General features: G+C 68.7%; 50 protein-coding genes and 9 pseudogenes (2 of these 59 running past the window's edge). 24 read left to right on the top strand and 35 right to left on the bottom strand.

Annotated elements, in window-relative coordinates; all coding sequences use genetic code 11:
• A protein-coding gene (locus OOK41_RS03855) for a hypothetical protein (protein ID WP_266262992.1) crosses the window boundary here: on the top strand, positions 1-100 show its 3' end. It extends 404 nt beyond the left edge of the window; the window shows 100 of its 504 coding nt (coding positions 405-504); its start codon lies beyond the left edge, outside the window; the stop codon is at positions 98-100.
• A gap of 501 nt (positions 101-601) precedes the next feature.
• Positions 602-849: pseudogene (locus tag OOK41_RS03850) on the top strand (IS701 family transposase); the annotation flags it as partial.
• 51 nt (positions 850-900) lie between these two features.
• Here the strand turns inward: OOK41_RS03850 and OOK41_RS32015 are convergent.
• Positions 901-1,008 (bottom strand): annotated as a pseudogene (locus tag OOK41_RS32015) (hypothetical protein); the annotation flags it as partial.
• A 166-nt stretch (positions 1,009-1,174) separates the two neighbouring features.
• On the opposite strand from OOK41_RS32015, the gene OOK41_RS32010 reads away from it, so the two are divergent.
• The gene (locus OOK41_RS32010) at positions 1,175-1,810 is read left to right on the top strand and encodes a diguanylate cyclase (protein WP_353962199.1); all 636 of its coding nucleotides are present in this window, start codon (positions 1,175-1,177) and stop codon (positions 1,808-1,810) included.
• An 87-nt stretch (positions 1,811-1,897) separates the two neighbouring features.
• On the opposite strand, the gene OOK41_RS03845 is transcribed toward OOK41_RS32010, so the two are convergent.
• Positions 1,898-2,713 (bottom strand): SAM-dependent methyltransferase, encoded by an 816-nt coding sequence (locus OOK41_RS03845; protein ID WP_266262991.1) that lies wholly within the window; start codon positions 2,711-2,713, stop codon positions 1,898-1,900.
• A 272-nt stretch (positions 2,714-2,985) separates the two neighbouring features.
• On the opposite strand from OOK41_RS03845, the gene OOK41_RS03840 reads away from it, so the two are divergent.
• Positions 2,986-3,672 (top strand): ISAs1 family transposase, encoded by a 687-nt coding sequence (locus tag OOK41_RS03840; RefSeq protein WP_266262990.1) that lies wholly within the window; start codon positions 2,986-2,988, stop codon positions 3,670-3,672.
• A 124-nt stretch (positions 3,673-3,796) separates the two neighbouring features.
• On the top strand, positions 3,797-4,360 hold the full coding sequence (locus OOK41_RS03835; protein WP_128763567.1) for a hypothetical protein: 564 nt from the start codon (positions 3,797-3,799) through the stop codon (positions 4,358-4,360).
• Between the two features lie 214 nt (positions 4,361-4,574).
• Here the strand turns inward: OOK41_RS03835 and OOK41_RS03830 are convergent, their stop codons facing one another.
• From OOK41_RS03830 to OOK41_RS03805, 6 genes are all read right to left on the bottom strand, one after another.
• A complete protein-coding gene (locus OOK41_RS03830) occupies positions 4,575-4,952 on the bottom strand; it encodes a hypothetical protein (RefSeq protein ID WP_266262989.1) in 378 nt (125 codons plus the stop codon).
• Between the two features lie 174 nt (positions 4,953-5,126).
• The gene (locus tag OOK41_RS03825) at positions 5,127-5,882 is read right to left on the bottom strand and encodes a nucleotidyltransferase family protein (protein ID WP_266262988.1); all 756 of its coding nucleotides are present in this window, start codon (positions 5,880-5,882) and stop codon (positions 5,127-5,129) included.
• A complete protein-coding gene (locus OOK41_RS03820) occupies positions 5,879-6,202 on the bottom strand; it encodes a hypothetical protein (RefSeq protein WP_266262987.1) in 324 nt (107 codons plus the stop codon). The genes OOK41_RS03825 and OOK41_RS03820 overlap by 4 nt, the downstream gene beginning before the upstream one ends.
• Positions 6,203-6,336: 134 nt before the next feature.
• Positions 6,337-6,957: an AAA family ATPase gene (locus tag OOK41_RS03815; RefSeq protein WP_266262986.1), complete on the bottom strand. Its 621-nt coding sequence runs from the start codon at positions 6,955-6,957 to the stop codon at positions 6,337-6,339.
• Positions 6,958-6,968: 11 nt separating this feature from the next.
• Positions 6,969-8,939 carry an ABC transporter ATP-binding protein gene (locus OOK41_RS03810; protein WP_266262985.1) on the bottom strand — a complete coding sequence of 657 codons (1,971 nt, stop codon included), beginning with the start codon at positions 8,937-8,939 and terminating at the stop codon, positions 6,969-6,971.
• Between the two features lie 151 nt (positions 8,940-9,090).
• Positions 9,091-9,525 (bottom strand): NUDIX hydrolase, encoded by a 435-nt coding sequence (locus OOK41_RS03805; RefSeq protein WP_117668324.1) that lies wholly within the window; start codon positions 9,523-9,525, stop codon positions 9,091-9,093.
• Positions 9,526-9,827: 302 nt separating this feature from the next.
• Here OOK41_RS03805 and OOK41_RS03800 point away from each other — a divergent pair, with 302 nt between their 5' ends.
• Both OOK41_RS03800 and OOK41_RS03795 read left to right on the top strand, forming a co-directional pair.
• Positions 9,828-11,135 carry a helix-turn-helix transcriptional regulator gene (locus OOK41_RS03800; protein WP_266262984.1) on the top strand — a complete coding sequence of 436 codons (1,308 nt, stop codon included), beginning with the start codon at positions 9,828-9,830 and terminating at the stop codon, positions 11,133-11,135.
• A complete protein-coding gene (locus tag OOK41_RS03795; RefSeq protein WP_266262983.1) occupies positions 11,132-11,548 on the top strand; it encodes a hypothetical protein in 417 nt (138 codons plus the stop codon). The genes OOK41_RS03800 and OOK41_RS03795 overlap by 4 nt, the downstream gene beginning before the upstream one ends.
• A gap of 633 nt (positions 11,549-12,181) precedes the next feature.
• On the opposite strand, the gene OOK41_RS03790 is transcribed toward OOK41_RS03795, so the two are convergent.
• The 3 genes from OOK41_RS03790 to OOK41_RS03780 form a co-directional block, all read right to left on the bottom strand.
• On the bottom strand, positions 12,182-12,586 hold the full coding sequence (locus OOK41_RS03790; protein ID WP_117668323.1) for a hypothetical protein: 405 nt from the start codon (positions 12,584-12,586) through the stop codon (positions 12,182-12,184).
• 120 nt (positions 12,587-12,706) lie between these two features.
• Positions 12,707-13,126: a hypothetical protein gene (locus OOK41_RS03785; protein ID WP_266262982.1), complete on the bottom strand. Its 420-nt coding sequence runs from the start codon at positions 13,124-13,126 to the stop codon at positions 12,707-12,709.
• Positions 13,123-13,965, bottom strand: a complete 843-nt coding sequence (locus OOK41_RS03780) for an IS5 family transposase (protein WP_266262981.1) — start codon at positions 13,963-13,965, stop codon at positions 13,123-13,125. Before OOK41_RS03780 ends, OOK41_RS03785 begins: the two co-directional genes overlap by 4 nt.
• A gap of 140 nt (positions 13,966-14,105) precedes the next feature.
• Here OOK41_RS03780 and OOK41_RS03775 point away from each other — a divergent pair, with 140 nt between their 5' ends.
• Positions 14,106-15,320, top strand: a complete 1,215-nt coding sequence (locus OOK41_RS03775) for an FhaA domain-containing protein (protein ID WP_266262980.1) — start codon at positions 14,106-14,108, stop codon at positions 15,318-15,320.
• Positions 15,321-15,397: 77 nt separating this feature from the next.
• Here the strand turns inward: OOK41_RS03775 and OOK41_RS03770 are convergent, their stop codons facing one another.
• The gene (locus tag OOK41_RS03770) at positions 15,398-15,547 is read right to left on the bottom strand and encodes a hypothetical protein (RefSeq protein ID WP_266262979.1); all 150 of its coding nucleotides are present in this window, start codon (positions 15,545-15,547) and stop codon (positions 15,398-15,400) included.
• Between the two features lie 73 nt (positions 15,548-15,620).
• On the opposite strand from OOK41_RS03770, the pseudogene OOK41_RS03765 reads away from it, so the two are divergent.
• From OOK41_RS03765 to OOK41_RS03755, 3 genes and pseudogenes are all read left to right on the top strand, one after another.
• A pseudogene (locus tag OOK41_RS03765) lies at positions 15,621-15,761 on the top strand (IS5/IS1182 family transposase); the annotation flags it as partial.
• An 86-nt stretch (positions 15,762-15,847) separates the two neighbouring features.
• Entirely contained in the window at positions 15,848-16,444 is a 597-nt protein-coding gene (locus tag OOK41_RS32005) for a helix-turn-helix domain-containing protein (RefSeq protein ID WP_266262978.1), read from the top strand.
• A complete protein-coding gene (locus OOK41_RS03755; protein WP_266262977.1) occupies positions 16,441-16,995 on the top strand; it encodes a hypothetical protein in 555 nt (184 codons plus the stop codon). Before OOK41_RS32005 ends, OOK41_RS03755 begins: the two co-directional genes overlap by 4 nt.
• Before the next feature lie 297 nt (positions 16,996-17,292).
• On the opposite strand, the gene OOK41_RS03750 is transcribed toward OOK41_RS03755, so the two are convergent.
• A complete protein-coding gene (locus OOK41_RS03750; protein WP_207892717.1) occupies positions 17,293-17,853 on the bottom strand; it encodes a TetR family transcriptional regulator in 561 nt (186 codons plus the stop codon).
• Positions 17,853-18,365: an FBP domain-containing protein gene (locus OOK41_RS03745; RefSeq protein ID WP_207892716.1), complete on the bottom strand. Its 513-nt coding sequence runs from the start codon at positions 18,363-18,365 to the stop codon at positions 17,853-17,855. Before OOK41_RS03745 ends, OOK41_RS03750 begins: the two co-directional genes overlap by 1 nt.
• Before the next feature lie 345 nt (positions 18,366-18,710).
• On the opposite strand from OOK41_RS03745, the pseudogene OOK41_RS03740 reads away from it, so the two are divergent.
• The 6 genes and pseudogenes from OOK41_RS03740 to OOK41_RS03715 form a co-directional block, all read left to right on the top strand.
• Positions 18,711-19,421 (top strand): annotated as a pseudogene (locus OOK41_RS03740) (IS6 family transposase); the annotation flags it as partial.
• A gap of 191 nt (positions 19,422-19,612) precedes the next feature.
• Positions 19,613-20,416 (top strand): hypothetical protein, encoded by an 804-nt coding sequence (locus OOK41_RS03735; RefSeq protein ID WP_266262976.1) that lies wholly within the window; start codon positions 19,613-19,615, stop codon positions 20,414-20,416.
• Between the two features lie 158 nt (positions 20,417-20,574).
• On the top strand, positions 20,575-21,372 hold the full coding sequence (locus tag OOK41_RS03730; RefSeq protein ID WP_266262975.1) for an acyltransferase family protein: 798 nt from the start codon (positions 20,575-20,577) through the stop codon (positions 21,370-21,372).
• Positions 21,369-22,511, top strand: a complete 1,143-nt coding sequence (gene alr / locus OOK41_RS03725) for an alanine racemase (RefSeq protein WP_266262974.1) — start codon at positions 21,369-21,371, stop codon at positions 22,509-22,511. The genes OOK41_RS03730 and alr overlap by 4 nt, the downstream gene beginning before the upstream one ends.
• On the top strand, positions 22,508-23,569 hold the full coding sequence (locus OOK41_RS03720; RefSeq protein ID WP_266262973.1) for a D-alanine--D-alanine ligase family protein: 1,062 nt from the start codon (positions 22,508-22,510) through the stop codon (positions 23,567-23,569). The genes alr and OOK41_RS03720 overlap by 4 nt, the downstream gene beginning before the upstream one ends.
• A complete protein-coding gene (locus tag OOK41_RS03715) occupies positions 23,566-24,210 on the top strand; it encodes a M15 family metallopeptidase (protein WP_266262972.1) in 645 nt (214 codons plus the stop codon). Before OOK41_RS03720 ends, OOK41_RS03715 begins: the two co-directional genes overlap by 4 nt.
• Before the next feature lie 15 nt (positions 24,211-24,225).
• On the opposite strand, the gene OOK41_RS03710 is transcribed toward OOK41_RS03715, so the two are convergent.
• From OOK41_RS03710 to OOK41_RS03665, 10 genes and pseudogenes are all read right to left on the bottom strand, one after another.
• Positions 24,226-24,732, bottom strand: coding sequence for a hypothetical protein (locus tag OOK41_RS03710; protein WP_266262971.1), 507 nt, complete (start codon positions 24,730-24,732; stop codon positions 24,226-24,228).
• On the bottom strand, positions 24,729-26,138 hold the full coding sequence (locus tag OOK41_RS03705) for a HAMP domain-containing sensor histidine kinase (RefSeq protein ID WP_266262970.1): 1,410 nt from the start codon (positions 26,136-26,138) through the stop codon (positions 24,729-24,731). The genes OOK41_RS03710 and OOK41_RS03705 overlap by 4 nt, the downstream gene beginning before the upstream one ends.
• Positions 26,139-26,188: 50 nt before the next feature.
• Complete coding sequence (locus OOK41_RS03700) at positions 26,189-26,884, bottom strand: response regulator transcription factor (RefSeq protein WP_117668315.1); 696 nt, start codon at positions 26,882-26,884, stop codon at positions 26,189-26,191.
• 37 nt (positions 26,885-26,921) lie between these two features.
• Positions 26,922-28,055, bottom strand: coding sequence for a phosphatase PAP2 family protein (locus OOK41_RS03695; RefSeq protein WP_266262969.1), 1,134 nt, complete (start codon positions 28,053-28,055; stop codon positions 26,922-26,924).
• A gap of 204 nt (positions 28,056-28,259) precedes the next feature.
• Positions 28,260-29,143: pseudogene (locus OOK41_RS03690) on the bottom strand (transposase); the annotation flags it as partial.
• Positions 29,138-29,645: pseudogene (locus OOK41_RS03685) on the bottom strand (IS110 family transposase); the annotation flags it as partial. The pseudogenes OOK41_RS03685 and OOK41_RS03690, both read right to left, overlap by 6 nt.
• Positions 29,646-29,913: 268 nt before the next feature.
• Positions 29,914-31,095 carry a glycosyltransferase gene (locus OOK41_RS03680; RefSeq protein WP_266262968.1) on the bottom strand — a complete coding sequence of 394 codons (1,182 nt, stop codon included), beginning with the start codon at positions 31,093-31,095 and terminating at the stop codon, positions 29,914-29,916.
• A 278-nt stretch (positions 31,096-31,373) separates the two neighbouring features.
• Entirely contained in the window at positions 31,374-31,790 is a 417-nt protein-coding gene (locus OOK41_RS03675) for an Imm1 family immunity protein (protein ID WP_266262967.1), read from the bottom strand.
• Positions 31,787-32,269 (bottom strand): DddA-like double-stranded DNA deaminase toxin, encoded by a 483-nt coding sequence (locus tag OOK41_RS03670; protein WP_266262966.1) that lies wholly within the window; start codon positions 32,267-32,269, stop codon positions 31,787-31,789. The genes OOK41_RS03675 and OOK41_RS03670 overlap by 4 nt, the downstream gene beginning before the upstream one ends.
• A complete protein-coding gene (locus tag OOK41_RS03665) occupies positions 32,260-32,478 on the bottom strand; it encodes a DUF6244 family protein (protein WP_266262965.1) in 219 nt (72 codons plus the stop codon). Before OOK41_RS03665 ends, OOK41_RS03670 begins: the two co-directional genes overlap by 10 nt.
• 649 nt (positions 32,479-33,127) lie before the next feature.
• Between OOK41_RS03665 and OOK41_RS03660 the strand changes: the two genes are divergently transcribed.
• Both OOK41_RS03660 and OOK41_RS03655 read left to right on the top strand, forming a co-directional pair.
• On the top strand, positions 33,128-33,874 hold the full coding sequence (locus OOK41_RS03660; RefSeq protein WP_266262964.1) for an alpha/beta fold hydrolase: 747 nt from the start codon (positions 33,128-33,130) through the stop codon (positions 33,872-33,874).
• A gap of 117 nt (positions 33,875-33,991) precedes the next feature.
• Positions 33,992-36,787 (top strand): LuxR family transcriptional regulator, encoded by a 2,796-nt coding sequence (locus OOK41_RS03655; RefSeq protein ID WP_266262963.1) that lies wholly within the window; start codon positions 33,992-33,994, stop codon positions 36,785-36,787.
• Positions 36,788-37,048: 261 nt separating this feature from the next.
• On the opposite strand, the gene OOK41_RS03650 is transcribed toward OOK41_RS03655, so the two are convergent.
• Complete coding sequence (locus OOK41_RS03650) at positions 37,049-37,951, bottom strand: DUF5996 family protein (protein WP_266262962.1); 903 nt, start codon at positions 37,949-37,951, stop codon at positions 37,049-37,051.
• 203 nt (positions 37,952-38,154) lie between these two features.
• Between OOK41_RS03650 and OOK41_RS03645 the strand changes: the two are divergent.
• From OOK41_RS03645 to OOK41_RS03635, 3 genes and pseudogenes are all read left to right on the top strand, one after another.
• Positions 38,155-38,707: pseudogene (locus OOK41_RS03645) on the top strand (transposase); the annotation flags it as partial.
• Between the two features lie 380 nt (positions 38,708-39,087).
• On the top strand, positions 39,088-39,696 hold the full coding sequence (locus OOK41_RS03640) for a hypothetical protein (RefSeq protein WP_266262961.1): 609 nt from the start codon (positions 39,088-39,090) through the stop codon (positions 39,694-39,696).
• Between the two features lie 70 nt (positions 39,697-39,766).
• Positions 39,767-41,479 carry an ISAzo13 family transposase gene (locus OOK41_RS03635; protein ID WP_266262960.1) on the top strand — a complete coding sequence of 571 codons (1,713 nt, stop codon included), beginning with the start codon at positions 39,767-39,769 and terminating at the stop codon, positions 41,477-41,479.
• A gap of 116 nt (positions 41,480-41,595) precedes the next feature.
• Here OOK41_RS03635 and OOK41_RS03630 read toward each other — a convergent pair whose 3' ends face one another.
• Positions 41,596-42,960, bottom strand: a complete 1,365-nt coding sequence (locus OOK41_RS03630; protein ID WP_266262959.1) for a PQQ-binding-like beta-propeller repeat protein — start codon at positions 42,958-42,960, stop codon at positions 41,596-41,598.
• 290 nt (positions 42,961-43,250) lie between these two features.
• On the opposite strand from OOK41_RS03630, the gene OOK41_RS03620 reads away from it, so the two are divergent.
• Together OOK41_RS03620 and OOK41_RS03615 are read left to right on the top strand one after the other, a co-directional pair.
• On the top strand, positions 43,251-43,739 hold the full coding sequence (locus OOK41_RS03620) for a helix-turn-helix domain-containing protein (protein WP_266262958.1): 489 nt from the start codon (positions 43,251-43,253) through the stop codon (positions 43,737-43,739).
• Between the two features lie 33 nt (positions 43,740-43,772).
• On the top strand, positions 43,773-44,315 hold the full coding sequence (locus OOK41_RS03615) for an integrase core domain-containing protein (RefSeq protein WP_266262957.1): 543 nt from the start codon (positions 43,773-43,775) through the stop codon (positions 44,313-44,315).
• Here the strand turns inward: OOK41_RS03615 and OOK41_RS03610 are convergent.
• The 9 genes and pseudogenes from OOK41_RS03610 to OOK41_RS03575 all read right to left on the bottom strand — a co-directional run.
• Positions 44,290-44,751, bottom strand: a complete 462-nt coding sequence (locus OOK41_RS03610) for an ATP-binding cassette domain-containing protein (RefSeq protein WP_266262956.1) — start codon at positions 44,749-44,751, stop codon at positions 44,290-44,292. The genes OOK41_RS03615 and OOK41_RS03610 overlap by 26 nt on opposite strands.
• 151 nt (positions 44,752-44,902) lie before the next feature.
• Positions 44,903-45,610, bottom strand: coding sequence for a hypothetical protein (locus tag OOK41_RS03605; RefSeq protein ID WP_266262955.1), 708 nt, complete (start codon positions 45,608-45,610; stop codon positions 44,903-44,905).
• Positions 45,535-45,840 (bottom strand): hypothetical protein, encoded by a 306-nt coding sequence (locus OOK41_RS03600; protein ID WP_266262954.1) that lies wholly within the window; start codon positions 45,838-45,840, stop codon positions 45,535-45,537. The genes OOK41_RS03605 and OOK41_RS03600 overlap by 76 nt, the downstream gene beginning before the upstream one ends.
• A gap of 30 nt (positions 45,841-45,870) precedes the next feature.
• Positions 45,871-46,410: a hypothetical protein gene (locus OOK41_RS03595; protein WP_266262953.1), complete on the bottom strand. Its 540-nt coding sequence runs from the start codon at positions 46,408-46,410 to the stop codon at positions 45,871-45,873.
• A 295-nt stretch (positions 46,411-46,705) separates the two neighbouring features.
• Positions 46,706-46,942 (bottom strand): annotated as a pseudogene (locus tag OOK41_RS31855) (transposase); the annotation flags it as partial.
• Between the two features lie 378 nt (positions 46,943-47,320).
• Positions 47,321-48,160, bottom strand: a complete 840-nt coding sequence (locus tag OOK41_RS03590; RefSeq protein WP_266262952.1) for an FtsK/SpoIIIE domain-containing protein — start codon at positions 48,158-48,160, stop codon at positions 47,321-47,323.
• A complete protein-coding gene (locus tag OOK41_RS03585) occupies positions 48,064-48,654 on the bottom strand; it encodes a hypothetical protein (protein ID WP_266262951.1) in 591 nt (196 codons plus the stop codon). The genes OOK41_RS03590 and OOK41_RS03585 overlap by 97 nt, the downstream gene beginning before the upstream one ends.
• A 26-nt stretch (positions 48,655-48,680) precedes the next feature.
• Positions 48,681-48,972 (bottom strand): annotated as a pseudogene (locus OOK41_RS03580) (hypothetical protein).
• Positions 48,973-49,816: 844 nt separating this feature from the next.
• Positions 49,817-56,788, bottom strand: the 3' portion of a protein-coding gene (locus OOK41_RS03575; RefSeq protein WP_266262950.1) for an RHS repeat-associated core domain-containing protein. The gene runs 144 nt beyond the window's last position; only the last 6,972 of its 7,116 coding nucleotides appear in the window; its start codon lies off the right edge, out of view — the gene reads right to left on this strand; it ends in the stop codon at positions 49,817-49,819.

The following is a 56,788-nucleotide window of genomic DNA, read 5'->3' as shown; positions in this document are numbered from 1 at the left end:
CGAGTGGTTCACCCTGACACCGGTCGTGGCCGGGTACGGGTTCGGCAACATGCCCAGCTACATGAATGACCGCGCCTACTGGCTGACGCTGCTGTGCTGACCACACAGCGGCGAACCGAAAGGGGTCAGCGCCGGCGGGGCACCCAGAACTCGACCCTGCGGGTGCCGAAAACCTCGTCCGTCCTGGTCAAGACTTCGACGTTGAGCGGTGCGCGAGGATGACCTGTTGTGCTGCTGCGACTGGCCTACCTCGGTGTGACCAGCGCTCTCGCGCTGCTACGGCTGCTGCCGATGAGCGACCGAGACAAGGACGCCGAGATCCTGGCACTGCGCCACCAGCCACCTGGGCAACGTTCCTGCGCTCGCAGGCGCAGGCCATCATCGCCGCCGACTTCTTCGAAACCACCACGCTGACCGGCGCCCGGCTCTAACGGTGGGCTGGCGACATCGAGGAGGAGGCACTAGAAGTCATCGAGAAGCTTCGGCTCAACCTCGCGTCGCGGACAATCGGGAGGCAACCCGGGCTTCTCGCAGACTGATCATGGACGGCGCCGTCGCGCGCCGGTCATGGGGGGGCGGGCAGGCTGTCGCACTTGTGTTGATCGATGGCATCGTGGGCTGGCGGGCGGGTCTGGATGATTTGCTGGCGCGGTTCGCGCACCGATTCGGGCGTGCGGAGCCGCGCCGGCAGGCGCTGAGCTACCTGGTCGGGTTGTTGCGAGCAAGAACGGCTGGACCTTGGCCGAGGCCGCTGGCGACGCGACGCCGAACCGGATACAGCGGCTGCTCAACCGGTCGGCGTGGGACCCGGACGCTGTTCGCGACGACCTGTTCACCTATGTGGCGGATCTGGTGGTGGCAGTCGGCGCAGACGATGAGCGTCTTGCATCGCCGCTTGGCCATGATCTTCGTCCAGGTGTTCTTGCGTGACTGCCCGGCCTGGTCGAGGTCGGCGAGTTTGCGGACGGGTGAACTTGGATGTCCACCGTGCCGCCGCAGACCTCGCACCTGCCTGCGAGGAGCCGTTTGATCAACTCCTTGCGGGCGACGGCTGTCCTCGCCGCCGCCGCACCAGCCTTCGCGTGGAAGCGCCGCAGCTGCGGCGACGGCGCCGAAGGGCCGCAACCTCTACGACTGGGCGGTAGCCTCCCTGCCCGGCACCGACGACGGCTACGTGCACTGGCTGCTGGTCCGTCGCAGCATCACCGACCCCACGGACCTGGCCTACTACCTGTGCTTCGGCCCCACAGGCGGCCGCCCAGCAGAGGACGGGCTGTTGCAGAGAATCGGCCAGAAGATCCTCCCACAGGCACCCGAGTCGCACTTCGCCGCGCGAGTCGGCGGTGATTCCTTCGCCCTGGTCGTGCGGGACAGGCCAACCGACGAGATGCTGGGCTACACCCAACGCGTCCTCAACCGCGTACGACACGTGACAGACGTGGCCGGCATTCTTGTCGCCGTCCGGGCAAGCGCAGGGCTCTCACCCGCAACGTGTCCTCCTCGCCAGCAGGGGACGCTGCTTCGGCCAAGGCCCCCTGATGGGACGCCACCACACCCTCACGGAACTGCTCGTAGCGCTCAGGGGCACCACCGGGACGGCCGCGGGGCAGATCCTTCCCGAACTGTCCGACCACGACCTCGTAACGCCCCTCTCCACCCGACGGGTCGCGTGACCGGCAGCCGCAACAACGGCACCCGCTGGCAAGGCCAGCAGCAGCGGGCGAACCTCCTGCATGAGGCCCCGATTCCTCGCTACGCGGACCTATTCACCGACTGCCACGCGCGGAAGATCCATAATCCCGCCACCTAACCCTGGCCACGCCCCTGACATCCGACCCGGCAGCGCCGTAGCGCGACGCCGACCGGGCCAGCAGAAGGTGCAGGGGACGGCGGTTGGTCAGCGTTTGAGGGCGGCGCCAGCGAGGGCACCGGAGCGGACCGGGTCCGAGACAAACCACTGTGGGTCGTCGGGGGAGGGCCGCCACTGCGGCAGCCACACCAACCCCGGGTCGATCATCTCGAAGTCGCCGAAGAACCTCAGGACCTCGTCGTAGTTCCTGGTGACCGGCTTCGGTGCCTCGGAGGCGGCGAAGGCGGCCTGCACCTGCTGTGCCTGGCTTGGCGCGTACGACTCGCTGGCGCCGTGCGTCAGCACCAGCACGCTCCCGGGCGCCAGTCTGTCCCGCAGTTGCGCCATGACCTCGTAGGGGTGGTCCTCATCCGTGAGGTAGTGCAGCAGCGCCACGGCCAGGAGCACGACCGGCCGGTCGAGATCGATTGTCTTGTTGAGTTCCTCATCGCCCAGCACCGCCTCGGGGTTGCGGGCATCTCCGAGGATGGAGACGGCATCCGGGTTGTCCCGGAGGATTTGTTGCCCGGTCATCACCGCGACGGCGTGGTTGTCGACATACACCACTCGGGCGCCAGGACGATTGATCTGAGCGATCTCATGCACATTGCCAGTCGCGGGGATGCCGGAGCCCAGGTCGAGGAACTGGTCATATCCCTCCTGCGCGAAATGGTGCACCGCCCGCCGGAGGAACGCCCGCGAGGTTATCGCGCCATGCTTAATCGTGGGAATGACTTTCAGCGCCTTCTCGGCCAGCTCGCGATCCGCGGGGAGGTTCCACTCGCCGCCGATGAGCGCGTCATAGAAGCCAGCGGGCGTCGCTCGGCCTTTCTCCGCTCCTGGGCGCCAGGGTGAGGATTTCATCCGCCTAGTCTCCTCGTCAGTGCTGAGCTGATCTCGCCGTCAGACTCCCACTAAACCCGATACGAGCCGCCGTGTCTGCCCCGAGAGTACCGACCGGCGAGGTTGACACCAACTAGACAGGTCCAATGGCTATTGGCCCCTTTGGTGATGAAATATCAAACGACTGTTCGCGCCTTTTGATGCGGGTTGCGGCTTGGGACGCACCAGCTCCGTGAGGGCCAGCAGCCTGGTAGCGACCGTCGCCGCGACCTTCAATGGCCCGACCAGCAGTCTTGGGGAGAGGCACCGACGTCGACGGCAAGACCAACGAGATCACCCGCTTCGCACCCCTGCTCGACCAGCTCAGCGACCTGCGCGACACGGTGGTAACCGCCGACGCGCTGCACTGCCAGCGCGAGCACGTCGCCTACCTCGCCGAACGCGGCGCCCACTGGATTCTCACCGTGAAGGGCAACCAGCCCAGCCTGCACGCCCAACTGGCCCGCTTGCCCTGGCGGGCCGTTCCCGACGCCGCCCGTGACAGCGACCGTGGCCACGGGCGCCGGGAGATCCGCACGTGCAAGATCCTGTCAATCTCCGCCGGGATCGACTTCCCCCACGCCGCCCAAGCACTGCAGATCCGACGCCGCCGACGCCGGCTCGACCAGCCGAAACGCTTCACCACCGAAACCGTCTACGCGATCACCGACCTCCACGTTCACCAAGCCAGGCCAGAGCACCTCGCAGGGTGGATCCGCGGTCACTGGTCGATCGAGAACAAGGTCCACCGGGTACGCGACGTCACCTACGACGAAGACCGATCCCAGATCCGCACCGGTACCGGACCACAGGTCATGGCATCCCTGCGCAACGCCGCCATCGGCGCCCTACGCCTGACCGGCGTCACCAACATCGCCGCCGCCAACCGCCACCACGCCCGCGACAGTAACCGATCGCTGGCCCTACTCGACATCACCTGAGGACTTTGCCGGCGCCCTGGTTGCGGCCCACATTCATAATGAGCGGATGCCCGTCGCCGCAGGTGGTACCACGACAGCTGTACGCCCGCGTGGCCGTGTCGTCGCCGGTTGGGTGGTCGGGGTCGTGGCGGCATGGGGAGTCGTCGCCGGGCTGCATCTCTTTGGCCTTCGGCTGGCCAACCTGTGGTTGCTCAGCCTGATCATCACCGGGCTGGGCTGGCTGCTGGCGATGGCCGTCACCGGAATCGCCCTGGTGGCCCTGTGGCGCAGGGTCGGGCCGGTCAAGGCGCTGACGCTGGTGCTGGTTCCTGGGTTGCTGGCCCCGGTGGCGATCGTGGCCGTCGACTGGACGTCCGTTTTCGTCCACAACTTCTACCGCCTCCACCGGGACGACTTCCGCACCGCGGCCGGGCTCGCCGACAAGGTCACAGCCGAGTACGGCGACCGGTACGGCCAGGTTCTGCCGAAGGATCTGCGGCACCTGTCGTCCATGGGGCGGGCGGTGCGGATCGGCACCGAGGGCAGCGGGCCGACGGGCATCCTCCTGCCGGTCTGGGTCGGCACGCCAGACGGCGCGGCCGGCTACGCGCACCTCACCGGGACGCCGGGTGACACAAGCTTCGACTGCTTCGCGGACCCCTGCCGGATGCGCTGGTCGCTCGGCGACGGCTGGTACTGGCTGGACTGACACCGGGGCGGGACACGGGTGCCGCCGGTGGCGGATCCCGTAGGCGGCCGGGGCTTCAAGTTCGCCGACGTGCGGTCGGCCTTCGTCGGCCACCGTCGACCGGGCTCTCGGAACCGCGGCCCACCTCTCTGCTGGGCGTTCGCGTACCACCGTCGGCCGTTCCGCGCCGATCTTGTCGCGGCGACAACGCTCTCAGCGAGGTTGCGAATGGGGCCTACGCGAGACTGGCCCAGCCGCAAGTCGTTCGCGCGGGCCCAGTCAACCGCAGCCACTGCGAGGACGGCGAGAACATCACGATCCAGGCCGACGACGCTACGCCCGTCATCGAAGGCAACTGCGGGACCGTGACCATCGAGGCAAACAACGCCTCCGGCAACATCGCAGCCGCGACCACGGTAACCATTCGCGGCACGGACAGCATGCTGCTCGGCGAGAAATGGGGCACCGCCACCATCACCGGTCGCGGATCGGGCGTCAACGTCGATGAGATCGCCACGCTCACGGTCACCGCCGACGACGCGAAGGTCACGAACCGGCGCACGCAGACGGCGACCATCGACGGCAGCAGGGCCACTGTCAACACCGACAGCAACAACTACTCCGCCAAGCTGGCCCCACAAACGCCGCGTCTCCCGCCACGACATCAACCGGGGACAAGAGTGGCTTGTCGTGACCCTGCGCCGCCTCGACGATCATCCGACGATCCAGGACCGCTCCCCAGCGGGCATGACGGGCCGCCTCGGTCTCCTCCTCCTGATGCCGAACATCAAGGGATCGGTACTCGTCGTAACCGTTGATCAACTCGCCGCGGCTGGCGATCCGGGCGGGAAACCCGAACCAGGCCCGGTAGAGCAGCTGGTGCCCATCGACGAGGAACAACCTGGTCACCGGCCCTCCCTGCCTGCGGGAGGACCGGTAATGACGCGGACATGGGCCACCGATGCGCCGGCTGGTGCCGGGCAACCCGTTGCTGGAAAGTCTGTTCGCTGACTCGGGTGGGGTTGCGCCGCCACACGCCGTCGAGGAGATCATCAAGGCCGTGCGGCGCGCAGACCGCGATGTGGTTGTCGGGGTCGAGGTGGATCGCGACGGCGGTGACGTACTCAGGCCATGTCGCGACCGCCTCGGCGATGCTGCGAAACGGTGGAACCGGCGGTCCGCCGAATCGTTGCGGGTACCAGGTGTGCACGGCGGCCTGGTTCTTCGCCTCCCACGGCAGGCCCGGCTCGATGGCGGCCAGCCGGGCGGTGGCCCGCTGGTCGTTGTCCCGGCTCAGGTCGGCGGGGTCGAAGAACGGCACGTCCACATCCCGTACCGCGCGCAGGTCGAACCCGTCGCCGTAGCGGTGCCCCCAGACCAGGTCGCGCAGGACACCTGCGCCGATCCACGCGTCGGGCAGTCCCGAGTCCCGCACCACGGTCAGCGCCCGCATCAGCGATGCGTTGGCCCTGACCAGCTCCCGCAACTCGTCACCGCGCCCGACGTCTGCCGGGTCCGCCCAACCAGCGGAGAGCGCCGTCATGGCCGTTCCGCCATGTCAGGGTGGTCGTGGCGCAGTCGCTGGGCGAGGTAGTCGCTCAACGATGTCGCATACGGCACGTCCGGGTCGCTGGTGGTGCCGGCCGGAACGTAGCGGGTGCGCCGGAACGCGTCGACGAACGTGGCAGGGGGTGCTCCGGCGTGTAGTGCGGTGGTGATCGCGGTGGACAGGGCCTCGGTGAGCCCGGCCAGGGTGGAGCCGTGCTTTCCGGCCCGCAGGTCGACGTGACGAAGCTCGCCGCTGGGCGTGGCGGCCGTGGATAGCCGTCCCGGAATACCATCGATCACGAACGTGCTGGTCACCTCGGTTGTCCGTCGAGGCGTCGGCGGCGTGTCTCTCATCGATGCGGTCCTTCTTCCTTGGAGGCGTACGCATTGAGCGCCTTGTGGCTGACACAGGCGGGCCTGAGCTGCGACGTTCCGGTCCAGAGGCGGTGTCAAGGCGCCTCCGTCGCGGAGGTCGTCTGGTCGGCTTTGCGGGCGCAGTGCGGGCATCGTCGTGGGCAGGGCGTCTGCGGCACGACCGTGGCGAGGCCGCTGGCGTCCAGGATCGTGGTGACCGTCTGCGCGAAGGTGCTGGTTTCGGGGATGACGGTTTCTCCGGGGGTGTCGAGCAGGTCGCGGTGGGTGTACCAGTGGCGCATCTCGTCGGGGGTGACGGGGATCGGCTCGGCCCGGCCGAGGTGGCGGCGGACGGTCTCGTCGAAGGACACGTCCAGGTAGAAGACGGCGACCGGTCCAGGGTGGTTGTTGATGAGCTGGTGCAGCAAGGTGGCGTAGCGTTCGGTGTGCAGGATGCCTTCGAGGATGACGTGGTAGCCCAGGTCGAGTGCGGTGCGGGCGGTCGCGGTGATGAACGCGGGGGCTACCGGGTCGATGCGGGCACTGTCGTGCTCCCGGAGCACGGTTCGGCGCAGGTAGTCCTGCTCCAGCAGGGCGGCGCCACGTCCGAAGCGGCACCGGGCCTCGTGGGCGGCCGTGGTCTTTCCGCTGCCGGAGTTTCCCCGAATGATCACCAACGTTGGGGGCACGGGCTTCGTGGGGTTCGACGTCGTCATGGCGTGCTCTTTCAGGCGGTCGCGGTCTGTCGGGGCACCGTCGCGCCGGGTGCGGTGGTGTCGTAGCCGGCGGCTTGGAGGGTGAACAGCTCGGCGTACCGTCCGTGGGCGGTCATGAGCTGGTCGTGGGTGCCGGCTTCGACGAGGCGGCCGTGGTGCAGGACGTAGATGCGGTCGGCGTGGCGGACGTTGGCCAGCCGGTGGGTGATCAGGATGGTGATGCTCCGCCCTTGCCGGTCGCGGATGGCCTGGAAGAGGGCGTCCTCGGCGCGGGGGTCGAGGGCGGATGACGGTTCGTCCATGATGAGCACGTCGGCGTCGCGCAGGAACCCGCGGGCGGCGGTGATGCGTTGCCACTGCCCGCCGGAGAGGTCCTGGCCGCCGGCGAAGGTGCGGTCGAGCAGCGTCTCATACCCGTGGGGCAGCTCGGTGATCATGTCGTGGGCGACGGCGCGGGCGGCGGCGGCCTCGATCTGGTCCTGCTCGGCGGTGGTGGCGATGTCGCCGACGGCGATGTTCGTGGCGGCGGTGAAGGGCCACTTGTGGTACTCCTGTGTCACGACCCCGATCCGGGCCCGTAGCGCGTCGATGCCCCACTCGTCGATTGGTCGGCCGTTGTATTGGATGGTTCCGCCGGTGGGGGTGCGGAGAGTGGCGATCATGGTGGCGAGGGTGGACTTGCCGGAGCCGTTCTCCCCGACGAACGCCACCGTCTGCCCGGCCTCGATGGTCAGGGTGACCTGGTCGACGGCTGCACTGTCACGGTCGGGGTAGCGGAGGCTCGCCGCGTCGACGGTGATCTCGCGCAGCCGGTCTGTTGCCGGCATCCGGGGGGCCGGGCTGGTGTGCGGTGGCAGGAAGTCGGCGGCGCGGGTCATGAAGCCGGTGTAGTCGCGGAAGTGCTGCCCCTCGGTATAGACGCGGTCGACCTGGAAGGTGACCACGGTCAGGGAGCGTTGCGCGGACTGGACGGCGATGACGCAGGTCGCGGCGGCGGCGAGGGGAATCTGCCCGTCGATGAGCAGCAGGCCGAGTAGGACGTAGACCACGGCGGTCGCCACGCCGCCGATCATCGCGCCGACGGTGGTGGTCGTGGTGACCCGCCGCGCCAGGGCGAGTTGGATGCTGGTCTCGACGCTCATGACCCGGTCGTACTGGTCGAGCAGGAATTCGCGTAGCCCGTAGGAGCGCAGTTCGGGGGCGGAGTCGCGTTCGGCCATCAGCCGGTGCAGCAGCCACAACCGTCGACGGCGTACCGATCCGGCGGCGTAGGTCTGGTAGCGCAGGTGCCCGGCGCGCAGCGACGCCCACCCGTTCGGCACGGTCGCCACGAGCAGGGCGAGCAGCAGCAGCGGGTGGACCACCACCACGGCGACCGCGACGGCGAGGACCCCGGCGAGGCCGGCGAGCAGGTTCATCGACGCCTGCACCAGACCGGTGGTGGAGTTCGCGCCGCGGGAGGCGCGTTCCATGTCGTCGGCGAACGCGTCGGCGTCGAACGCCTCCAACCGCACCGCCGTGGTCACCTCGAACAGGCCCCGTTCGACCTCCCGGTCCACCTTCGGGGTGAGGCCGTTCTGCGCGTACCCCATGGCGGTGGCCATGCCGGCGCGCAGCGCGGTCACCGCCGCGAGCGCTGCCAGGGCGGGCAGCGCGGCGGTCACCTTGTCGGCGGTCGGGCCGCCGGCGAACAACTCCACCAGCACCCGCTGCGCAGCGAGGAGCCCGAACGCCGCCAGCACCCCCGCACCCACCGTCGTCGCCGCCACCACCGACGTCCGTACCCGGTCGGCGCGCCAGCTCACCACGAGCGCGGACCAGACCAGCCGGGGCAGCTCGGAGAAGACGGCGAACAGGCCGGCCTCCGCCCGCGCCCGCACCCCGCTCTCCCACCACACCTCCCGCAGCTCCGGCAACACCGAATCCCGCTGCGGCGGTTCGGGACGGGCAGGCGTGGGGTCAGGGTGGTCGGTTTTGGGCATGGCGGTACCTCCCGAGAGGGTGGGCAGGGTGAACTTCGGTGGGTGGTGGCGTCTCGATGGCGAACGGCAGGACCCGCAGATGCCCCGTCGGTGCTCGGCTGGTGCCGCCGAAGCTCCGCCTCCATCAGGAAGAGCCCCGGGTGGCCTGCGGTCAGGTGACCCTGACGCCGTCTTCGAGGTAGTGGCAGCACCCGTCAGCGCGGGCGTGCAGCGCCTCGGCGATCCGGCGGGCCAGCAGCGGCCGTAACCGCTGGCCGGCCTGTAGCGGGTCGGACCACGCCCAACCCTTCAACTCGCCCGGCGGCACCACAATCCGCTTCGTCGCAGTGGGGTCGAGGGTGCCGCCGTCGTAGATGACCATGACGCCTTCGGTGCGCCCGTCCTGGGCCGGTACCCAGTCCACGACGAGTAGCCGGCCCGGCGACAGGCCCAGACCGAGTTCCTCACGGCACTCCCGGATCACGGCCTGCAGCGGCGACTCGTCAGCCTCGACGCACCCGCCGGGGATTTCCCACTCCGCCTTGTAGACCGGTTCGACCAGCAGAATCCGCTCGTCCGCGTCGGTGATCAGCAGCCCAGCGGCCATCCGTTTACGGGGCAGATCAGCAGTGAAATCGCGGCGTCCGGAAGGCATGCAGGGACGGTAGGACGCGGCAGGGGCGACACGCCCACAGCGCCGTGCGCCGACATTGTCGGCAGATTCCGACACCAACTCCGACACCACACCGACTTCGACAGCACCGCCGCCCCGACCTGCCGGCACCTGCGGCGTGCCCTGGGCGGGCACAGTCGGCGGCCGGGCGGGGCTGTCTCCGACGGCGCGGAAAGCGTCACCGGGGCGGCTATGGTGTTCGCTCACCGTGACCACAGCGACCGGGGGTGGCAGCGATGGGCGACCACGACGAGATCACCACCGCCCGCCACGCGCTCGGCCGCCACCTCGCCCACCTGCGCAAAGACGCCGGCCACACCCAGCACAGCCTCGCCCGGCTCGTGCAGTACGGACGCAGCTCGATAGCGAACACCGAAACCGGCCGGCAGCACCCCGAGCGGCCGTTCTGGACCCGCTGCGACCAGATGCTGCGCACCGGTGGCGTGCTGACCGCCGAGTACGACCGGATCGCCGACCTGAACCACCGTCGCCACCGCTCGCCGGCTCGGCCCAGAAGCGCCAGCCTCACCAGCGATAACGCAGCGGTGTGGTGGGAGCCTGAGGACACCATCGCCGCCCGCCGGTCGGCGCTGACCACTTCCATCGACGACGACGCGCGGCTGGCGCACCTGGAAGACGAAGTCCGGCAGGCGATCGCCGACAACGAACGCTGCCCACCTGCGACCCTCGTGGCCCGGCTGCGTCCACTGCGGGCCTGCGTCGATCAGCTGATGGCCGGCCGGCAGCACCCGCCACAACGCGCCCGGCTGTATACCGCCGCCGCGCACCTGTCCGGGCTCCTCGCCGCCCTCGCCCTGGACCTACGCGCCTTCCGCGTCGCACACGCCTACGCCGCCGAAGCCTTCGACCTCGCCCACGCCGCCCAACAACCCGATACCCAGGCCTGGGCCCGCGCCACCCAGAGCCTGGTCGCCTTCTACACCGGCAACCACCGCGACGCGCTCGCCTACGCCGAAGACGGCCTACGCCATGCCGGCACCGGCCCACACCGGATCCGACTCACGATCAACGGCCAGGCACGGGCACTCGCCCACCTCGGCGACCGGCACGGCGTCGACCGCGCCGTCGACCGCGCCTTCCGCCTTCTCACCGAGCACCCGCCGGACGGGCAGGTCAGCACCAGCCTCACCCTCGGCCCCTACTGCCCCCTCCGCACCGCGGCCAACGCCGCAACCGCCTACCTGACCCTCGGCCACACCACCGACGTCGCCAGCCACCTCACCACCGCCATCGCCGCCTTCGACACCGCCCAGCTACGCGGCCCACAAGCGCTCAGCCGCCTCGACCTGGCCACCGCCCACCTACACGCCGACGACCCCGACCAGGCAGCCGAGTTGGCGCTGCAAGCACTCACCCTCACCGCCGACCAGCGCTTCGAATCCGTCCACCAACGCACCCACCAGTTCCTCACCGCCGCGCACCCCCTGCGCCACCACCGACGGATACAGGACGTCGCGGACCTGCTCGCCGACCGCACACAGCCCCGCGCGGCGCCACCGGCGGGCCTACGATCGCCGACATGAGCAGCCGGGAGGTGACCAGCCTGCGGCAACGGTGGACCAGCTACCAGGACCTGCCCACCCTCACCGAGCACTGGTACTGGCGTCCCGGCTGGCACGCCGGCCGCCACTTCTACGCCTGGCACCTCACCTTCCAACAGCAGCCCGCACTCCACCACCACGGCACCGTCCTACAACAGCAACTCACACTGCCTGGACTGGACCCGGTGCCGCTCGACGGCCCGCACCTACCGATGGTCGACCGTGGCAACCGCGCCCCTAAACGGGGGCCTGTGGATGTGAGACAGATCCGAAATCTACGTAGTCCCGACGGACGGTGTTTCGTTTCTGCTGGTCTAGGCGTTGCGCTCAACGGGCCACCATGGTCGGCGGGCGGCGAAACGGCTGCGATGCTGGAACAGTCGCGCTCGTGTTGATCGGGTGCCGAACATCCGAGCACCATCGGAGCACCACACGATCAGCTCACCGTCACCGCAGCAGGCCGACCAACGATCGGCGTGATACCTCTTAACGCCCGCTACGTGGCAGCCGTTCCGGTACCCCTCGTCATCGCCTTCAGCGGCCTCGCGTGCACTGGGCACCCAGGTCGACCGGAGCCGGAGGTGGATCGGCGTGCAGCCAGCGTTCGCGGCACTCGGATCGCAATCGCAGGTGATTGACCACCGCAAGAAAGAGCCGTAGCCGGTCGCTGGACTCCTGAGGAAACACACTGACGACGGCGGCCTACGGGCGCCGGACCGCTTCCATGGCCTTCACCCTGAATTCGGGGGCTCGGCACTCCCTCTGCCCCACCCCAACGGGCGAGACCTCTAACGACGCGCAGGCTTCGCGTCATGCTACGGACCGCTCAGTCGCTCCCCTGAAACGACGCTGGGCTTCGACCCGACCCGTTTCCAGACCGAGCCGCCAGCCTGCTACCGGGCCTCCTGGCCACTACCCGGACCGGACTTCCACCGGCAGGCGACGACGAGCTACGACTACGGCTGAGCTACGCACTCGCCTCCAGGTCCGCTGGGCGCACGAATCATCGAGGCTAGAGATCGCGCGACCTATTGAGCGGGCTGGTCGGGCAGGGCAGCCAATGACGGGCCTCGTGGTTCGGCGGGCGCGGACGACAGGGAACTGACCTGCCGGAGGATCTGCTCGACGTTCTTGACGTTCGTCGCGTCCACCACGATCCGAGTGTCATCCTGGGACACCGAGATCTCGATCTTAATGTTGGGGCGACGGGGTTGCTGGAACCACACCGCCAATGATCCAGCCAGAACGGACAGTGTGCCGCCACTCGCCAGCGCGACGCTCAACACGTCCCACGCCGCGCCCATCTCGTCCGGCCCGGCCGGCACAGGCACGAAGGTCAACCGACCCCGCAGGCCGTCCTCAAGGCGCAGCCAGTCGAAGAGAGAGCTGAGGTCCGCTTCGTCGCCGCCGACGACAGAAATTTGCGCGTACACCCGTCCAGTATGCGCCTGGCCGCCACGATAATGGTGACCGTTAGAGCTCTTAAGAGGGTGGTTCGGGAGCCCATGTCCGATGTGGGCTTGGTGGTTCGCTAGAGGCCCTGTTGGTAGGGGTTAGGCGGACGGTGTCGGCGGGGCGAGAGTGAACAGGCCGGCCTCGGGTTCGGTGAGGATCTGGCGGGCGACGAGGCGTTTGAGCTTGGCTCGGAGCCCTTCGGTGTTCTTCGCGGTGGTGCCGGTGCCGAGGGCGCGGCAGATGTCCTTGGCGCGCATCGGTGCGGTGGCGCCGTGGAACACGGCGAGGATCTGCTGGTAGGCGGGGCTGGCGACGGTCGGGTCAGCAGGTGCAGCCACGTCGAGATGGCCGCCCAGGCTCAGTAGCGTCTTGCGGGTGATGGCGAGTTCGGCCACGTCGGTTTCGGCCGCGGTGAGCTGGTCGGTGAGGGAGGCGATCTGCTCGCGGAGCCGATCGACGGTGATGCCGGCGGCGGTTTCGCGTTCGGTGAGCAGGTTCAGCAGCGACGGCTGGGTCACCGTTGGTGGCCCGGGTCGCGCCAGGACGTGGTGGTGGTGCCGGTCAGGCGGCGGATGAGGTTCGCCGTCGAGGCCCACCAGGTGCGTGACACCGCTGAGGCGGTTCGGCTCTCGTACTCGCGGACCAGCCGGCGGTGCAGCATCAACGTGCCGTTGGTCTGCTCCACCACCCACCGGCGGGCGATCGGCACGAACCCGGCCGTGGTGTCAGAGCGTTTGACCTGCTCGACGTCGATACCGTTGACCGCGCCGTGGATCTGCACGTCGTCTTTGAACCCGGCGTCGACCCACGCCTTGGTCACCGTCGGGGTGTGCGCCATGACGTTGTCCAGCAGTCGCACGCCGATCGCGTTGTCGGTGACCGACGCGGCGGTGACCACGACCGCGATGATCAGCCCCAGGGCGTCGACCGCGAGGCCCCGTTTACGGCCCGGGACCTTCTTCGCGGCGTCCTTGCCGGTCGTCGCGGTCGGGACGTGGTTGGCGGCCCGGATCGACTGGGTGTCCAACACCACCGCGGTCGGGTCCTCCGCCCGGCCGGCCTTCTCCCGCGCCTGACAGCGCAGCAGATCATGAATCACCTGGTCGGTGCCGTCATCGCGCCACAGGGCGAAGTAGTAGTAGGTCGCGGACTTCGGCGGCAGGTCGTGCGGCAGGTACGCCCACTGACAACCGGTCCGGTTCTGGTAGAAGATCGCGTTCACGATCTCCCGTAGCTCGTAGCGGCCCTGATGTCCCGACACTGACGGATGCCGGTCTTTCCACGCCTGCAGGAACGGTCCGACCACCGCCCACTGCTCATCGGTCAGGTCACTCGGATACGCCGCACGCTCACCCATGATCAGGCCAACGCGGCCGGAACCCCACCGGTTACGACCATGGCTCACATTCACACGCGGGCCCAAACCCACAATGGACGAAAGCTACCGAACCACCCTCTAAGACCGCGGCGGACCCCAGAGCCAGGCGAAGGAACCCCATGACCCGTCTTCCCGACCCGGCCCGTTCCCGAGTGGTCCTCGTCGGCACCGCCGCCTACCACGCCAAAGACCTTTCCGACCTGCCGTCTGTGACCAACAACGTCAATGCCCTGGCCGAGGCACTCACCGACCCTGCCAACGGTGGGTTCAAGCCAGAGCACTGTGTCCGGTTACGGGACCCCGCTGACCCCAGAGACGTCTCCCGGGCGCTGCGGAACGCGGCCGCGCAGGCCGAGGACACACTGGTGGTCTACTTCGCTGGTCACGGCATGACCGGTCCACGCCGGCACGACCTGTTCCTTTGCACGTCCGACAGCGACCCCGCCGAGTTGGCGCTCAGCGCGCTGCCGTACGAACACCTTCGTGACGTGGTCCTGGACAGTCCCGCGAACAACCGCATCGTCATCCTCGACTGCTGCTACAGCGGTCGAGCGGCTCAGGATCTGATGGGCGACGCGCCCGGCGTACTCGATCAACTCGAAATCGCGGGTACCTGGATCCTTGCCGCAACTCCGGCCAACGCGCCCGCCCTGGCGCCGCAGGGCGCACGGTACACGGTCTTCACCGGCCATCTACTCAGCCTGTTGACAGGTGGGCTGCACGGCGGTGGTGAGCTGATCGCGCTGCCCGACATATATCGCCAGATCCGCCGGGAGATGACGGCCAGCGGGATGCGCCCACCGCATCAACGTGGCACCGACACGGTCGACCTCCTGGCTCTGACCCGCAACCCGGCATACGACCCGGGATCGGACGTACGCGACCCTGCCGAATGGATCCGTAGCCAACTGCACGCAGTGCCAACAGATGCGGAGACAGCGCCACCGTCCGGACCTCGGGTCGGTCCGGCGACCCGGTTCGAGTCGGGCCTGCGCGGACTCGTGCGGCGAGCCTTCCGGCGTACGCCTACCAATCCGCTGTATCCAATAGAGCTCCTCCATGGGATCCAGGACGAGGTGGTGGAGCGCCGAATTGTTCTGGACGGCTTCATTTTGGTACCGAACCGGTACGTACTCGGGCTGTCACCATTCGACTGGAGTCGGCTGAGCCCCTACCATGAGGCACTCACCAAAGAACTCGTCGCATGGCTCGCCGAATACGTCGCCGAACAGCAGTGGCGCGTGTGGGGTGAGCTGTCGATCGTCATCGAAGTGGACCCGCGGCTGACGACCGGCCGTATCCGGGTCGTGTCCCGCATCGAACCCGGCTCCTGAGGCGGCAGCGAGGGCCGTTCGGGAGGGACTGCGTAGGCGTTGGCGAGACAGGCCCCTGAACGGATGAAGCACCCCGGTCAGGACGTGATGCCGGTGAGACGAGCGACGGCGTTGTTCGCCGCGAGACAGCCCGACACGTTGCCGCCGTCGTAGTAGTCGCCGGTGACGGGCGAGACGAGGACGTCGTGGTCGGCGGCGTAGGCGTGGACCACGTCTGTCGTCTGCAACTCGCCTGTCTCCTGGTCAGGCCGCAGGGCACGGAAGTAGGGGGCGATGGCACCGGGAAGCAGGTACCGGCTGATGAACTACCAGCTCACCGGCCTCGTGCGTGACCACCACGGACGCGCGATCCACCCCACAGCGTCCGTCATGGACAGCCAGAGCGTGAAGACCTCTACCAACGTCCCACCACCCACACAGGGCACCGACGCCGGAAAGAGGTCGTCGGCCGCAAAGACCTTGAAACTAGGTCTCCTGGCGGTCTTGACTTGTCCTCCGTCGGCTGATGTGCGACACACGTCCGCCAGGTGATCTGCGACAGTGGTCGATCTCGGCACTCTGGGCTCGACGTCTCCGCGGGGCGTCGGGACTCAGGGAGGCTGGGATGGGCGCTGGTTGTCTTGTCGGTTGTTGAGCAACGGTTGGACGCGGTCCGTGCGGTGCTGGCTGGTTCGGTTGTGACGGAGGTGGCCGCCAACTGTGGGGTGCATCGGTCGACGGTGCATCGGTGGGTGGGCCGGTATCTGACCGAGCAGTTGGCCGGGTTGGCAGACCGGTCGCACCGGCCGCACTCGTCTCCGGGTCGGGTGGTGGAGGCGGTCGAGGTCGCGGTGGCGGAGATGCGTCGGGAGCATCCCCGGTGGGGATCGCGGCGGATCCGGTTGGAGATGCTGCGCCGGCCCGGCCCCTGGGTGGCCCAGACCTTGGTGGTGCCGTCGGAGCGGCACCCCGCCCTCGATGTTGGGCAACTCATCGTCGCGGCCGACTCGACGGCCGGCGGCCGGCACCGAGGATCATCCGCCGTCGAGCTCGGCAGCAGGCAACAGCACCGGGTCTGCGGGTTCCGGCAGCAGTCGCGTAGTTGCCAGGGGCCTTCGATGTCTGTCGCTATCCTTCGTGTATGAGTAGCAGCCTTCCCCCGCTACCCAACGAAGATCACCATCCCTATCTTTGGCCCCCACCGCCGCCGCGCAGCGAGGGGCCCTATCCGTATCCGCCCCCACCGCCGCCGCCCAGCGAGGGGCCGCCTTCGCGTGCGTATCCCGCAGGCATCGACGACGCGGCAGTGCTGACCGCAGCGGTGGTTTGGGTGGGTGGCGCGGTAGGCGCCGGGGTGCTGGGCAACGCAGCCTATGACCTGTTCAAAGCCGCTGTCTCGCGTCTACTGCGCCGCAGTAGTCCCAAGATTCTCAGTCAGCCTCAAGCGGTCCAGATTGCGCGGAAGGCTCTACGAGAACGGTTGATGCAGGCCGAGATAGACGATTTCCCGGAAGACGAGGAACTGCAAGTCGACCAGTGGTCTCTCTCGGAGCGCGGGTGGTGGATCGTCCTGCAGGGGCTTGACGTCCGCGCCTACGTGACGATCCCGGTAGCCAGTGAACGCAAGGACGCCATCGAGGCGGAGGTCAAGGTCAGCCTTAGCAACCGCGCGCGGCCACCGGCAGACCTGGGCTAACCGCCCCGGCTGCCCAAGGGCCGGGCCGAGGATGGGCTTGCCGCTGGGCCGGCACACCGCGCGCCGTGGGCGCGCCTTGAATGCCGACCCGACACCCACCCACCCCGGACCTCGGCGAAACCACCACCGGCACCCGCACTCGGGGGCCAGTAGGAATCCCACAGGAAGCCGGTAGCCTCGGTCCGGCGCTCAGGCTGGGAGCGTGGATCGCCGACCGGATAGCCCGCACATGCGTTCCCGCCGGAGTTCCGCCGGGAAGTCGTCGCGGTCGCCCACAAGGAAGGGTGCGGGTCAGCGTCAGCCCGTCTCTGCTCGGATCGCCGACAGCATGACGTCACGGGCCGGTACGGGTGAGTCCTCGGTGATGCGGGTGAGCCCGGCGAGCCCGACCCCAAGCATGAGGATCCGCCAGGCGGCCGTTCGCGCATGCGCGGCGTCGGAGTCCCCGGCCAAGACCGAGGCGAGGACGTCGGTCAGCCGTGTGAGCGTCTCGACGTAGCTCCTCGCGACGAGGGGACGCTGCTGCGCGTGTGCGTTCGCCTCGGCCCACCGCGCAAGCGCGTGCCCGTCCCCGTCGGTGCTGACGAGGTCGACGAAGAAGAGCACGAGCGCGTCGTACGCATCGAGGCCGTCGACCTCGTGCTCATACTCATCGATCTGCTGCGCGGCGTAGTGCCGCCAGGCCTCCCCGGCGAGTTCGTCGGTCGACGCGAAGTGGTGGTGGATCTGACCCTGCGACCCGCCAAGCTCGTCCGCCACGATTCTGGCCGTCACCGCACTCAGGCCGTCGCGCTCGACCACGGCGGCCGCCGCCTCCACGATCGAGCGGCGCCGCTCGGCACGCGCCAGATACGCCATCATCCCCTCCCTCGTACGCTTCGCGGAGTGCTCGACACCGAGCGTAGGAACGAGACGGTACGCACCCGCAGCCCCTCCCTGCGCGCCTGAATGATCTCGTCGACCGGTGGGTCGAGCGGCCCGAGGACGGGCGCGCTGTGCACCTTCGTAACGCAGTCGAGGTCGGTGCACACGAGGATGCCGAGCGTGCTCAGCCGCTGGCGCTTGTCCGCAGAGGGGCGCGGCGCGGTGAAGAGGGCGACCTCGTTGAAGCGGCGCATGAAGTGGCACAGCGAGCACATGACCGCTCGCCCGCCGAGCTCAGCCCGGCTCGGACTCTGGCGGAGCAATGCGCCCGACGCCGTGCCGTCGATGTCGGTGACCAGGTAGGCGCGCAATGGCGCTCGGGGATCTCGCCACCCGAGGTAGTCGAGCTTGTCCCACGCGACCTCGTCGAACCAGGCCGGCAGACGCACCTTGCTCCCGACCGCGTCCAGGTTCGCGATCGCACCCCGCACCTCGTCCCGGCTCATGGCCCGCACGACGTCACCTCCTGGCAAATCCTGTACACGGTTACAAATTGTAAGTCGGTACAAGTTCCTCGTCTAACGACTTCCGATGCGACCCACCGTCCGAACTTCCCTTCACCGCCGGGTAGAAGCCAAGCTCATCGCCCCCTGCGCCCCGCCCGCACCCTCAACCCGGCGCACGGCCCGACCGCCGATCGATGCACGCGGACTCACCGAACGGGTCGATACCGCCTCGCCCCGATCCCCGCCTCATCGATCGTTGGCAGACAACACCGGGCTCTGTTGCGTTGGGCGGAAGCATGATCGACTCCAGCTTGCCCGATGTGGTCTGCTTGACCGGTGAGGTCGCTGTCTCGTCTCGGGTCCTGGTCAGCGCCCGCATCGGCGTTCGTCGGGTTCCGGTTCCCGACCCGAGGTGATCGTCCTGGCGGTCCGCTGATACCCGCGGTTCAACCTCTCCTACCGAGACGTGGAGGAGCTGCTGGTCGAACACGGTGAGGAGGTGGATCACATCACCGTCTACCGGTGGGTGCAGCAGTTCACCCCGCTGCTGGCCGACGCCGCCCGCTTCGCGCGCCACGCACCGGGTGACCGCTGACACGTTGACGAAACCTATGTCAAGGTCAACGGGGTCTGGCGGTACGTCTACCGGACAGTGGGCCAGCACGGGCAGGTCATCGACGTGCTCGTCTCGGCACGTCGGGACGCCGCCGCGGCCCGGCGGTTCTTCCATCGAGCGCTGAACTCGCTGAAGGTCACGCCCAGCGAGGTTGTCACCGACGCGAACCCGGTCTACCCGAGGGTGCTCGACGAGCAGGTTCCGTCGGCGTGGCACCACGTCGAGCGGCATGCCAACAATCCGATCGAGACTGATCACAGCCAGCTCACGCACCGGCTCAGACCGATGCGCGGGCTACACACCGACCGCACCGCCCAGACGATCATCACCGGCCACGCGCCTTCGTGCAGAACCTCCGACGCGGACACTACGAACTCGGACTCGACGTCCCGCCCGCGCTACGAGTGGCCGCCGCCTTCACCGAACTGGCGCGAGCGATCCGGCCAATGCCCGCTGACGCGGCTCGGCGTGCCCACCGATCCGCCAATGCAACAGAGCCGGTCGCCGCTGCGGAAGAAGTTGCCAACGATCAGGAGATGAGGTGACATCCGGTCTCTGCACTGCCGGCCCTCTATGCTCTGCCTGCCTCGCGACCGCGAGGCCCCTTCCGCTCCTGTGAGGTGACTCGGCTATGCAGACACGACGTTTTGCCGCCACCATGCTCACCGTGGCCACCAGCGTGGGCCTCGGTGTCACCGGCTGCGGGCCGGCCACCTCGAAGAACGACAGTAGCGGCCCGCTGCCCACCTGCAGCCCCACCAATGCAAACGCGGCGGGACGGCAGGCCGAGGGAAAAGCGGAACTGACCTCCGCCGCCGGGTGGGTCACCGAGCAGACTGTTCGCGTCGCCACCGAGGATATGGAGACTACTGGCGGGGCAGTGACCCATGCACAGGAGCGCAGTGGGTCGGTGCACTTCAAATTCCGCAAGACTGACCGGACGATCCTCATCACGGTGTTCGGGGACGACGTCTACTTCAACATGCACAACGTCCCGGGGATCAGCTTCGGAACGAGCTACACGCTGTCCAGGTCCCAGGTGCCGGTGGGCAGCCGCCTTGACTTCGCGCCGGAAGATCCTGGCTACGTCAGCCGGCTCGTCAATGCGGTAGTGGATGTACGCCGTGACGGCGCAGGCAAGGCCGGAGGGAAGAGTGGCTTCGCCGGTGAGCTCGACCTGATGGCCACCCCACACGCCGATGAGGCCCTCTGCCGGAAGTACGGCCGCAAGGTCCATGCCGTTCCGTTCACTGCGGCCACGGACGACCAGGACCGATTGGTCGAGTTCGCCATCCAGATGAACGCCCTCGGACCCGACCTGGGCACCGCGCGCACGACCTGGCACAAGGTCGACGGACAAACCAGCCCACTAAAGCCGAGAAACATCGAACCGGCTGGCGACGTACTCGCCCTACTCAAGGCGCTAGAAAGCTAGGTCGTCGAGCAGGACCGCCAAGGCGGCCAGCCACCCAAGGAAAGCGACGTCCATTACCGGCTCGTGACACATCGCGGATCACCTGCGGATATGCGGGTGACAGCGTCAGCCGCGTGATCCGAGAGCCCGCATCCGTCGCAGGACCCCCAGACCGGGGGATGACGCTCGTTCGGTTGCGCGACCGGGCATACGGCGTGCTGTCCGGATCTGGCCGTGGCCGGCCGCATCGGGCGGAGTGGGCCGACGCGGTGAAAGGCGTGTGCATCGTCCTCATCGTCTCGTGGCACGTCACCGTCAAGCCCGGGCTGTGGGGAGCATCGGGTGAGCAGCTCCTGCCGCTGCGGATGCCGCTGTTCTTCATCATCTCCGGCGTCTTCGCGGCGAGCGCCGTGCAGCGACCCTGGCGGGACGTTGGCCGGAGCCGGATCGCCCGCTTCCTCTGCCTGTACGCCATCTCGCTGCTCATCCACACCGCGATCCTCGCCGCGGCGTTCGGCTTCCCGACCGACCGCGTGGCGTCCGCCCGCGGGTTGCTGGAGCGGCTCACCGTCACAACCTCGAACCTCTGGTACCTGTACGCCTTGGCGTTGTACGTTGCGTTCGCCAAGGCCGTACGCCGGGCGCCCCGCGCGTTGGTCCTCGTACCGGCCGCGGCCCTGTACGTGGTCACCACCGCCGGCCTGCTCGACACCCCCGGTAACCGCGGCGGTCTCTACCAGAACCTGGCCGTCTACGTCATCCACATGACGGTCGTGGCCCTGCTGCACCGTCTGCTCGTCGCGCCGATCTCCGGGCTCGGCGGGGTCGGCCAGGCACTGGTCATGCTCGGCTACCCGATCCTGCTGACCGGGCTGGTGATCGGCGTAAGCCTGGCCGTCAACCGCAGACTGACGGCGCTGGGCGCACGTTGGCTGTTCGGCCTCCGCGGACGCCGCCGATCGGAGCCGGCGCGGTGAGCGCGCTGGCCGAGGCCGTGGTCGACCTCGCGGCGGTCGCCGGCAACGTGCGGACGATCGCGGACGTCACGCGTACCCCACTGATGGCCGTGGTGAAGGCGGACGCGTTCGGTCACGGCGCGGCGATGGTGGCCCGGGCGGCGCTGGGCGCCGGTGTCGGCTGGCTGGGGGTGACCTCGGCGTCGGAGGCCCTGGCCCTGCGCGCGGCGGGCGTCGCCGCACCCACGCTCAGCTGGTTGCACCGTCCCGACGACGACTTCGCCGCGTTGATCGGCGCCGACGTCGACATCGGCGTGTCGACGCCGACCCACCTGCACGTGGTCGCCGACGCGGCGCGGCGGCTCGGCGCACCCGCGACCGTGCAGCTCAAGGCGGACACCGGTCTGTCCCGCAACGGCGCTGGCGAGGACGACTGGCCCGAGCTGGTCGCCTGGGCCCGGAAGTACGAGCTGGAGGGCGGCGTCCGGGTACGCGGGGTGTGGTCCCACCTGACCGACTCGGACGTGCCGGGAAGTCCGGTTCTGGAGCGGCAGGTGGCGAGGTTCGAGGTGGCGCTCCGGATCGCTCGTGGAGCCGGCTTGGACCCCGACCTGGTGCACCTCGCGAACTCGGCGGCCGCGCTGTCCGCCCCGAAGACCCGCTTCGACCTCTGCCGGATCGGGCTGGCCCTGTACGGCGTGGACCCGTTCGGCGGGACCGGACCCGGCGAGTTCGGGCTGCGCGCCGCGATGACGCTCCGCACGTGCGTGGTCAACGTGAAGCGGGTGCCGGCCGGCACCGGTGTCTCCTACGGACCCGATCACGTGACCGCGGGGGACACCACTCTGGCCCTGGTGCCGCTCGGCTACGCCGACGGCCTGCCTCGGGCCGCCGAGGGCCGCGCCGCGGTGTGGCTCGCCGGCCGGCGCTGTCCGATCGTCGGCCGCGTCGCCATGGATCAGTGCGTGGTCGACGCCGGCGATCTTCCCGTGTCGATCGGCGACCCGGTCGTGGTCTTCGGCCCCGAGCGGGGCGACCGCGATCAGCCGACGGTCGCCGAGTGGGCGCGGTGGGCGGGCACCAACCCGAACGAGATCTTGACCGGCATCGGGGCCCGGGTGGCCCGCGAATACCTGCACGGAAAGGCGATGACCTCATGAGAACGCGACTGGCGGTCCTCTACGGCGGGCGGAGTGGCGAGCACGACGTGTCCTGCCACTCGGCGGCGAGCATCCTCGCCGCGCTGGACCGCGACCGGTACCAGGTCACCGACGTGCTCATCGGCCGGGACGGCGGGTGGCGGGTCGACGGCCGGGCCGCGCCGCTCACCACGGCCCTGCGCGTGCTGGGCGCCCAGGACGTGGTGTTCCCCGCCCTGCACGGCCCGTACGGCGAGGACGGCACCGTCGCGTCGCTGCTTGACTGGCTCGGCGTCCCGTACGTCGGCAACGGGGTCTTCGCCGGCGCGGCCGGCATGGACAAGGCCGCCACCAAGAAGCTGCTCGTCGCCGAGGGCCTGCGGGTCAGCCCCGGTGTGACCCTGCGTCCCGGCGAGGATCTCTCGCCGGCCGACCGGCGATGGCTGGGCCTGCCGGTCTTCGTGAAGCCCGCCCGCGCCGGGTCCAGCCTGGGCGTCACCAGGGTGGACGACTGGGCGCGACTTCCCGACGCGCTGGCCCGGGCCCGGGCAGCCGATCCCAAGATCCTCATCGAGCAGGCGGCCCATGGACGCGAGATCGACGTGGCCGTGCTGCAGCATCCCGACGGCCGGGTGGAGGCCGGGCCGCCCCTGGAGATCCGAGTGACCGACGCCGAGTTCTTCGACTACGACGCCAAGTACGACGGCGGGGCGGTCTTCCACATCCCCGCCCCGCTCGATCCCGCCACCACCGAACTGCTCCAGGACCGGGCGGTACGCGCCTTCCACGCCCTCGACTGCCGTGGGCTGCTCCGGGTCGACCTCTTCCTGCCCGCGAGTGGGTCCACCGAGCCCATCGTCAACGAGGTCAACACCTTCCCCGGGTTCACCAGCGCGTCGCAGTACCCCCGGATCTGGCAGAAGGCCGGAATCGAGTTCCCGGCCCTGCTCGACATCCTGATCTCCGGCGCGCTGACCGACCATGGCGGGTCGTCGCCGGTCGGATCGACCAGGCGTGGGCCTTCCGGACCCGCGCCGGCGCCCCGGCCCGCCACCCAGTCGGTCGGAGTCGTTTCGTGATCCTGCTCTCCGACCCCCGAATCTCGGCCATTCCGTTGGGCGACACCGCGGAGGCCCTGGTCGACCTGCGCGAGATCCCGGAATTCCGAGTGGACGACCGCCTGGCCGACGCGGCCGGGGCGTACGCGCACCTGCGGGAAGGGACCGTGGAGCGCCTGCTGGCCGCCCAGCGGTCCCTGCCGGAGGGGCTGCGGCTGCTGGTCGTGGAGGGATACCGGCCGCTGCGGCTCCAGACGGAGTACTTCGAGGGCTACCGGGACGAGTTGCGCCTGCGGTATCCGGACTGGGACGCCGCGCGTCTGCGCGTCGAGACGAGCAAGTTCGTCTCGCCGTCCGAGGTCGCCCCACACAGCACCGGCGGCACGGTCGACCTCACGCTGTGCACGTACGACGGGCGCGAACTGGACCTGGGCACAGCCGTCAACGCCACCCCGGTGGCGAGCGGTGACGCCTGCTTCACGTGGTCCCCGGACATCTCCCCGGCGGCCCGCCGCAATCGCATCATCCTGGGCGCGGCTCTGCTGGCGGCCGGGCTGGTGAACTACCCGACGGAGTGGTGGCACTGGTCGTACGGCGACCGCTACTGGGCGCTGAGCACGGGGGCCGATCGGACCCGCTACGGCCCGGTGGAGCTGGGATGAACGGCGGTCGCCCGGTCAGTAGAGGGGACAGAACTGGGGCTTCAGGTCACCGTCGGGACCAGAGAGGGTGACCGCGGCAAACCTCTGTCCCCTGCCGGCCGCCGCCGCAGCGCTGTCCAGCGTGCAGACGATCTGGTCGACGGCGGCCGCCGACAACGTGGTCACCGCGCCCGACAACGTCACCGAGAGGCGGGAACGGTCGGCGCTCACCGCGACCTCGGACGCCGGGAGGGCGTCGGCGGGCACCTCGCTCGTGAACCCCTCTCCCTGTTCGTGCACGTCCGGGCCGGCCGCCAACAACCGGAGCGCTTCGACGGGCGGGACGCCCTCCGTGGCCGAACGCACCACCAGCGTGAGAGTTCCGTTCCTGATCAGGTAGAGGCCGACGCCCTCGGACGGTCCGCCTCGGGCGGGACTCCCGGTGATCACCCCGCTGGGCTGGACTCCGCAGCCCGCGGCGAGCGCGGCGACCAGCACCAGAACGCCCGCGAGCAGCGCCCGTGCCGCGTTTCGGCCGGTCACCGTACACCTCCATCGCCCGCCGACTCCGCCACGCGCGGCAGGCGGAGCCTGAACACGGCGCCGCCGGCCGGCGTGTTGCCGGCGACGAGACTTCCCGGCTGCCCGGCGTGCCGGTGCAGGCGGGCGTTCTCCCACGCGATGGCCAGCCCGAGGCCGCTGCCCTCGGACCGGGTCCGTGCGGTGTCCGCCTTGTAGAACCGCTCGAACACGTGCGGCAGCACCTCCGGGTCCAAGCCTGGTCCCTGGTCGGCGACCTCGATGGTGAACCAGTTCGGTTCGGCGTGCAGCCGCAGCGACACCGGTGCGGCGCCGTGGCGGAAGGCGTTACCGACCAGGTTGGCGACGATGACGTCCAGCCGGCGCGGATCCAGGCGGGCCATGACACCCGGGGGCAGCTCCGCCCGCACCTGGTCGGCCCAGCCCCGCACCCGCAGCGTCGCGGTCACGGCCGCGGCCACGTCGACGTCGTCGAGGGCGAGTTGCGCCGTGCCCGAGTCGAACCTGCTCACCTCGATGAGGTCGTCGACCAGCCGGACGAGGTTCTGCGTCTCCTGACTGACGATTCGGGCGGCCCGGCCGGCGTCGCCGGGCAACCCGCCCGCCTCCTCGTCCAGGACGTCGGTGACAGCCGTCATCGCGGCCAGCGGTGTACGGAGCTCGTGCGACACGTCGGCCACGAAGCGCCGGGCGTCGGACTCCATCCGGCGCAGCTCACCGACCTGCCGCTCCAGCGTCTGGGCGGTGTTGTTGAAGGTCCTCGCCACGTCGGCCAGCTCGTCGGTGCCCCGGACGACCAGCCGGGTCGTCAGATCGCCCTGACCGAGCCGGTGGGCGGCCCGGCCCAGTTCGCGTACGGGCCGCAGCACCCCAGCGGCCGCGAGCAGGGCCAGCAGGACCGCGAGGACCAGCGACAGTCCGCCGGTCACCCACGCCAGGTTGGCGAGCCGGTCGATGCTCTGCTTCTCGGGGATCAGGCTGCGTACGGCGTAGACCTCCAGCCCGGACGGCCTGGACGTGCCGTCCGGCTGGTCGATCATCAGCTGGGTCCCGATGAGAAGGACGGGTTGGCCCTTGAGCGAGACGCGTTGCCAGGCGACCTTGCCGTCCCGGACCGCCTCCCGCAGTTCGGGGGTGAACGGTTCGGGCAGCTGGCTGCCCCGCGTGCGCATCCCGTGGTAGTACACCACCACAGACGAGTCCCGGTCGGACAGGATTCCGGCCATCGAGTCGAGCTCGTCCTGGGTGGGCGGCAGCCTGCGGAGCGGGTAGACCGTGATGAGCTGATCGGTCAGCGACACCACTGCGGCGTCCTGCGCCTGTTGGAGGATGACTCTCCGCGCCTGGAAGTAGCTTCCGCTGGCGACCACCGCCGTGGTGGTCAGGCCGAGCAGCGTGAAGGCCAGCAACAGCCGGACCCGGAGGCCCGAGGCACGGCCGACCGCCCAGCGCCACCGCGTCACAGCGGCCCGAACCGGTAGCCGAACCCGCGTACCGTCTGCACGAAGACCGGCGCCGACGAGTCGTCCTCGATCTTCGCCCGCAGTCGCTGTACGCAGGCGTCCACGAGCCGCGAGTCGCCGAGGTAGCCGTGCTCCCACACGGCCTCGAGCAGTTGCTGGCGGCTCAGCACCTGGCCCGGCGTACGGGAGAGCTCGAGCAGCAGGCGCAGCTCGGTCGGAGCGAGGCCGACCGGCATGCCGCCCCTGCTGACCACCAGCGCGGCCCGGTCGATGGTCAGGGCGCCGTGCTGCTCCACGCCCGCCGGCGCACCGCCGGCCCGCCGCGTCTCGCCGCCGGTGCGCCGGAGCACCGCGCGGATACGCGCCTCCAGCACCCGGGCCTGCACCGGCTTCACCACGTAGTCGTCGGCGCCCGCCTCCAGGCCCGCCACCACGTCCATGTCGTCGTTCCGGGCGGTGAGCATGATGATCGGCAGGTCGCCGAGGGCCCGGATCCGCCGGCAGACCTCGAACCCGTCAATCCCCGGCAGCATGAGATCGAGGACCACGACGTCGGAGGCGCCCTCGTGCACACGAACCAGCCCCTGCTCGCCGGTCGCCACCGCGTCCACCGTGTGGCCCTGCCGGGTCAACGCCAGCTGCAGCCCATCGCGTACCGTCTGGTGGTCTTCGATCAGCAGGACGCGGGACATGTCGCCAAGTATCGCAGCATGAGCCGACTTCGCTTTTTCACCATGTGGGACGCCTGGCATCGACCCTCGGGTCTCTTGCCGTCCTGACCGTCCCGTGCCGGGCCCCGTCGGTGTGGTTTCGGCGGGTTACCGGGACGGCGAAATCGGCCGAACGCACCAGGAACACCACCGATCCCACGGCCAGCACCGCTAGCGCAGTCGCCGTCACGATGGCGACGAGCGGCCCGCGCTCCACCGAAGCGCTCAGCCAGGGAGCGACCAACAGAAGCGCACAGACCAGCACAACCAGCATGAGGGCTGCCTCGACTAGGCCGCGCAGTGCGGTCCATTTGTCCGACCGGCCGTGCAGATCGCCGTCAGCCGGCGGGACGGCGCGGACGGTGCCCCGCCTGTTGGCGTGGAACACCTCGGACCGGTCGACTCGGACGGCGCCGTACGGGTCGGGCCAGAGGGCCGTACCCGGATCGACGTCGAGCGCGGGGTGGGCTTCGCCGCCCAGGTGAGCCAGCTCCGCGGCGGCCAGGCAGAACAGCGACACGGCCAGCAGGACGCCGCCGAGGGTGTCGCTGAACCGGTGCCAGCCCGCGATCATCGTGGCCGAGGCGACCACCGATACGCCCAGCGCGCCCGGGACGGCGAGCCACCGCCGAGCCCACCCGGGCAGGACCAGCATGAAAGCCAGCAGCAGGGCGGTCGCCGCTGTGACGTGACCGCTGGGGAAGCTGTTGTGGGTGGTCGAACTCTCGATCTGGAACTCCGGGCGAGGAAGCACCGTCTTCGCCACACCAGCCACCGCCACCGCGCCGAGGACCATCCCGATGCCCACCACGCCCGCCACCAGCCGCCGTCGAGCCAGGCCCACCAGCAGCACCGAGCCGAGCAGAACGGCCAGGACCACCGGGCTACCGAAGAGGGCCAGCACGGTCTTGGCCGGGCCCACGAGGTCACCCTGCTGCTCGTATCCGCCGCCCCGCTCCGCGCGGGGCAGGAGCAGCCCGTCGAGCCACTGACCGGCCGGCGTCCAGAGGAACACCACGCAGCTCAGCGCGAGGGCGAGCAGGGAACCGAGCGCCGCCTCGACCAGTAGGCCGGGGTGCACCGAGTGTGGCCGACGCGACGGGGCCGGCACCAGGGGACGTTCGATCCAGGAGTACGGCCATTCAGGAGACACATCGGCCATGGTCGCCACGCCACGTCCCGGCACCGTCCGCGGAATGTCTTCGTTGTGTCACAGGTCCGGGGCCCGCTTGGGACCCGCCTTGGGCCGGTACGCTCACCAATGCGACAACAACCAGCCAGACCCGGCCCCGATCGCCACATAACATCAGCGGATCGGGTCTGTCAAGTTAACGGCTGATCTTGGTTGTTGAGGTGGTCAGTCGCTGGCCGGGGTGAGCCGGCCCTCGAAGGCGATTTGGAAGGCGTTCAGGGGTGCCTTCCAGCGCATGGTCCACCGGCGGCGCCCAGCGCCGGTGGGGTCGAGGCTCATCAACGCCATGTAGACGCACTTGAGGGCGGCTTGCTCGGTCGGGAAGTGTCCGCGGGCGCGGACGGCCTTGCGGATGCGGGCGTTGACGCTCTCGATCGCGTTCGTGGAGCAGATGACCTTGCGGATCTCGACGTCGAAGGCGAGGAACGGGACGAACTCGGCCCAAACCTTCTCCCACAGCTTCACGATCGCCGGGTACTTCTTCCCCCAGGTCTCGGCGAACTCGAGGAACCGTTCGGTCGCGGCGTCCTCGGTCGCCGCGGTGTAGACCGGCTTGAGCGCTTTGGCGATCTTGTCCCAGTCCTGGCGGGCCGCATAACGGAACGAGTTGCGCAGCAGGTGAACCACACACGTTTGGACGATCGTGCGCGACCTGCCCATCCCTGACCTTCACATCGATAGCATCGATAAACGCGACTGGATATACGCGGTCGAGAGGCCGGTTCTGCCACTCAGCCATGCCATCCATGACCTTGTCAGTGATGGTGGAGATGGTCTGCTTGGACACCTCGGCGCCGTACACCTCGGCCAGATGCGCGGCGATCTCCCCGTGCGTCAACCCCTTGGCCGACAGCGACAGCACCATGTCGTCGACCCCGGTCAGGCGCCGCTGCCGCTTACGCACGCTCTGCGGCTCGAACGTCCCCGCCGCGTCGCGGGGCACCCGAACCTCGACCGGCCCGACGTCGGTGAGCACCGTCTTGGTCCAGCTGCCGTTACGCGTGCTCCCACTGCCTCGACCCGCCGGGGTCGTGTTTGTCGTAGCCGAGGACGCGTTCGAGTGCGGGGTGGATCTGGGTGAGCAGGCTGCGGATGCGGTTGGAGACTCGGGTGGATTCGCCGGCGAGGTCGTCGTCGTAGCCGACGAGCATCTCCAACTCGGCCAGGGTGTCGTCGCCGGTGTCGACTCGGCGCAGGGTGTGGGGCAGGGTGCGGCCGCATCGGCGATCACAAACGCGTCGCGGACGTCGGTCTTCGCGTTGCCGGGATGCAGGTCCGCGATGCGCCGCATGGCCAGGCGGGCAGATAGGCCACCTGATGCCCACACGCGCGGGCGACCGCCACCGGCAGCACGCCGATCGACGCGGGCTGGTCCACCACTACCAGGACCCGGCCGTGGCGGCCGAGTTTGTCGAACAACGCCCGCAGCCGAGCCTCGGTGTTGGGCAGCGGCGCGTCGTGCAGCCGCTTACCATCCACGGCCAACCCGACCGCGTGATGATCACCCTTACCGACGTCCAAGCCCAGGAAGACCTGGTACTCGCCGTGCACCTGCACCGCCTCCGCATCACTGTCGCGCACCTCGGCCGCTGGTCAGGGCGTCGGACTGCCGGCATCCACGTTACGAAGAGGCCTACCCCGAAAAGGGGGCGGCGGCCTGGTCCCTATCAGCAGTCCGCCGACGCCACCCGACCCGGCGACAACACCCCCCGGATCATGCATACGACAGGGGCAGTAAGTCATACCGGGCCGGGCGACCGAGGAGTCCCCAACTGGGGACGATCAAAAACGTACGGGGATCGGTTCGGGTTCCTGACCTTTACTGGCGGCGACCCTGACCCGCGGAGACCGTAAGGACTTCGGTTACGACCCGGGCGGCGGCGTCTGGTCGGCCGTGCACAGTGGCGGCCTGGGACATCGCGGTTCGGCGGTGGGAGTCGGCCAGCAGGTTTGTGATGGCGGCGCGGAGGTGGTCGGGGGTGGCCTGGTCGCCGTCGAGCATGACGGCAGCGCCCTCTTTTGCGAGGTGGCGGGCGGTGATGCGTTGCTCGTCGCCTGCGGAGACCGGATACGGGATGAGGATGGACGCCTTGCCGAGGGCCGTGAGCTCGGCGACGGTGCCGGCGCCGCTGCGGGCCACGACGATGGCCGCCGCGGCGAGCAGGTCGGGTAGCTCGTCGTGGATGAAGTCGACGACGCGGTAGCGGTGCGCGACCTGCGTGGGAAGCCCGTGGGCGATCTGCTGCATCTCGGTGTAGCTGAGGCTGCCGCACTGGTGGACGACCTGGCAGTGCTGTAGCAGGTCGGGCAGCGTACCGGCCAGCATCCGGTTGATCTGCTGGGCACCGGATGCGCCGCCGGTGACCAGCACGAGCGGGACAGACGGCTCGAGGCTGTACGCGGCCAGGCCCTTCGCGGGGTTGCCGTTGAGCACCGCTGGCCGTACCGGGTTTCCGGTGACGACCGCCCGGCGGCGGACCCGTGGCGGTAGGTGGTCGAGGGAGGCCTCGTGGCTGAGCAGGATCCGGGTGGCAAGGCGGGCGAGGATGCGGTTGGCCAGGCCGAGGCTGAGGGTCTGTTCGTGCATCAGATATGGCACGCGGAACAGGGCCGCGGCGAGGCCGATCGGGACGGAGACGAATCCGCCGGTGCTGAGAACGACCGCCGGCCGGGTCCGGGCGACGGTGAGGGCGGCCTGCGCGATGCCCAGGGGGATGCGAAAGGCGTCGACGACGTTGCGGGCCAGTTCGCGGGGGTTGGGTGAGCGGCGAAGCTTGCCGGTGGTGACCGCCCGAAAGGGAATGTTGTTGCGGTTGGCGATCTTGGCTTCGAGGCCGTCGGCGACGCCGACCCAGAGCAGTTCGGGTGCGGTGCCGGTTTCGGCAAGCCGGACCTGCAGGGCGTTGATCGCGGTCAGGGCCGGGTAGGTGTGCCCGCCGGTGCCGCCACCGGTGACGATCATGCGGAGCGTGTGCAGGCGCTGAGTGCTGTAGAGGGACATGCCGAGCCACTCCGAGGATCGCGGTACCGGACGGGTCGAGGCAGTCTAGCGACGCGCGATGTCGCTTTCGCCCGATCTTGGTGGGCTATGTGATGTGCTGGTCGACCAAGGCCGCGAGTTGCCTGAGGATATGTTTGGCGGGGTCACCGTGAGGGGTCGGCGAGGACACTCTTCGAGGCTACATGAGCCCTGTCTCCTCGTCTTGGGCGTGAAGATCGCGCCCCTGTCGGTTCCGAACGAATCGCGAGCATGCTCGCTCCCGGCCGGCACCACCAGCGCTACTCGGCGACAGCGGGTAGGCGAGGCGGCTCGCCGCTGGTATCGAGGAAGGCGGTCGCGATCTGGATGGCCGTCTCGGGCCGGATCCGTAGATGCTCGACGGGATACTCGGTGGGCACTCCGCCGAGGTCGAAGCTGAGTCCGGCGGCCGGGGTCACGACTGTCGGGTCGTTGAGGTATCCGCCGTCGTCGGCGATGTGCACGACGAAGCTGTAGGTGGGGTGGCCCAGGCCGATCTGCAGGCCGGGGGGCAGTTCCTCCGGGTCGTCGGTCGCCTGGCTGAAGATGGTGACCGCGACGGGCTCCCCGGCCTGGTGAATCTCGTGCAGTACAGCGCTCAGGGCGGCGGGGTCACTCAGAGCGACCTCGTGGTTGTCGCGGTGGTCGCCCCGGTCGTATGCCCACGCCACCTTCATGCGATGGCCTTTCCGTTGCCGGTGTAGGTACGCCACAGACGTACCTGCCCGTCATCGTCGCGTACGTACACGGTCAACTGCGCACCGGACGGCAGCAGCCGCGAGAGGATCCTCTCGCAGCCGTAGGGCTCGTAGTCACACGGCGCGTTGTTGGTCAACACGACCGCGTACGTTGCCTGTTCGCGGCGCATCCGGGCGGCGAGCTTGGCCTCCAGATGGTCGGTAGTGGTGGCGATGAGCTTGTAGGCCGGCTTGAGATCAGCGGCGGCTGCCGGGTCGCGACCCGATCTCATGGGCACTCGTTCGCCGTTGATCAACGCCACACCGGACGTGGGGTCTTTCGCTCGCCGTCCGGGCAGGTCGCGGGCGGCCTCCGTCAACCAGCCGGGCAACCGATCCGTCTCGGCCGGCACCTGGGGTGGGCCCGCGGATGTGTCGCTCGTGCCGGGCGGTCGGCTGACACCGCCGCCTATGGCCATTTTCCCAGGTCACCGACCTGCCGGGCCTGCGCGAGTACCGTTCGACATGGTGGCGGGCCTCGCCTTCCTCGGGCCCTGACCGCCGCAAGTCCCTGTCCGACCTGCTGCAGGCGGGCCAGTGTCGGTCCGGGTTGCCCACCCTGCAGCGCCGCGGTGACGAGTCGCTGTGCTTCCTCGATGCCCGCTGCCGCCGCAGGCCCACCGTCCACACGACAAGCTGTTCGATGCGCTCGGCGGTGCGCTGCCGAGCAGCCTCGGCCGCCCCGACGACAGCTCCGAAGATCTGCGCCTCAATGCTGTCCTCGTACAGGTCGCTGAGCTTCGCGCCTACCGCCGCGACCCGCTCCGCGTCGGGCGCGGCGAGCTCGCCGTGCCCGGCCCAGAACGCGTCGACGCTGTCCCGATAGAACGCGGCCGCCACGGATTCTCGGCCGCGAGGCGCCTGATCCAGAGCGAACTGCAACCGTCTGGCTGCGCCGCTTGTACGTGCTGGTCGTGATGGAGGTCGCTACCCGCCGAGTCCACCTCCTCGGCATCACCGCGCACCCGGACCGCGCCTGGGTCGCCCAGCAGGCCCGCAACCATGTGATGGACCTCGGCGATCCCGATCAGTGCTCCCGTGCGACGGCGACGACGCCTCGGCGGACTGATGAACGAATACCACCGAGCGGCCTGAAACGATCACCAAAGCGCCAGGTCACGGCAATGACACGAGTTTCGGCACGGTACACACTTCGTCGGAGGGAAGGCGGCGACGTACGTCATCGCGCATCCCGTTTCAGTCAGCTGACAGACGCGACCAGGGCAGGCCCGGTCTAGCTTCGACCCGTCCGCACATCGTGAGAAAGGAAGATGGACATGAGCAATCCCCCCGACACCCCGACGGTGGTCCTCGTGCACGGCGGCTTCGCCGATGCCTCGTTCTGGGGCCCGGTCATCCAGGACCTGCAGGCCCGCGGTCTCCCGGTGCTGGCACCGCCGAACCCGCTGCGTGGGTTGGCGCACGACGCCGAGTACATCGCCAGCTACGTCAACCAGATCGACGGATCGGTACTGCTGGTTGGACACTCCTACGGCGGCGCCGTGATCTCGGTCGCCGGGGCCTCCACTCCCAACGCCGTCGGTCTGGTCTACGTCGCGGCGTTCGTCCTCGACGAGGGCGAGTCATTCGGCGAAATCTTCGCTCGGTTTGGAGACACGCCGCTTGTCGGGGCCGTGCGGCCGAGCCAGTACCCGCTGCCGAATGGCGAGACGGCGGTCGAGCTGACGATCGCGCCCGAGCTGTATCGGGAGGCGTTCGCTGCCGATCTGCCCACGGAGATCACCGAGGTCGCCGCCGTCAGCCAGCGTCCATTCGCCGCGATCTTCGAGGATCGGGCCGAGGCCGCGGCCTGGAAGACGCTGCCGTCATGGGCTGTCGTGGCGACGGCGGACAAGGCGATCCCGCCGGACGCGGAGCGTCACATGGCACGCCGGGCCGGTGCCGAGACGATCGAGGTTGACGCCTCGCACTCGATCGCGCTGTCGCAGCCGAAGGCGGTCGCCGACCTGATCCAGACCGCAGTGAACGCCATCGCCGCTGTCGGCGTCGCCGGCCGACCCTGAGCTGGCCTCGTACCGCCCGACCCGTGTGCCTCGCGTTCGCGATCCGAGCGCGGGGCACACCACATTCGCAGGAGACGACACGGCCCGGGGTCGCGCGTGCGTGGGAGGATCTCATTCATGCTCGTCGTGGCGCGTGATGACGCTAGCCCGCTCCTGGGTCGTGGGGCCGAGGTCACGCTGCTGGCGTCGCTGCTCGACGGGATTCAAAGCAGCGGCGGCGCGCTGGTGCTGCGCGGCGAGCCGGGCATCGGCAAGTCGCGCCTGCTGGCGGAGGCGGCGGCGCTCGCACGCGACCGCGGCGTGGTGGTGCTGAGCGCGAGCGGGGTTCAGTCGGAGGCGCGCCTGGCCTTCGCGGGCCTGCATCAGCTGCTGCGGCCGGTGAGGGACCGCGCGGCCGACCTGATTCCGGTTCACCGGGCGGCGCTCGACGCGGCGTTCGGGCTCACGGACGGCCCCCCGCCGGAGCACTTCCGCATCGCCATGGCCGCGCTCGAGCTGCTCTCGGAGGTCGCCGGCGACGCGCCGCTACTGCTGATAGCCGAGGACGCCCATTGGCTCGATCATCCGACAACGGACGTGCTCGCGTTCGTCGCGCGGCGCCTCGAGTCGGACCCGATCGTGCTGCTGGCCGCTAGCCGCGACGGCTACCGCTCGGCGCTCGCCGACGCTGGGCTGCCCGAGTACCGGCTCGGCGCCCTCGACCCGACATCGGCGGCGGAGTTGCTCGACGCGTCGGCGCAGCAGCTCACCCTGGCCGAGCGCAAGCGGATCCTGCACGAGGCGGCCGGCAACCCGCTCGCGCTGATTGAGTTCCCGCTCGCCGCCACGCGTCTGGCGCAGGGCGCGTCCGAGCCCGGCCCGCTGCCGCTCACCGAGCGCCTCGAGCGGGCGTTCGCCGCCCGGGTCTCCGATCTACCTGAGGAGACCCGGCTGCTGCTGCTGGTTGCGGCACTGAACGACGGGGACCACATCAGCGAGGTCCTGCGGGCAGGCAGCGTCGTCGCCGGGACCGCCTTGGATCTCGCTCTTCTCGTGCCGGCTGCCGATGCGGCCGTCGTCGAACTGGATCTGCAGACCGTCCGCTTCCGCCATCCGCTCATCCGTTCGGCCGTGCGTCAGAGCGCGAGTGTGCTGCAGCGCAGGCGCGTGCACGAGGCGCTCGCGCGGACGCTGGAGGCCGAGCCCGACCGCCGGGTCTGGCACCGTGCGGCACTGATCACCGGAGCGCACGAAGACGTCGCCCTGGAGCTTGAGGGGGCGGGGCGGCGCGCGCACCGCCGCGGGGCCCTGCATGTGGCGATCACCGCGCTGCGCCGAGCGGCCGAGCTCAGCGATCCTGAGCACCGAGGACGCCGCCTCCTCGCGGCGGGCGAACTCGCAGTCGAGCTCGGTCAGCCGGAGCTCGCCGCGCCGCTGCTGCGTCAGGTCGATGAGCGCAGCGGCCCCGTCGAGCGCGCACTCGCGACCTTGATCGAGGAGATGATCAACCCGCCCGACCTCGGCGACGCCGACCGCGTCGCCCGGGTCGTCGATGCGGCCGAGCGCGCGGGAGACGCCGGCGATCGCGATCTGCACGTCAGGCTCCTGTGGCTGGCGGTCTCCCGAGCGTGGTGGACGGACCCCGGACCGGCCGCGCGTCGTATCCTCGTCAACGCCGCTCGCCGGCTCGGCGGCAACGGCCACCGAGACCCACGCGTGCTCGCCATCTACACGTGTGCCGATCCGGTTGGCCACGCGCCCGATGCCCTGCCCCGGCTGCAGGCCGTGGCAGCCACGCGGACCCTGGATACGGAGTCCAAGCGGCACCTGGGGCCAGCGGCACTCGTCCTCGGCGCCTTCGACGTCGCTGCCGTCCTCCTCGCGTCCGCCGCCGACGGCGCGCGCACGGAGGGGCGACTGGGCCACCTGCCCCGAATGCTCGTTCTGCACGGCATCGTCGCCTCGTTCCTCGGCTCCTGGGACATCGCCGTTTCCGCCGGCGAGGAGGCGCGGCGGCTCGCGACCGAGTTTGGCGCACCGCTCTGGATCGCGGGTGGCGAGACCGTCCTCTCGATGGTCGCCGGTATGCGAGGCGACGCCGACGCCGCCGAGCACGGCGCCGTCCGCGCCGAGCAGTTGGGTCTCGCCGCCGGCGGCAAGGTCACCGTCGCCCTCGCCCAATTCGGCCGCGTGCTCAGCGCGTTGGGAGAAAGCCGGCACGACGACGCATACGCGTCGGCCCGGCGGCTGTTCGACCCAGCCGATCCGGCCTACCACCCGGTCGTGGCTCGCTGGCTCATCGCCGACCTCGCGGAAGCCGCCCTCCACACCGACCACATCGCCGAGGCGAGACAGCTACTCACGCAAGTGGAGGCCACGGCCGGCTCGCGACCGGCCGTGTGGATCGAGCTGAACCTGCGCCACGCACGCGCGCTCCTGGCAGCCGACGCGGCAGCAGCGCAGCGGTGCTTCGATGACGCGCTCGCCGCGGACCTCGGGCTCTGGCCCTTCCAACGCGCGCGCCTCCTGCTCGCGTATGGCGAGTGGCTGCGCCGTCAGCGACGGATCGCCGATTCCCGCGCGCCGCTGCGCACCGCCCGCGACATCTTCGACACGCTCGGCTGCATGTCATGGAACAAGCGTGCTCGACGCGAGCTCCGCGCGTCAGGGGAATCGAGCCGGCGCCGCGACCCGGCAGCCCGAGATCAGCTAACCGCGCAAGAACTCCAAATCGCCCACCTTGCAGCACACGGCCTCACGAACCGGGAGATAGGCCAACAGCTCTACCTATCCCACCGCACGATCAGCACCCACCTCTACCGCATCTTCCCGAAACTCGGGATAACGACACGCAGCGAACTCCAGGCCATACTCTCCACACCGGCACCCGGCCCGTCCCCCACCGCAGGCATACGCCCCCACACCTCGCCGTGAGGCTTGCCCGCATTCCGGCCGCGCCAGGGCGCACCGCACGCCATGGCATCGCCGGTACGGCAGAGAAGCTCGCCACGTCAAGGAACCACGCGTCGTGCCTCTCGGGCCTACTCAAGCACGTCGAACCAGACCTGCAGGGCGCCTTGGGCCGACCTTACGGCTGCCACCCGCCGCGGTCCAGGTTGGCCCTTTCCCGCTCGCCGGTCGATGACCTTGCCAGGCCGGCGGCACGACGGACACCGGTCACGCTGGTGCCGGCGGTCAGGGTGCGTACTGGGTGCGCAGTTTGCTCGTATCCCAGCCGGCGCGGTAGGCGCCGGCCTGGTAGGCGCTCTCCAGGAAGGCGAGGACCGTCGCGCGCGGGTCGGCGGCGGCGCGGGCGTCGTCGTACGTCAGCAGCGCGAGGTGTGCACCCCGGCTTTCGACCCAGTGCGCCTGCGCGGGTCGCAGCGGTTCCTCGGTGAGGCCGTCGGGCTCGGGCGAAGTGTAGGAGTAGAAGGCCGGCTCGGGAATGTTCTTGTCGCCGAACCAGAAGCCGGCGCTGATCACCTCGTGCGAGTACGCCTCCCGGGTCACCGGGTCGACGGTGTCCGGCTGCGGCACCTGCCGGCCCGAGAACCGGCTGACCGCGATGTCGAAGGTGTGCCAAAAGTGGTGTACCGGGCTGGTCTTGGCGTTGCACCGGGCGGCGTACTCCTCCAGCACCAGCCCCACCTGGCTGAGTACCTGCCAGTACCGGTTGACCCAGTACGGGTCGTACGCGTCGTGCGTGGTGTCCTCGGCGAACGGGATGCTGTCGCTCAGATCGTAGGGCTTGGCCACGATGTCGACACGGATGCCGAGGTACGAGAGCGCGGTGAACAGTCGCTCGTGGAACGCCGCGACGGACAGGCCGGGCAGCGGGAAGGAGACCGCCTGGCCGGCCAGGGTGTTGATGACCAGCCGGTGGTCGACGAAGTCGAAATCGATGGCGAACATCACGTCCCGGCCCATGGGCCGGGACGTGATGCCGCGGCCGGTCAGATGGAACGGCACCTGCCACCAGTGGTTACGCGGCGGCGCCTGGTCCAGCCGGATCTTGCCGACGATCTGAGCAAAACGGTGGACGGTTTCCTTCGAGTCCGCCCAAGCGGACAGCGGGATCGGCGGGAACAACTCGGTCATCCGGACTCCTCCGACAGCGTGCCGTACACCATTCGGGCCCATGTCGGCATCCTTCCCGATCCGATGGCCGAACGGGCGCTAAGCTCGCGCCTTCGTGAAGCCCGCCGTTGGGGGCGGGTCGTGAACGTGAAAGCGCCCTCCGGGCTGGCAAGGATGGGACTTGCTGAGGGTCGCAACCATTCGCCGCGGAGGGAACTTTCTAGATTCAGGTTACCGGGTCGCGCCCGAAGATCGTTGCCACTGCTGACGGGCCAGGTGTCGTCGGGCATACCGGGCTCGGCTGCTGGCCAACCTCGCCGATGCCACGGGGCTGGCCGGGGCGTTCACCGACGCTCTCGTGCTGTTGCGGGTCCGGTGGGCAGATCACGATCCTGGCCGGGTAGCGGTGGACGTGGCGGGCATGCTCGCCGATGGTGGGGAAAGCGATCGCTGACCTGGCGGTGGCGCGCGACCAGGGGGCCTTGTTCGGGCAGGTGGCGTCGGACCCGACCGCATGGCGGCTGTACGTGTTGGACGAGGCGGTTCTGGCCCGGTTGCAGGCCGCCGCGCCCGGGCCAGGGAACTGGCGTGGGCCCAGAGGATCGAGACCCGCAGGTCGCTGCCCGGCTCGACCGCCGCAGGACTAGCCGTCCCTGGCCTGGTGCTCGACGTGGACGCCTCGGTCGTGATCTGCCACTCGAGACGGCGTCGGCGCCCCGGACGTGAAAGAAGGAGTTCGACTACCACCCGTTGTTCTGCTTTCCCAATGGCTCCCGTTAGGCGTTGTCAGGGCTGCCGCAGGGAGAGCCGGGCCAGCGTCGGGCCACTTCTTCGGCACTGTCAGCCCTGGGCAAACCCGGTTGTTGCCGGTCGTCATTGTCGGGGTTGATGGCCTGGCGACGGCCTAGAGAGGCCGGAAAATCCCGCTGTTCCAATTTCCGCGATATCCCGCGAGGCAGACTCCTCGTCTTCAAGGATGTAAGGGGGCGGCCAGCCACGAGTCCCGGGCCGCCCCGTCCGTCATCAAGGCCTGGCCTTTGTCGTCCTTCGCCATGGCCGGCCCTGAACAGCAGAGGCTCGGTCAGCGTGGGTTGACCCAGCCAAGAGCCTTCTCCTCCCTAATGTGAGGGGCGGCCAGCACCGGAGGGGACCGTGGAATGGACCAGGACGCGCGCGAGCAGGGGCTGCTCACCGCCCTGACCACCGAGCACTTCGTGCTCCAAACTTCGCGCAGCGCCACGATCACCGAGTCCGTCGGGCGGGCGACTGTGTTTCTGTCACTGCTGTCCGCCGCGCTGATCGGGCTGGGCTTCGTCTCCAGCAGCGGATATCTGATCAAGCCGTACCTCGGCGCGGTGCTGCCGACCCTGGTGATCACCGGGCTGCTCACCTTCGCCCGGCTGGTGGAGAACATGGTGGAGAACTCGTTGAATCTCAAGCGCATCCAGGGCATCCGTGCCTACTACCACCGCCAGTTCGCCAGCGAGCACGACTTTTTCGCCGATGCGGTGACCGGCGGGGACAACACGCGGACGATCGCGGCGGCGGTTGGTAGCGCTGCATCTCGCTGGCAACTGCTACTGACCACGGCGGCCATGGTGGGTGCCGTCAATGCACTGCTGATCGGCCTGGGCGCGACCCTGCTGACCGGAGTGGCCAGCGGATCCGCCACGTTCGCGATCGCGATCGGTGTAGCAGTCGCACTGGTCGCCTTCGCCGCACAGCTCGCGTACATCAAGCGGGCCTCGATCTGGCTGAGCGGCTGATGGTTGCTGGGCCTAAGGGCTCGCAGAGAATCAACCTGTTGCTTCTGGTGACTCGGCTCGTTGGTGTGGTATGTGCGTCTCCGGTTCGGTCTGTCGCCAACTCGCGGTGAAGTTTGAGGTGTTGTTCGCGCATTTGGACGAGCGGCAGCGGCGGCTGCTGATGGGGGCCGAGGCCCGGGTCCTGGGACATGGCGGGATCCGGGCGGTCGCGCGTGCGGCTGGGGTCAGTGAGACAACGGTGCGTAAGGGTGTGGACGAGTTGGAGGCCGGCGAGGAACCGCTGGGGCGGGTGCGCCGGCCCGGCGGCGGTCGGAAGAAGGCTGCGGACGTGGACCCAGGTCTGCGACCCGCGCTGCTGGCACTTGTCGAGCCGGATGTGCGCGGGGATCCGATGTCGCCGCTGCGCTGGACGACGAAGTCGACCCGGAATCTCGCAACCGAGCTCACCCGTCAGGGACACAAGGTGAGCGCTGACACGGCCGGGGACCTGCTGCGTGAGGAAGGCTTCAGCCTGCAGGCCAATGCCAAGACCGTCGAAGGCACGCAACACCCCGACCGCGGCGCCCAGTTCCGCTACATCAATGACCAGGCCAAGGACCACATGGGTGCCGGGGACCCGGTGATCAGCGTGGACACCAAGAAGAAAGAGCTGGTCGGAGACTACAAGAACGGCGGGCGCCAGTGGCGGCCTCAAGGTGAGCCGGTGCTGGTCAAGACGCACGACTTCCTGGACCGGCAGGGGCTGGGCAAGGCAATCCCGTACGGGATCTACGACATCGCCGCCAACACCGGCTGGGTCAGCGTTGGCACCGACCACGACACCGCCGCGTTCGCGGTGGCCTCGATCCGCCGCTGGTGGCAGGCAGTCGGTCGCCACGAATACCCGCGTGCCGCCCGGCTGCTGATCACCGCCGACGCGGGCGGCTCCAACGGCTACCGCACCCGCGCCTGGAAGATCGAACTCGCGGCCCTGGCCGCCGAGACCGACCTGGACATCACCGTCTGTCACCTTCCGCCCGGCACATCGAAGTGGAACAAGGTGGAACACCGGCTGTTCTCCCACATCAGCATGAACTGGCGCGGCAGGCCGCTGACCAGCCACGAAGTGATCGTGAACAGCATCGCGGCGACCACCACCCGCACCGGGCTGAGAGTCCACGCCGAACTCGATCCGGGCACCTACGACACCGGGGTCAAGGTCACCGACGACGAGATCGATGCGCTTCCGATGACCCGCCACCGTTTCCACGGCGACTGGAACTACACGCTCCAGCCCGTCGGGTCCCAGCTGGCCGACGACCGAGAGGCAGGACCGCAAGCCGCCGCCACGAACAGCGCCGAGCAGCCCGGATGCCCGGACGGACTCAGCACCTCCCTGCTCCGCGACCCGGAACTGACGGGCATGACCATCGAGCAACTGGACGCTCTGGTCTGCTCGTTGATCCCGGCACTGGCACACCAACGTGAGCGGCTTCGCCACGAACGCCGGGGCAGTGAGCGACTCCGCGCGCGAGGCGCGGGCGCCAAGGACAAGCTCTCCGATACGGACCGGATCCTGGCCGCCGTCCTCTGCCTGCGCAAGATCGGCACCCACGACCTGCTCGCCCGGATCTTCGGCGTCGCCGGAAGCACGCTCACGCGGGCCGTCCAAGAGGTACGGCCCCTTCTGGCCGAACACGCGATCCCGCCCTCAACCGCCAGATTCCGCACCCCGGCCGACGTGGCCGCCCACCTCGACATGTACGGCAACCAGCCCCCGAGGAAGACGAAACGAACAGGTTGATTCTCTGCGAGCCCTTAGTGTCCTGAGTGGTGGACGCGACTGTCCGACCGCGAACGGTGTGGCGGGCCGGCCAAGCGCCGCCCGAAGCGCACGCCCCCCGCGCTCACGGATCTGGCTCAGAAGGCGTACAGGTCCAGGGCGATCCCGTCCGGTCCCCCGGAGTGGCTGACCGCGACCCAGTCGTCCCCGGCCCCGGCGAGCCAACCGGGGTACCGGCCGAGTTGGCGACCGGTCGACACGTCGTAAACGAGCACGACCAGTCGTTCCTCTACCGCGCCGCTGACCGCCACGAGGCGTCCGGTCACGCTCGACCGCCAGCTCGCCGAGGTGCCGGACAGTCCCGGGTCCGGCGCGGTCCACCGCATCGCGCCCGTGGCCATGTCGAGCAGGGCCAGTCCGCCCTCGTCGGCGGTGCGCCGCACCAGCACCGACCGGTCGTCCCCGTCGATCGGCACGCCGGAGGTGACGCCCTCCCACTGCTTCCTGCCGGTCCGCAGGTCGACCGCCTGGGGCCGGCCGGCGGCGGTGACCGCGACGAGCCGGGTGCCGGCCCCGATCAGAGTCAGCCCGCTGCGGTCGTGCGCCAGGACCTTGGCACACTCTCCGTCCTCGCGACGCCCGCTGAAGACCTCGCCGGACCAGCCTCCGGCGCCGGTGGCCGCGGCGACGGTGGCGATGCTGACCGTGCACCGCCGGTCGCCCCGGGGCGGATCGTTGTCGGTGGTCACCAGCAGGCCGTCGGCGACGAAGCCGTACCAGGCCCGGCTCGGCAAGCGTCCGGCGCCGACCTTGCCGGTGGTGGGTGCGACGGTCGTGTAGGTACGCCCGTTCAGCCGCGCCGCCACGTACCGCTGGGTCGGCGCGGCATACGGCGGGCGGACGCCGAGCGCCTCGTCGCTCACCCGGGCGAACCGGTCGGCGGGCAGTTTCCACAATTGGCGACCGTCGCGGACGTCCCGGGCGATGACGACACACTTCGCGGACTGTCCGGTGCCGACGCACTCCCGGTCGTACACGACCTGTTGCTGGACGACGACGTCCTGGGTGTCCTCGGCCCGCCAGCGGGTGGTGCCGGTGGCCGCGTCGAGCACCTCCAGCGGCCCTCCGTTGCTGGCGCTGAGGACGATCAGATCGCCGGCGACCGTGTACTGGTAGCTCACCGGGAACGGGTGACGCCAGCGGTCCTGCCCCGTGGCGCGGTCCACTGCCCGCAGTTCCCGTCCGTCGGGCACGACGATGACCTGGCCGAGCTGCGTCAACGGCTGGTCGAGCCGGTCGGCCGTCACCGACCAGATCGGCTCCGGGCCCTCCCGCTCCGCTCCGGTCTCGCTGCCGCGCAGGCTCTCCTGGGTCACCTCGACCCGCGGCGCCGGCCGCTCCGGTGGCTCCGCCCGTGGCCCGGTGCAGGCGGCGAGCCCGACGAGCAGGCTCAGGGCTGCCCCTGCGACGCTCAGACGGGGCGGGCGGTGCGACGGCGACAACGGTCTCTCCCTCGATCGGCGGCGTTGCCCACCATAGGGCCGGTGTCGACGTCGCTCACAACCACTCGTTGATGGCGGCGAGCTGGATGGTGGCTTCGTAGCGGACCGCGAGTTTGTCGAAGCGGGTGCCCACGGCACGGTTGCGCTTGAGGCGGTTGATGCCCCACTCCACGGCGTGACGTTGCTGATATATGTGCGGGCCGAAGGCTGGTGGCCGGCCTGTACCGTGCCATAACTCGTCGCACATGCTGTGAGCTGGGAGTTCTCGGCTCGGGCTGATGATCTCTGGTATGGCTGTGCGGTTGCTGTACCTGGGGATGATCCGACTGTTCAGTGGACTGGAGTTGTTGATCCGCAGTGACAGGGCGTTGCTGGTCGAGGTTCTCGTGCTGCGGCATGAGGTAGCGGTGCTGCGTCGGCAGGTTCCCGGCCGGCCGCGGTTGTCCTGGCCGGACCGGGCGATCCTGTCCGCCCTGGCCCGCCTGCTGCCGCGCCGCATGCGGGAACATCGGGTCGTCACCCCAGCCACATTGCTGAACTGGCACCGCCGCCTGGTACGACGCCACTGGACCTACCCGAACCGACCCGGGCGGCCACTAGTCAGCGACGAGATCCGGGAGGTGGTGCTGCGGCTGGCCCGGGAGAACTCGCGATGGGGACACCGCCGAATCCAAGGCGAGCTACAGCGACTCGGCCATCGGGTCGGGGCGGGCACGATCCGGCGAATCCTGGCCCACCATCGTGTCGGCCCGCCGCCCCGTCAGCAGGACACGGACTAGCGGATCTTCCTGCGCAACCAGGCGGCTGGCCTGTTGGCCATCGACTTCTTCCATCTCGACACGATCCTTTTGCGACGCCTGTACGCGCTGGTGGTCATGGAGGTGTCCACCCGACGGGTTCACCTCCTCGGCATCACCGCGCACCCCACCGGGCAGTGGGTGACCCAGCAGGCCCGCAACCTCACCATGGTGCTGGGCGAGCGCGCCAACCAGTTCCGGTTCCTGCTCCGCGACCGCGACGGCAAGTACACCGCCGCCTTCGATCACGTCTTCGCCGCCGAAGGCATCACCGTGGTGAAGACCCCACCCCGCACCCCACAGGCCAACTGCTTCATCGAACGCTGGGGACGCAGCCTCCGCGACGAGTGCACCGACCACATGTTGATCTACAACAGGCGGCACGCGTTGGCGGTAGTTGGCGAGTACGTGGACCATTTCAACGACCACCGGCCGCACCAAGGGCGGCAACAGCGGCCACCCAACCATAATCCGGCCGTCATCATCCCTATGGACAAGCCCGTACGCCGCCGAAGACGACTCAGTGGGGTGATCAACGAGTACCACCGGGCAGCCTGACGGAATCTGCAAAACACCAGGTCAAAGCCACCGAACGAGTTTTGGCACAGTACAGGGCCAACAGGCCGTCCGCGGTGGCGCGGGCCTTTCTGGCGGACATGCCGGTCAGGCGCAACGGCAGCTCCACGTTCTCAACCAGTGTCAGCTCCGGTATCAGGTCACCGAACTGCATCACGAAGCCGCACTGGCGCAGCCGCAGACCGGCTCGAGCGCGGTCACTGACCGCGCCGAGGTCGACGCCGTTGAGACGCACCGCCCCCCTGTCAGGGCGCAACACTCCCGCGAGCAGGAACAGCAGAGTGGACTTGCCCGACCCGGACGGGCCCGTGATCGCGACGACCTCGCCCCCGGCCACGCGCACGCTGGCCTCGCGCACGGCAACCGTCTGGCCGACCGTGTAAGTCAGACCGTCGCTCGAGACGACCTCAGCGCCCACACCGACATCCCATCCTGAAGATCACCCCAGAGTTGGCCCACGACGCTGAGGATGCCAGCCATGCGATCCATAGCACCCGCAGAGCAGCCAAAGGTGCCGCAACCATGTTCCGCCCGCTGACGCTTCACGCGACGCCCCCATCCGGCCCGCGTCATCGGGGCATCGGGGCGTAGTCGGCGACCAGGTACGACCGGTAGGAGATCACCGCGGGAATCGTCACGTTCAACTTTCCCGCCGTTGTGGTCAGCACCTCCTCGTACCCCAACAGCGTGCCCGAGCGCGGATCGACGATCACCGTGTACTGGGCGGGCAGACCGTGCGCGCTCGACGTGACCGGGAACGCCTCCCCGGCGCGTCCGGCCCGGTCCGTGACGGTTCCGGTCACCGTGATGCCCGGCAGGTCGGCCAGCAGCCTGAGCACCGCCGCCCGCTGGGCCGGGTTCAGCAGCCGCACCCCAGCGAGCTCGGCGACATCCTCCAGATACTGCACCGGCGCCTCGTGCACGGACCCACCGGCGGTCAGCCACCCGCGCAGCGTGGCCCCGTCCGTGGGCACCGCACCTGTGTAGCGGCTGGAGAATCCGCCAGCCGCGAAGTCCCGCGTCTCCTGCGACGAGTCGACCCGGCCGCCCCGCCGCTGCCACTCCCGCCGGTCGGCGTCCGACCGGAACGTCGGAGGCACTTCCTTCTTGACCATACGGCCGGCGTCGTCATCGCCCCGCCAGGAGCGCCACTGCTGCGCAACGACAGCCGACGTCGTCCGACCGCCCGAGATCGACGAGTTCAGGAACCAGTTCGCCGACTCCAGGTGCTCCACCGTGCCCGCCGGCCGATCGAGCGCCGGCTGCGCCGCCGCCACCGCGGCCAGACGCCGCAGCCGTCGACGTCGACGCTGCCCAGGACCACGCCTGTGCTCTGGTCGCAGGCAGTCATCACGTGCCGGGCGGCGGTGTCGGTGGTGCGGGAGCCGCGCAGGGTCTTTCCGTCTACGGCGATGGCCCTGCCGGCCGTCGAGGTTGCGGCGGTGGCCCGGCCGGCGAGCCAGACGCCGATCGCCGCGGACAGTAGCTGCGGGTCCATGGCCTGCAACAGCCGATGCGGGATTCAGGCCCGAAAGGGTTACTCCTCGTCGAGGTCGTCGTCCTCATCGTCGGTCAGTGGGCCGACCCGCGCGATGTTCACGATGTATCGCTCGTATCCGTCGAGTAGGCGCAGTTGCTCCACTTGCTCATTGTTGTCCTCTATTGACCATGCGGAAACGATGCGTTCGTTTATGTCATTCCGCCCGCCAATGGAGACGTGGAGCAAAAAAAGACCCGGGCCCCCGGATAGTGGGATTCTCTCCAACGCGCCCGGTTCAAAGCCAACGGGGCCAGCCGATACGTTGTCGACGATAAGTTGCCCCTCCGAGCATTCAATGCTAACTGTGCGATAGACCCAAGTGTTGTCGTCGGTGTTCCTGGGAGGCCAACTCTTGCCCGGATTTTCTTCCCAGACGCGCAAGACGATTCGTACTTCTCTAATTGACTGGGCGGTATGAAGATAGGCGTGGTACCTAGTAGCCGCGATGGCGTTGGCGCGAGCGGCTGCACGAGCTGCCGCTGTATCGTCTTCCTCGGCGTCGCAGTACGGGTCGCCTATCACAAGGCTTCCGTACATGGTCAATACGTCAGCTGAGCATTCAGCCGCAACTCTCATTTTTTCTCGCTTGTACTGGAAGTGCCTGCTGGTCTGGCCCGTCGCCCGCGATGGATCAGACCAACAGGTGCTAGGGCGTGACTCTTACGAAGAAAGCTTCTCCGTTAATGATTCTCATGGAGCCGTACATGGCACCGAGGCGGATGCCTGCCTCCCCATTGTCGTCTTTGTGTATTGGCCGGGCAGAGTAGCGGCGTGTCGGCTCGCCGGTCGGCCATGTGCTCGCCGCTCCCTCGTAGGTGGTAGCGAAAGGCCGTTTCACATCGATCCGACCAGCGCCAAGCGCGTCGTACAACGCGCCGTGGCCTCGACGGTGCTCCGCCACCAGGGACAACGCCGGCAGCGACCGTACCGGCCCATCCGCACACAACACCGCATCAGCCAACTCGAACAGCGCATCAGCCCTGGCAATTAGACAACGATGCAGTTCCGTACGGAACGCCGCGAGGTCCCCCGCCGCGCCTACGCGCTTGGCGTCATGCACACTGATCATCCCGCAGCCCTTGGCTCTGATCTTCTTCCCTAGACAAGAATAATGATCAACCAAGGGCTGCGGCCATGATCAGCCAGGGTCGATACCAACCGACCACAGGTTAAAGATCAATCTTAGAGGCGGTCGACGATCCTGCCGGTGCCGCGCTCGATGAGCAGACTGCTACCGGCGACGGCGACCGGATGCCGGCACTCGCCGACGTGGCGGGCGAGGTCGGCAGAGACCGCCACGCGGAGCAGGCCGCCCAGATCCGTTGGTACAGGGTGGGGTGACATCATCGGGGGTGGTTCCTTCTCACTGCTGGGACAGGGGCTGGACCCGGGCAGCGCGGCGGAGTGTTCTTGGCGGAATGTGCCGCCGCTCTGCCCGGAGAACGCGTCATCGGGGTGCGGCATCGGCCACCGCCTCCCCCGTGGTCAACAGGTGCAGCGGGTCGCGGACCAGGTGCGCGGTCGCGGTGGCGATCGCATCGGCGGTCACGTCCGGCACGTACGGCGTGCGGACCAGGGTGAACCCGGGCCGCCCCTGCGCAACCATCGACGCCACCCCGACATAGGCCGGGTCTTGCAGGCGGCGCGGGTGCTCATTCGGCGCGGCCGTGATGTCCGAGCCGAGCACGGCCGTGGCAGCCTCCGAGGTGCGCTGCGCGAAGCTGATCGCGACCTGGCAGTTGTCGCGGATCTTCGTCGGGATCGCATCCCCGGTCGCCTTCTGCGTCGCCAGAACGACCTGGATGCCGACGTTGCGGCCCTTACGGATCAACTCCTCCACCAGGCGGGCGGTCTCCCGGGCCAGGGCGTCGAGGCGCTTGGACTGCGCGTCGGTGCCCTTGGTCTCGTTCAGGAACGTGTGTGCCTCATCGATCACCACCACGACCAGAGGCCAGGAGGCGGACGGGCCGACGTGCCACACGTTCTTCACGCCGCGCACCGCCCGGATCGCGTGCTGCCGCGCGACCATCAACTCCCGTACCCGGGCCAGATGGTCACGGACTTGCTCCGGGTCGTCTTTCGCCGACAGCCACGCGCGGGTGAACAGGTCGTCGTAGTCAGGGCCGCCCTCGCCGTCGATCAGCACGAACTGCACCGCCAGGCACGGGGCGAGCTGGCAGAACCGGGCGTTCAGGAACGACGTCTTGCCGTAACCCGCCAGCCCGGCCACCACCACGCCGGACATACCAGCGGACCGAATGGTGACCGGCTGGCCGTCGGCGTCCACGCCAGCGACCCACACCGCCGGATCCGACCCGACCTCTGTCGATTCGGTCCAGTCGCGGGTTCGGTGAGGGGGTCGTGCAGCAGCGCCCGTATCCGGACCAGGCCGGGACGGACCTGCGCCACCCTCACCAGGGGCACCCGCCACACGTCGGCCAGATGCCCGGCTGCTTGGCTGAACTCCTCAACGCCGAGCCGACCGACGGTGGAGGCGTCGACGCCGCCCCACCGCTCAGCCGCCACGGTCACGGCTGGGATCAACTCCCGGGGCACGATCGTGCCCGGCGGACGGTTGGACCACCACGGCGGGCGGATCCGCTCGGTCTGCACGAGGCCGACGCGGCGGGCGGTTCGCCCCCACGTGTGCTTGATCCGCCACGCGACCCGCAGTACCGGGCGGAGTTCCTTGCCTGCTACTAGGTACCGCACGACGTGCGCGCCGAGCCACACCAGCGCTGCCAGGGTGGCGACCGCCAGCACGACCGCCGGTACCGCCATGACCAGGCGGGTATCAGGTGGATTGATCATCCGGGCTTCACCGCCGTCAACGCCGACGCCCGGAATATCTGCCAGGCCCGACCGTTCTTCTCCCCTGTCACGAACGTCAACCCGGACGCCTTGACCAACTGCCCCACGGCCAGGTCCTTCGGCACCGACGGCTGCGGCACCGACACCCGCAACACCTGCGGCTGCCCGCCCTCGACCGTCAAGGCGAGGGGCACCTCCACCAACGGCGCACCCGTGACCCGATCGGTCGCGGCCACACCGTTGGCCTTGTCCTTGAACTGCGGCCGCCGACACCAACAACGCCCTCATCGACGAAGTGATCAAATACCAGGCCGACCGAGGCAACTTCGCCCAGCAACCCGAACACCTCCGACGCCCCAGCGACGACGAGCAGGCCCCGCCACCCGCCAAGCGCCCACGCAGCAACCGCAACCGCGCACCGAAGCAGTAAGCCAGCCGGACCCAGGCCCTCGACCAAGATCCGACTGGCTCAAAACTGCTCTACAGGATCAAGAACGGCCCGGCCTGTCGGCCGGGCTGCGCGCACGCGCTACGGCCTACGGCCCCGCGCGCACGCCCAACCAACACAGAACCAGCAACCAGAAGCGGAGGCCGATCCACCAGGCCGAGGCCGCAACGATCGCCGAACCAGGCAGCCAACGAGGCACCTCCGGCGATCGACGCCGCACCGCTACGCGGCGCGCCACCGGAAGTCCCGCCGGCAGCGATCCAGTCGTCCGCAAGCATCATCGATACATGCACATGTTGCGCAAGCTCGTGACGGCAACCGTGAAGGCAACCCGAGCACACGGCGGCATCCCGCGACAGCCGTTCGCTACCATACGTAATCGCTCTGGCTTGCGCCTGATGAGTCCGAAACGACGACTCACAATAAATCACCTACAAGTTAGGTTGGCCTATTCAGTTCGGCACGAATATTCGCCGCGTCATTGCGCGCTGCTATCGATTCAGCAACGGCTTTACGACGATCTTCGTCATACAACAGAACAGTGGACAGCGATTCCAGGGCATCCGCAATCCGGTCTCGCCAGACGGCATAGGATTCTGGATCGCAATCACCAACCGGCCTTTCGGACCGGATCTTGCGCAAGTTCTGTAGCGCTGCTCGCAGCTCTGGCGGAAGAGACATTGCCTACCCCCTTCCACCTATGAGGGGCAAGAACCGCTGGCAGGCTGGACACGGGCCAATCAGGCTGCCGTGATCCTCAAGCGGGTAGGCGTTACCCCTGCCGCCTCCACCAATCCTGACCGACTGAAATGTCGATCCCTCAAGAGGAATGCCCGCTTCCTCGAACTGAATAGCGCATCCAACTTCTCCACACCCGCCGTGATGACCTGAGTTTGCCACAGCCCGCGCGGTTTGCGGAGGCATAGCTCCTGTCCGCGTATCCGTTGCATAGGCGAATCCGACTTGCGTCCCGTCTGCAGAGGTAATCTTAGTCGCAACGTTCGGGCGCACTTCTGGAGACATGCTCAGAGCCTCATCCGCAAAGTCAAGCAAATCATCAGCCGCCTCGCCGCAGTTGTGGACGAGGATGGGTGTGTTGCCGGCTACCACATAGTACGTGTGAACGTTGGCCACCGTAAGGTCGCGCATCAGTTCGTCGCCGGAGAAGTTGTGCACCTTGGCGACCGTGACGAGAGCGCCGTTGGGCGTCTTCAGCCGCTCGGTGGGCTGGAGGTTCGCCGCGTTCACCCACCTGTCGCGGCTCTCGCTCCAGAACGGGTGATGTTGCGTCGTCTTCACCGTGACGAACGAGCCATCCTCGTTCCGAACAGAGAGGTCGGTGAGAGCTTCATCCTGGTTGACGTGCAGTGTGTCCACGGCCTGGGAGCTCGTGGTGCCGGTTTCCGGGTCGTGCGCCAGGACTTTGTCGCCGATGGCGACGTCGGCGATGGGGCGGCTGGTGCCGTCGGCCATGACTACTGGGGTGGCTGGGTCGAAGCTGTGCTTGGCGCAGCCGGACTTCGCTGCGGGTGCGCCGCCGCCGCCGTTGTTGGAGGGTTTGCCCTTGGTCGTTGACCCGGGTTGCTTGGTGGGCGGTTTGGGAGGCTTCGGGGTGGGTGCTGCCTTGGCGGGGGTTCGGGCGTCTGCTTTGATCGCCGCCATGTCGCGGGCGTCGGCGGCGTGGTTGATCTTGGGTGCAGGACCGGTCGGCACTTTTCCGACGATGGCCCTGGCCTTGCCGACGATCCAGCCGGCGCCGGCCTTGCACCAGGCTTTGATTTTGCAGGCCCAGTCCAGAACAGGGACGGTGGAGACAGCTGCCACTATGGCGTCGGTGTAGTTGCCCTCTGTGATGTAGATGACTGCGTTGATACCGTCGCAAATCGAGCCGCCGGGGAGGAACAGGCCGCACGCCTCGAGGCTCTCGTGGGTTTTCTGGCTGCCGGTCTTTGGCTTGGGTCCTAGTCCGCGTCCGCCGCCGGGTCCGCCTTCTTCGATGTACCTCTGGCAGGCGTAGCCATCAATGGCGTGCGGACACAGGTCTTTTGGCCTGTCGACTCCTGCGTATTCGGGGATGATCTCGCCGCTGGGGTCGCTGTAGGTAATGGGGTTGTTGGCGGCGTAGGTGTAGGCGGGGAGTTGGCGGGGGTTGCCGGGGTCGTTGATGGGGTCGACGGATATGAATCGGCCGATGGTGGGGTCGTACTCGCGTGCGCCTAGGTGTGTGAGTCCTGTTGGGTCCTTGTAGCCGCCGAGGAATCCCTGTTTGTTGGGCCAGGAGACTTGTGATCCGCGGGGTGTGCCGTAGGGGGTCTGTCGGCGTTGGGTGATGGTCTGGTTGGTGTCGGTGGCGACGCTGACTTGGGCGGTTCCCTGGTAGTCGCTGGCGAGCCAGGTGATGCCGGTGACGGTGCGTTGGGCGATGGTTTCGCCGTTGAAGGTGTAGTAGCGGGTGGCGTCGACCTGTCCGGTGCTGCTGTTTCGCCGGACCTCTTGGCCGTCGAGGAACAGGGTGCTGCCGGTGGGGTCGGTGGCGATGAGCCGGTTGCCGGCGGCGTCGTAGATGTAGGAGTTGGCGCCGGTGCTGTCGGTCAGTGTGGCGAGGTGGCCTTCGGCGTCCCAGGTCATGGTTTGCTGACCGGCGGGGCCGGGGCGGCTGGTCATGTTGCCGGCGTTGTCGTAGGTGTACGAGCCGGTGGTGGTGCCGGTGTTGTCGGTTCGGCTCCATCCCAGGAGGGCGTGGGGTTGGGCGGCTTGTGGGTTCGGGTAGTTGTAGGTGGTGGTGATCGTTCCGGTGGGTGTGGCCCGCTCGGTCTGGGTCAGCCGGTTGCCGATGCGCCCCTTCGGGTCGGCGGGCGCGCCGAATGACCACTGCTGCCAGTAGGGGGCTGGCCCTCCCAGTTCCTGGTCGTTCTGTGGTGGCGTGGCGCAGTCGTGGGACTCGGGTGTCCACGCTTCGGTGAGCCGGCGTTGGTGGTCGTAGGTGAAGCACTGGGTGTCGCGGGTGCCGCTGCCGGGGTTGTCGTCGATCTTCTTGAGGTTGCCGCTCGGGTCGTAGGAGTACTCGACGTTGGCGATCAGCCCTGGGGAGGTGGAGCGTGAGATCAAGCTGTTCTTCGCCCGGCCGGTGGCTTCGTCGTAGTAGGTGGCGGACTGGACGAATTTGGCGCCTACCAGGGCGGTGGCCCGGGTGATGGTGTTGAGTTCGAACAGGCTGGTGTAGCCGGACTGGATGGCGTAGTAGCCGGCGTCGCCGTAGTCGGTGGCCAACTGGTCGGGCATGCCGTACGTCGTGTCGTACTTGTAGGTCAGGAGTTCCTGACTGAGCCCGCCGGCTGCGGGGAGCGTGAGGTTGTTGAGGGCGCCGCTGGCCTTGAACGTGGCCTTGTTGATGAAGCTGCAGGTTGTGGCGCCGATGCCGCAGAAGCCTGCCTGCGAGGCGGGGAGGGTGAGTTTGGTTTGCGTGGGCCGGTACAGCTTGTCGACGGTGACGGTCTCGTCGCGGTACTCGTCGCTGCCGATGAACCGGGAAGCGGACTTGACGATGCCCTTGACCGGCAGGTCGTAGGCGTACCCGATGCGCTTCTGGCCGGTGAGGCTGCCCTCGCGGACAGTTTCCAGCCGCCCCATCTGGTCGTAGGTGTAGTACAGGTCCGGTGTGTCGGTCCGTGAGTCGGTTGTCTTTTCCAGGTCACCGAGAGTGTTGTAGGTCATGGTGGAGGTGCCCTGGTCGGGGTCGTTCACCGAAACGGGTCGGCCCTGGATGTCGTAGGTGTAGGACCAGGTGTTTCCGGAGGCGTCCTCGACGGTGCTCAGCCGGCCGGTGGGGTGGTAGGTGTAGCTCGTCTCGTCGTAGGTGCCGGTCGCCGTGTGGCCGTGGTACTGCCAGAGCTTCTCGACGCGGCCCTGGACGTCGGTCCAGCTGGTGGTGGCGGCCTCACCCACCGCGGGTTCGGTGGTGGTGTGGTCGCCGTGGTAGGTGATGGAGGTACGGGACTTCTCGACCTGGATGCCGTTCTGACCGGCGAGCAGGAGAGAGTGGGTCGGCCGTCCCGCAGGGTCGAAGAGAGTCTGGGTCTGGCTGGGAACGTCGTAGTCGTAGCCGGTGTAGATCAGGCTGGTATCGACTGGACCGGAGTTGTAGTAGGCCGAGTTCGCCTTGTAAGTCCGGCCGGCGGCGTCGTAGAAGGTGTCGGTCAGGATCCGGCCGGCGCCGCGTGCCGGTTCCTGGGTCTGCCTGCCGCGGCCGAGGCCGTCGAGCAGGGCGTACGAGGTGTCGTATCCGCCGTTGGCGTTGAGCGACTCGGTGGTGATCGTGGATGGCTGTGTTTTGGACAGGAGGTAGCTGTAGCGGGTCGATGGGGCGGAGGGGTTGGCGGTCTTGTCCCGGTCGGGCAGCCAGACGGCGATGTTTCGGCCCATCGCGTCGTAGGTGTACTCGGTGATGCGCAGGTTGGGGTCGGTCGCTTTGAGGGGCAGCCCGAGGACCGGGTCCAAATCGACGGTGTTGCTCCACAGCAGCGGGTTTTTCGTCTCGACCTTGGTGACCGGGCCGTCTTCCAGCGGCGTGTAGGTGGTGGTGGTCGTCTGTCCCGCGATGTCGGTGGACTCTTTCACGCGTCCGCGGGCGTCGTACTTGGCCGTCGACACCTGCTGGTAGGTGCGGGTGCCGAAGTTGTAGCCGGTGATGACCTCGGTCTTGGTCAACAGGCCCTTCGTCGGCGTGACACCGTAGGCGAGGGAGTCGAAGCTGAACCTCGTGTCGGCGGTGATCCGGCTTGCGGTGATCAGTGCCCCGGTGCAGGTGCCGCTCCAGCCATGGATGCGCTTGACCGTGCTCAACAGCCAGTTTTCGCCGGTGGTGTTGCGCGCGTACTCGGTTTCTACGCACGCCTCGTCGCCGGTCTTGTCGTCGTCGCCGTTGTCCTGGACGGTTGTCGGCATGCCGTAGTCGCCGTAGGTCGTCGTCGTGCTGGCCCGGCGGATGCCGGTGTCGGTGGTGGCGCGACTACGGGTCGTGGCGACTCGGCTGTAGCGGGCCTCGGCGATCGGGGTGCCCGCGCGCGTCGCGGTGGCGGCCGATCGCCACATGTCGTTGACACTGGCGGCCACTAACGTCGTGCCGAGCCAGCTGATCTGCTCGCGTGGCGTGCCGGCGTAGTGGTCGTAGTCGTTGACCGCTCCGCCTTCGAGGCCTTCGACGGTGGTGGTGCGGGTGCCGCCGCCGGCGAGTTTGTCGCCGTGCATGCCGCGGTAGTACAGCGTCTCGGTTTTGACCCGGTCGGTGCCCTCGCCAACGTAGGTGGTGATCTTCGGGTAGCCGCGCCACTGTGACCAGCTCTTGCGGTTGTCCGGGGCCAGGCCGGTGTCCTCGTCGTAGTGCCACAGTGGCTGGTTGCCCGGGTTGTCGTACTCGTAGCTGGTCCGCAGCGGTCGTGCCCCACCGACGGGGTCGATCTGCTGGACCTCGCGCACCACGTACTTGTGGAAGTAGTCGGTGATCGGGTCGGTATAGGCCGGCGGGGTCCACCGGACCGGATAGCAGAGCAGCGTGTTGCTGTCCAGAGCGGTGGCGGTCGGCATGGTGCCGCCCTTGGCGCACTGACGGTCGCTGTAGGTGACGAAGATCTGGCCGCCGGTCTCGAGCTTGATCAGGTTGACCCGCCGCCAGTTCATCGCCAGCGCCCAGTCCGCGCCGGTCGCGTCGACCCGGTTCTGCATCTGGATGCCCTCGAAGGTCACCTCGGGGGCGACGACGGCCTTGGTGTCGTCGTTCGGCGTGGTGATGAGCGCGGGGTCGTTGAGGCCCCGGTGGGTGATGCCGTCCAGCCACAGCCCGGCGCGGGTTCCGTCACCGGGGTCGGGGAACGTCTGACGCAGGGTCCAGGAATCCGCCGGCTGGTACTTCGACAGGGCGGCTTTCCATACGGACGTGGTGATCACCGTCGTCCGCTTGGCCGTCCAGAAGGTGGGCGAGCCGTTCTGGCAGGGGTTCGTGCTGGCCGTGCATTCCTGGTCCCACGGGGTGTCCGGCCACGTGGTGTCGTCCTTGGTGGCGCAGTTGGTCAGGCACCGGTCGACGTTGGTGAAGGCCACCCGCATCGGCGCGTTCTGGACGTACGGGGACGCCGCGGCGTACTCGGTGTTGTCGCGGTTGTCAGTGCCGTAGTCGATGCGGGTCAGGTGACCGGCCCGGTCGTACACGGCGGGCGCCGAGGATGCCTTGTTCTTGGCGTAGTAGTTGGTCTCCTTGCTCCACCACAGGGACATGGTGTTGCCGTGGACGTCCTGGACGTAGTCCAGGTTCCAACGCCACGCCTGCCGCTTGCCGCCGCACTCGGAGGCGGCAAAGGTGCTCTGGTGGCACGGTTCGCCGGGGTTGTTGCCGTACACCGGGACGGTCAGCACCGAGTTGGTCGTCGGGCGGGAGGCGCTCCAGCCCGGCAGTTGGTGACGGCCGAACCAGTACTGGGTGCCGTCGGCCGTGGTGACCTTCCAGTACTCGTTGTCGTCGTCGCCGTTGTTGTAGACCGGGGAGGTCAGCAGCTCGATCTTGGAGCCGTCCTCCTTGCGGGGGTGCCACTTGCCGTCGCTGCCCTTGAGCAGTTCGACCGACGAGCCGCCGAGGGACATGACGGCGTTGTCGGGCCCCCAGCACAGGTCCCCGGTCTTGACGGTGTTGTTCGCCCCGGCGCTGTCCATGTCGTCGGCGCAGGCCTTGTACTGCCGCTCGATGAAGCCCGGCGAGTAGTCGAAGCCCTCACCGATCATCCCCGGCTGGTTGTTCGTCGCCGCCTGCCTACCGTCGACCGACTGCGAGGAGTACGACAGGGCGAGGCTCGGGGCGGGTCCCCCCGGGCCGGGTGGGGTCCTCATCGGGTACGACCAGTTGAAACCACCGGTGGAGCCGCCGTGGCTCCACGACGAGGACGGTGCGAGGCTCGACGCGGCGAAGCTACCGGCGCCGCCTGACGGGCCACCGGCCAAGGCGATCAGCGTCCCGCCCGACGCGGTGGAGGGGGCCATCCCGTACCGCTTCGCATCCGATCTCGACAGCGCGGGGCGGATCGGGCTCGCCGGCACTGAGGCGGACACTGTCCGGTCACGCACCGTGTTTCGGGACTCCAGCGGCACCACGAGGCAGTCCTTGACCGCCGCCGAGGTCAATGCGCACTCAGGCACCTGCACGAGGCGCAACCGCGACGACCAGTCAGCGCCGTAAGCGCTGCCGAACGTCGAGTAGTCGACCGTCACCTCGACCTGGCCGGCCGTTCGTCCGCCGTCGGTTCGCCCCACCCGGATGAGCAGGCCGCCACGCAGGCCGACCCTCTCGGCGGTGGCCTGCGGCAGCAACTGGACCCGCACCCTCTCCGGGATCGCCGCCGCTGGTACGCGTGCCGAGTGGGAGCTTGCGGGCGCGATCCTCACCGGTAGGGATCCGGCCTGGACCGGCTCCGAGGCAGCGGACCGTGCCCCCGGTGAGGGCAGGGTCACCTCGGCGGTTCCCGCCGCCGGCCATACCGGTGAGGGGCGTTTGATCCTGTTGGCGGCTGCCTCGGCGTCCGGCGTCGGCTTCGTGGCCTTGATCGGGTGGACCGGCACCGACTCGTAGCGCTGCGGCTTCAGCAGTTCGGCGCTGACTTCTGGTCGCGCCTG

This window comes from Micromonospora sp. NBC_01655, assembly GCF_026339755.1.
In the GTDB taxonomy this organism is placed as follows: domain Bacteria; phylum Actinomycetota; class Actinomycetes; order Mycobacteriales; family Micromonosporaceae; genus Micromonospora.
The sequence above is the reverse complement of the archived record's forward strand: the minus strand, read 5'-3'. Positions and strand labels throughout refer to the sequence as shown.

Excerpts from the sequence above, each read along its gene's own strand:
- OOK41_RS03755 (WP_266262977.1), top strand. The coding sequence starts at position 16,441 with ATGAGTAGCAGCCTTCCCCCGCTACCCAACGAAGATCACCATCCCTAT.
- OOK41_RS03825 (WP_266262988.1), bottom strand. The coding sequence starts at position 5,882 with ATGACGGCGCTCTCCGCTGGTTGGGCGGACCCGGCAGACGTCGGGCGC.
- OOK41_RS03585 (WP_266262951.1), bottom strand. The coding sequence starts at position 48,654 with ATGGCGGTACCGGCGGTCGTGCTGGCGGTCGCCACCCTGGCAGCGCTG.
- OOK41_RS03800 (WP_266262984.1), top strand. The coding sequence starts at position 9,828 with ATGGGCGACCACGACGAGATCACCACCGCCCGCCACGCGCTCGGCCGC.
- OOK41_RS03670 (WP_266262966.1), bottom strand. The coding sequence starts at position 32,269 with ATGGCCATAGGCGGCGGTGTCAGCCGACCGCCCGGCACGAGCGACACA.
- OOK41_RS03780 (WP_266262981.1), bottom strand. The coding sequence starts at position 13,965 with ATGGGTGAGCGTGCGGCGTATCCGAGTGACCTGACCGATGAGCAGTGG.
- OOK41_RS03680 (WP_266262968.1), bottom strand. The coding sequence starts at position 31,095 with ATGTCCCTCTACAGCACTCAGCGCCTGCACACGCTCCGCATGATCGTC.
- OOK41_RS03730 (WP_266262975.1), top strand. The coding sequence starts at position 20,575 with ATGACGCTCGTTCGGTTGCGCGACCGGGCATACGGCGTGCTGTCCGGA.
- OOK41_RS03745 (WP_207892716.1), bottom strand. The coding sequence starts at position 18,365 with ATGAGCCGGGACGAGGTGCGGGGTGCGATCGCGAACCTGGACGCGGTC.
- OOK41_RS03750 (WP_207892717.1), bottom strand. The coding sequence starts at position 17,853 with ATGGCGTATCTGGCGCGTGCCGAGCGGCGCCGCTCGATCGTGGAGGCG.
- OOK41_RS03735 (WP_266262976.1), top strand. The coding sequence starts at position 19,613 with ATGCAGACACGACGTTTTGCCGCCACCATGCTCACCGTGGCCACCAGC.
- OOK41_RS03720 (WP_266262973.1), top strand. The coding sequence starts at position 22,508 with ATGAGAACGCGACTGGCGGTCCTCTACGGCGGGCGGAGTGGCGAGCAC.
- OOK41_RS03700 (WP_117668315.1), bottom strand. The coding sequence starts at position 26,884 with ATGTCCCGCGTCCTGCTGATCGAAGACCACCAGACGGTACGCGATGGG.
- OOK41_RS03815 (WP_266262986.1), bottom strand. The coding sequence starts at position 6,957 with ATGACGACGTCGAACCCCACGAAGCCCGTGCCCCCAACGTTGGTGATC.
- OOK41_RS03595 (WP_266262953.1), bottom strand. The coding sequence starts at position 46,410 with ATGTACGGAAGCCTTGTGATAGGCGACCCGTACTGCGACGCCGAGGAA.
- OOK41_RS03650 (WP_266262962.1), bottom strand. The coding sequence starts at position 37,951 with ATGACCGAGTTGTTCCCGCCGATCCCGCTGTCCGCTTGGGCGGACTCG.
- OOK41_RS03675 (WP_266262967.1), bottom strand. The coding sequence starts at position 31,790 with ATGAAGGTGGCGTGGGCATACGACCGGGGCGACCACCGCGACAACCAC.
- OOK41_RS03655 (WP_266262963.1), top strand. The coding sequence starts at position 33,992 with ATGCTCGTCGTGGCGCGTGATGACGCTAGCCCGCTCCTGGGTCGTGGG.
- OOK41_RS03620 (WP_266262958.1), top strand. The coding sequence starts at position 43,251 with ATGGCTGTGCGGTTGCTGTACCTGGGGATGATCCGACTGTTCAGTGGA.
- OOK41_RS03795 (WP_266262983.1), top strand. The coding sequence starts at position 11,132 with ATGAGCAGCCGGGAGGTGACCAGCCTGCGGCAACGGTGGACCAGCTAC.
- OOK41_RS03845 (WP_266262991.1), bottom strand. The coding sequence starts at position 2,713 with ATGAAATCCTCACCCTGGCGCCCAGGAGCGGAGAAAGGCCGAGCGACG.
- OOK41_RS03635 (WP_266262960.1), top strand. The coding sequence starts at position 39,767 with ATGTGCGTCTCCGGTTCGGTCTGTCGCCAACTCGCGGTGAAGTTTGAG.
- OOK41_RS03640 (WP_266262961.1), top strand. The coding sequence starts at position 39,088 with ATGGACCAGGACGCGCGCGAGCAGGGGCTGCTCACCGCCCTGACCACC.
- OOK41_RS03810 (WP_266262985.1), bottom strand. The coding sequence starts at position 8,939 with ATGCCCAAAACCGACCACCCTGACCCCACGCCTGCCCGTCCCGAACCG.
- OOK41_RS03660 (WP_266262964.1), top strand. The coding sequence starts at position 33,128 with ATGAGCAATCCCCCCGACACCCCGACGGTGGTCCTCGTGCACGGCGGC.
- OOK41_RS03805 (WP_117668324.1), bottom strand. The coding sequence starts at position 9,525 with ATGGCCGCTGGGCTGCTGATCACCGACGCGGACGAGCGGATTCTGCTG.
- OOK41_RS03775 (WP_266262980.1), top strand. The coding sequence starts at position 14,106 with ATGACCCGTCTTCCCGACCCGGCCCGTTCCCGAGTGGTCCTCGTCGGC.